Below are 56,139 nucleotides of genomic sequence, written 5' to 3' on the forward strand. Positions count from 1 at the left end.
CTCACGACCGAGAGCCTCTTCCGGATCGCCTCGCACTCCAAGACCTTCACGGCGACGGCGGTCTTCCAGCTCGCCGAGCGGGGAGCGTTGCGCCTCGATGACACCGTGGCGCACTGGGTTCCCGAGCTGGCCGACTCCGACCTGGCGGCCATCACGGTGCGCGAACTCCTCGCACACCAGGGCGGAGTCGTCCGCGACGGGCGCGACGCCGACTACTGGCAGCGCGGCGCCGCGTTCCCCGACCGGCAGCGCATCGTCGACATCTGCCGGAGCGAAGGGCGGATCTTCGCCCGGAACGAGCACTTCAAGTACTCCAACATCGCCTACTCGGTGCTGGGGCTGATCATCGAGGCGGCCTCCGGTGCCGACTACGACACCTTCACCCGAGAGAACATCTGCGCCCCTCTCGGGTTGGAGCGCTCGGGAGCGGAGTGGCAGGCGGCCCGTGCCGACGAGTACGCCGCGGGCCACACGGCGCGGTTCGCGCTCGGCGGTCGGCGGCGCGTGATCCCGCACGTCGACACGCGGGCGATGGCGGCGGCGACGGGCTGGTTCTCCACCGCGACCGAGACGAGCGCGTACCTGGCCGCCCATGCCCTGGGCGATCACCGGCTGCTCGGCGACGACAGCAAGCGTCAGGCGCAGTACCGCGTCTCGCGCATCGAGATCGGCGGCGCACACCGGCACTACGGCCTCGGGTTCGAGCTCTTCGAGCTCGACGGTGCGCTTCTCGTCGGTCACAGCGGCGGCTACCCCGGCCACATCACGCGCACCTGGCTCGACCCCGAGAACGACCTCGTGGTCAGCGTCTTCACGAACGCGATCGACGGGCCGGCCGACACCCTGGCCACCGGCGCGATCGGGCTCCTGCGCCTCGCGCTGGCCCATGCCGAGGACGAGGAGCGCGTCGACGGCGTCGAGGGTCGCTACGCCAGTTTGTGGTCGGTGTTGGATCTCGCGCACCTCGGCGGTGCGACCTTCGCCCTCCACCCACAGCTCGATGATCCCGCTCGCCTGGCCGAGAAGGTCGAGACCGCGGCCGACGGCACGCTCCGTCAGCCCGCGCGGGCGAGCTTCGGAGCGGCCGGGGAGCCTGTCGAGGTGGCGCGAAGCGACTCGGGTGCGGTGGAATCGATCACGTGGAGCGGCATGTCGATGTGGCCGTTCGACGTGTTCACCGAGGCGATGGCGCAGCCGGACCCCGGACGGATCCTGGAGGGCATGGCACTGTGACGGACGTGGACAAGGACGACTCGGCATCCCTGGATCTCCCCGAGGAGCTGCGCACCTTCGTGGAGGACTTCGCCTTCGCGTGGGGCGCGGCGGGCAACCCGCGCATGGACGGCCGCGTGCTCGGCCTGCTCCTGATCGTCGATCGCCCGTTCCTCTCGTCGGCGCAGATCGCGGAGATGCTGGGAGCCAGCGCCGGGGCGGTCTCGATGTCCACGCGCGCCCTCGTGAGTCTCGGCTTCCTCAAACCCCACTCGATCCCCGGCGACCGCAGCCGCTACTTCCGCGTGGAGGAGGACGTGTGGGGGAGCTTCCTCGCCGGTGAGCGCGACTACGCGCGGCGGATCACCTCGACGATCGACTACGGCCTGGACGTCGTGTCCGAAGATGCCGTGGGGCCCCGCACCCGGCTGAACAACGCGCGGCGGTACATGATCTGGCTCGTCGGATACCACCGCAAGATGCTCAGCGACTGGGAGGCCTACCGTGACTCCGGCGCCGATGAGGACGGCGAATCGTGAGCGCCCCGCTCCTGGACGTGCGGGGACTGTCGGTCGACTTCGTCGTCGGCAGTGAGACCGTTTCCGCGGTGCGCGACGTCTCCTTCACGCTCGGCCGGCGGGAAGTGGTGGCGCTGGTCGGCGAGTCGGGCTCCGGTAAGAGCGTCACGGCGCTCTCGCTCGTCGGCCTGCTGCCGCGCGGCGCGCGCGTGCGGGGCGAGGCGCTCCTCGACGGAGAGGATCTGCTGGCGATGGGCCGCTCGCAGCAGGAAGCCGTCCGCGGCACCCGCATCGGCGTCGTCTTCCAGGATCCGGGGAGCGCGCTGGATCCCGTCTTCACCATCGGGTCGCAGATCGAGGAGATGCTGATCGTCCACCGGCCCGGGATGTCGCGGGCTGAGCGCCGGGCGCGGGTGATCGAGCTCTTGGAGCAGGTGGAGATCGCCGACCCCGCTTCGCGGCTGTCGAGCTACCCGCATCAGTTGTCGGGAGGGCAGGCCCAGCGCGTGATGATCGCGATCGCGCTCGCGTGCGACCCCGAGATCCTCATCGCCGACGAGCCCACCACGGCGCTGGACGTCACGGTCCAGCGCGAGGTGCTCGACGTCCTCCGGCGGCTGCGGGACCGGATCGGCACCTCCATCGTCATGATCACCCACGACATGGGCGTCGTCGCCGACATCGCCGACCGCGTCGTGGTGATGCGGGAAGGGCGGGTGGAGGAGGCGGCGGGCGTGCGCGAGCTGTTCGCCGCTCCGCAGGCCGACTACACGCAGCGTCTGCTGGCCGCCGTGCCGCGGCTCGGCGCCCCCGAGCGGCCCGTCCCCGCCGCCGAGACGGCGGTGCTGGACGTCGACGATCTGTCGGTGGTCTACGGACGCGGCGCCCGTGCGGTGGCCGCCGTCCACGGCGTGAGTCTCCGTGTCGGCGAAGGCGAGATCGTGGCCCTGGCGGGGGAGTCGGGGTCGGGCAAGTCGACGATCGGTCGGTGCGCGCTCGGGCTCGCGCCCATCTCGTCCGGGTCGGTGCGCATCGACGGCGTCGATCTCGCCCGGGTGCGCGGGCGGCGCGCGGTGGCGGTCAAGCGCCGCGTCGGTGTGGTGTTCCAGAACTCCACCGCGGCCCTGGATCCGCGCCGGACCGTGGGCGAGTCGATCGGCGAGCCGCTGCGCGTGCACGGCGGGCTCCGCGGCGCGGGGCTGCAGGCGCGCACGGCGGAGCTCCTCGACGCGGTGGGGCTGCCGTCGGCGTGGCATCGCCGCTACCCGCACGAGTTGTCGGGCGGTCAGCGTCAGCGGGTGGCGATCGCCCGTGCGATCTCGTTGCGGCCCCGCCTCCTGATCGCCGACGAGCCCACGAGCGCCCTCGATGTCTCCGTCCAGGCCACGGTCCTCGATCTCCTGCGCGATCTGCAGCGGGAGCTCCGGTTCGCATGCCTGTTCATCAGCCATGACCTCGCCGTCGTCGACGAGCTCTGCGACCGGATCGTCGTGCTCCAGCGCGGCGTCGTCGTCGAGGAGGGGTCGCGGATCGAGGTGCTCCGCCGGCCGCAGCATCCGTACACCCGTGCGCTCATCGCCGCGGCTCCCGTGCCCGATCCCGTCGAGCAGGCGCGCCGGAGGGAGGCCGCCCTCGCGGGCTGATGCCCAGGTGGCCTCGTCTACCCTGGAGGACATGGAAGAATCCACCCCCGTGCGCGCCACCGGCTCTCGTCAGGTGCGCCCCCGCACCGAGGGCTGGACGCAGCAGAAGGACGCCGAGGGGCGACCGCTCCTGCAGTTCGCCGCCCCGAAGAAGGGCATGCCGCCGGTCCATCTCGCCGACCTCACTCCCGCGCAGCGCGTCGAGAAGGTGAAGGAGCTCGGCATGCCGGGCTTCCGGGCCAAGCAGCTCGAGAAGCACTACTTCCAGCACTACACGTCCGATCCCGCCGAGATGACCGACCTTCCGGCGTCGGGGCGCGAGGAGTTCGTCACCGCGTTGCTGCCGCCGCTGCTCACCGAGGTGCGTCGCCTCGAGACCGACAAAGGCGACACGATCAAGTTCCTCTGGAAGCTGCACGACGGTGCACTCGTCGAGTCGGTGCTCATGCGCTATCCGGGCCGCATCACACTGTGCGTGTCGAGCCAGGCGGGGTGCGGCATGAACTGTCCGTTCTGCGCCACGGGGCAGGCCGGACTCACCCGCAACATGTCGGCAGCCGAGGTCGTCGAGCAGATCGTCCGCGCGAACCGCCTCATCGCCGACGGCGGGTTCGGGCCTGCCCATCACGACGGCGAACGCGTCACCAACATCGTCTTCATGGGGATGGGGGAGCCGCTGGCCAACTACAACCGCGTCATGACGGCGGTGCGGGCCATGGTGGACCCCGCGCACGGTCTGGGAATGAGCGCGCGGGGCATCACGATCTCGACGGTGGGCCTGGTCCCCGCGATCAACAAGCTCGCCGCGGAGAACATCCCGGTGACCTTCGCGCTCTCCCTCCACGCGCCCGACGACGGCCTCCGTGACGAGATGATCCCGATCAACTCACGGTGGAAGGTCGACGAGGCGCTCGACGCCGCGCGGGGCTACTTCGAGAAGACGGGCCGCCGCGTGTCGATCGAGTACGCGCTCATCAAGGACATGAACGACCACGCCTGGCGCGCCGACCTCCTGGCTGACAAGCTCAACCAGCGCGGTCGCGGGTGGGTGCACGTCAACCCCATCCCACTCAACCCGACGCCGGGATCGGTGTGGACGGCATCAGACGTGCCCGTGCAGAACGAGTTCGTCCGCCGTCTGAACGAGGCCGGGATCCCCACGACCCTCCGCGACACGCGCGGCAAGGAGATCGACGGCGCCTGCGGCCAGCTGGTCGCCACCGAGGACGACCGCGCCGCCGCCGCCCGCTCCTGATCCGAGGCCCGAGGCCCTGGCCCGCTCTGCTGCACAACGGCGGACCTCGCGGGTTCCCTGCCTCCGCTCCGGTGCACAACGGCGGACGCCGCGGGCGACACGCTGTGCTCCTGCCTCCGTCCTGCGGCGTGTCGGCGTCGCGGTCCGCCGTTGTGCGCGACTCACCCATCCGCCCGTCACCCATCCGCCCTTCCCCCACCCGCCCGTCACCCCTCCGCCCTTCACCCCATCCGCCCGTCACCCCCGGCACCGGGACTAGCGTGGAGGGATGGTCAACTATCGCTATCTCGGAAACAGCGGCTTCAAGGTCTCGGAGATCACGTACGGCAACTGGGTCACCCATGCCTCGCAGGTGGAGAACGACGCGGCCATCGCGACGGTGCACAAGGCACTCGACCTGGGGATCACCTCGTTCGACACGGCGGACACCTACGCCAATACCGCCGCAGAGGTGGTGCTGGGGGAGGCGCTGAAGGGACTCGACCGCACCGACTACGAGGTGTTCACCAAGGTGTACTGGCCGATCGGCAAGAAGGGACCGAACGACCAGGGGCTCCCCCGCAAGCACATCTTCGACGGCATCCACGGTTCGCTGCGGCGGCTGAGCGTCGAGTACGTCGATCTGTACCAGGCGCACCGGTACGACTACGAGACTCCTCTGGAGGAGACGATGCAGGCCTTCGCCGACATCGTCCGTCAGGGCAAGGCGATGTACATCGGCGTGAGCGAATGGACCGCGGAGCAGCTTCGCGAGGGTCACGCGCTGGCCACGCAGCTCGGCTTCCAGCTGGTCTCGAATCAGCCGCAGTACTCCGCCCTGTGGCGGGTCATCGAGGGCAAGGTCGTGCCGACGTCGGAGGAGCTGGGGATCTCGCAGATCGTCTGGTCGCCGATGGCCCAGGGCGTGCTGTCGGGCAAGTACCTGCCGGGTCAGCCCGTTCCCGCCGGGTCGCGCGCGACCGACGAGAAGAGCGGGGCCAGCTTCATCAAGCGGTTCCTGCAGGACGACGTCCTCGCCGCGGTGCAGAAGCTGAAGCCGGTCGCGGAGGCGGCGGGCCTCACGATGCCCCAGCTCGCGATCGCGTGGGTGCTCCAGAACCCCAATGTCTCGGCCGCCCTCGTGGGCGCCTCGCGTCCCGAGCAGCTCGAGGACTCGGTGAAGGCGTCGGGGGTCGTGCTCGACGACGACACGCGCGCCGCGATCGACGACGCCCTGGCCCCCGTCGCGGTCACCGATCCGGAACACACGTACTCGGTGTCGCCGAGCACCCGTCCGGCCTGATCCGCGGCACTGATATGGCCGTCGTGAGCGCCGGCATCCTGCTCTATCGTCACGACGACGGGAGCGGGGTGTCGGTGCTCCTGGCGCACATGGGCGGACCGTTCTGGGCGCGCAAGGACTCGGGGGCGTGGTCGATCCCGAAGGGTGAGCTGGACGGGGAGGAGCCGCCGCTGGAGGCCGCGCGCCGCGAGTTCCGCGAGGAGCTCGGCGTCGATCCCCCGGCCGGCGACTACGCCGAGCTCGGGACGTTCGTCTACGGCTCGGGCAAGCGGGTGGTCGTGTTCGTGGCCGACGGCAGCGGGTTCGCGCCGTCGGAGTACTCGTTCGGAACCTTCGAGATGGAGTGGCCCCCGCGCAGCGGCACCCGGCAGTCGTTCCCCGAGGTCGATCGGGTGGAGTGGATGCGTATCGACGAGGCGGCCGAACGCCTCGTCGCGGGGCAACGCCCCGCGCTGCAGCGCCTGTCCGACCTGCTCGAAGCCGCCCGCTGACGTCGGCTACTCCCCAGGCGACGTCGAGAGGGTGCCCCCTCGCGCATGTCGGTGAGGGGGAGGACACTGTCCTCATCACGGGGAGAGGACTCGTCATGGCACACGGCGACATCACGCACATCGACATCCCGGTCAGCGATCTGGGGCGCGGCGCGGAGTTCTACTCCGCTCTGTTCGGCTGGCAGATCTCCGAACCTCCCGGCTTCGAGGGATACCCGATGTGGCGCGCCCCCAACGGGATCAGTGGCGGGGGTCTCGCGCCCCGCGACGACGGCTTCACCCAGCCGCGTTCCTACGTCGAGGTCGACTCGATCGACGACACGGTCGCGGCGGCCGTGGCCGCCGGCGGGCACGTGGCGAGGGAGAAGAGCCCGATCACCGCGACGAGCTGGTGGGCCGTCATCGCTGATCCTGACGGCAATCACATCGGCCTCTTCGAGGGGATCGCGGAGGTCTGAGTCCCCTCGGATCAGGACCCTTGGATCTGGACCCTGGGGTCAGCGCCGCTTGCGCGGAGCGTCCGAGACGTCCAGACGGTCGTGATGACCGCTGAGCGACGACCACGCGCTCGCGGTGCCCTTCGCCGCGTGCTCGGCGGCGCGCACGGCGCGCTCGTCGGCCCATTCGTTGAGCACGTGCCCGCGGTGTCCGCGCACGTGCTCCAGCTCGACGTCGGGCAGGCCCGATGCGCGGCGGGCGTCGCGCGCGGCGATCAGCTGCTCGAGCAGATCGCGGTTCTTGGTGGGGGCTCCGGTCGAGGTCTTCCAGCCGCGGCGGCGGTGCGCATCCATCCACGACGTGTAGGTGTCGATCGCGTACTTGGAGTCGGCCTGGACGACCAGGTGGGCGATGTCGGGGTGGTCCTCGATCGCCTTCAGGAGCCCGAGGAGCTCCCCGATGTTGTTGGTCCCCACCGGCAGCGCCCCGGCGGCCCAGTGACCGTCTTCGCCGACCCACGCCCATCCGGTCGGTCCCGGGTTTCCCTTGCAGGCTCCATCGGTGGCGACGACGTATCGGGTGGAATCTGTCACTCCTCGACGCTAGTCGATCGCTGTGCGCCTCCTGTGCCGCTCGGCACCCGGGGTGCTCTCGTTGGCGGCTTATGTATACGATCGGGGCTCTCCGCCGCGAGCGCACCCGAACAGTCCGCGTTTGTGTATACACTGAACGCAGGTCGATGCTCGAGGAGGTGCCATGCGCGCGAGTGAACGCGCATACGCGGCGCTGCTCGACGAGATCCAGACCGGCGCCCTGGCGCCGGGGGCGGTGATCGCCGAGGTCGAGCAGGCCACCCGGCTCGGTGTCAGCCGGACGCCGCTGCGCGAAGCACTGTCGCGGTTGGAGTCGCGCGGGCTCGTCGAGCAGGTCTCGCCCCGCGTGACGGTCGTCTCCCGCATCGAACCGGCAGACATCCGCGACCTCTTCGCGGTGCGCCGCGCACTGGAGGAGATGTCGGTGCGGCTGGCCGCAGCCGCCGCCGACCGTGCGGTCTTCCACGACCTCGCTGCGGCCTTCGCGTCGTCCTCGATCGACGGCGAGCCCGCTCGCGACGCTTACTACGCGCTCATCGGGCGGTTCGACGAGGCTCTGGACGCCGCGAGCGCCAACGACTACCTGGCCTCGGCGCTGGACACCGTGCGCACGCATCTCGTGCGCGTCCGGCGGCTGGCCCGTCATCGTCCCGAGCGCCTCGGAGCCTCTGTCGCCGAGCACCGCCTCATCGCCTCCGCGATCGCCGACGGCGACGCGGACCTGGCCGCGCACGCCACCCACGTCCACCTGCACAACGCCCTCACGAGCATCCTCGAGTCCCTGGAGTCCACCGTATGACCGTCACCCACCACGTCCGCGTCTACCGCAGCGACGAAGAGCTGCCGCGCGAGCAGCAGCTCGCATACGCCATCGCACAGGTGGCCGCGGACCCCGTCGCCGTCGATGACGACGTCGTCGACATGATCATCAACCGCGTCATCGACAACGCCGCCGTCGCCGCCGCCTCTCTCACGCGCGCTCCCGTGAGCGCCGCGCGGCAGCAGGCCCTCGACCACGCCGTGTCGGTCTCGGGACACGGCGGCACGGTGTTCGGCTGCGCGAACGAGAGGCGCTCGAGTCCGGAGTGGGCGGCGTGGGCGAACGGGGTCGCGGTGCGGGAGCTCGACTACCACGACACGTTCCTGGCCGCCGAGTACTCCCACCCCGGCGACAACATCCCGCCCATCGTGGCCGTCGCCCAGCACGTCGGCGCCGATGGCGGCGCGCTCGTCCGGGCGCTCGCCACCGGTTATGAGATCCAGATCGACCTCGTGCGCGCCATCTGCCTGCACAAGCACAAGATCGACCATGTCGCCCACCTCGGTCCGTCGGCCGCTGCCGGTCTCGGCACCCTCCTGGGGCTCGACGTCGACACGATCTTCCAGGCGATCGGACAGGCGCTGCACACCACGACCGCCACCCGCCAGTCGCGCAAGGGCGAGATCTCGTCGTGGAAGGCGCATGCTCCGGCCTTCGCGGGGAAGATGGCCGTCGAGGCGGTCGACCGCGCGATGCGGGGCGAGACCTCTCCCTCGCCCATCTACGAGGGAGAGGACGGGGTGATCGCCTGGATGCTCGACGGGAAGGACGCCTCCTACGAGGTGCCGCTCCCCGCCCCGGGCGAGTCGAAGCGCGCCATCCTCGACTCGTACACGAAGGAGCACTCCGCGGAGTACCAGGCGCAGGCCTGGATCGATCTGGCCCGGAAGCTCCACCGTGAGCATCCCGAGCTCGCCGATCCCGAGAACGTCGCCTCGATCGTCCTGCACACGAGTCACCACACCCACTACGTCATCGGATCGGGCGCGAACGACCCGCAGAAGTACGACCCGACCGCCTCCCGCGAAACGCTCGACCACTCGATCCCCTACATCTTCGCGGTGGCGCTGCAGGACGGCGGATGGCACCACGTCGACTCCTACACGCCGGAGCGGGCAGGGCGAGCGGACACGGTCGCGCTGTGGCACAAGATCACCACGGCGGAAGACGCCGAGTGGACCCGCCGCTACCACTCCGACGACCCGAACGAGAAGGCGTTCGGCGGCAGGGTGGAGATCGCGCTGACCGACGGAACGACGCTCGTCGACGAGATCGCCGTCGCCGACGCGCATCCGCTGGGCGCGCGTCCCTTCGTCCGCGAGGACTACGTGCGCAAGTTCCGGCTGCTGGCCGAGCCCGTGCTCACACCCGAGGAGATCGACCGCTTCCTGGGGCTGGCCGAGCGGCTTCCGCACCTGTCGGCCGACGAGGTGCGTCAGCTCAACATCGTCGCGCGGCCCGGCGTGCTCGCTCTGGCCCCCGCTCCCAAGGGGCTGTTCTGATGCTGTACGCCACGACGCACGCCGCCGAGAAGAGGCGGATCCTCCGGGACCGGCTCGCCGCGGGGGAGCTGCTGCGCTTCCCCGGGGCCTTCAACCCCCTGAGCGCCCGGTTGATCGAACGGAAGGGCTTCGACGGGGTCTACATCTCCGGGGCCGTCCTGTCGGCCGACCTGGGGCTTCCCGACATCGGTCTCACGACTCTCACCGAGGTCGCCGGTCGTGGGCAGCAGATCGCGCGGATGACCGAGTTGCCGGCGATCATCGACGCCGACACCGGGTTCGGCGAGCCGATGAACGTGGCCCGGACGATCCAGACGCTCGAGGACGCCGGCATCGCGGGGGCTCACATCGAGGACCAGGTGAATCCGAAGCGCTGCGGTCATCTCGACGGCAAAAGCGTCGTCGACGTCGCCACCGCCACCCAGCGCATCCGTGCCGCCGTCGACGCGCGGCGCGATCCGAACTTCCTCATCCTCGCCCGCACCGACATCCGCGCGATCGAGGGCCTCGACGCGGCGATCGAGCGTGCGCGGGCCCTCGTCGACGCCGGTGCCGACGCGATCTTCCCCGAGGCCATGCGGGACCTGGGCGAGTTCGAGGCGATGGCGAAGGCGCTGGACGTCCCGATCCTGGCGAACATGACCGAGTTCGGGAAGTCGGAGCTGTTCACGGTCGACCAGCTGCGGGACGCCGGCGTGCAGCTGGTGATCTGGCCGGTGTCGTTGCTGCGGATGGCGATGGGCGCCGCCGACCGTGCCCTCGATACGCTGACAGAGGAGGGACGTCTGGAGTCGCGCCTCGGTGAGATGCAGCATCGCGCTGACCTCTACGACCTCATCGACTACGAGGGCTACAACCACTTCGACTCGAACGTCTTCACCTTCCGGATCGACCGACAGGAAACGAGCAGATGACCGACATCAAGAAGGGTCTCGCCGGCGTCGTGGCCGACGTGACCGCCGTCAGCAAGGTCAACCCCGAGACCAACTCCCTGCTGTACCGCGGCTATCCCGTCCACGAGCTCGCTGCGACGCAGTCGGCCGAGGCCGTGGCGTTCCTGCTGTGGCACGGGGAACTCCCCGACGAAGAGCAGCTCGCGGACCTGCGACAGGTCGAGCGGTCGCACCGTGCGCTCGACGACGACGTCCGCGCGGCGATCGACCTCACCCCGCTGGACGCCCACCCGATGGACGAGGTGCGGACGGCCGTCAGTGTCCTGGGCGCGCGCGACCTGGCCGGCTCCGGCTCGGTGCTCGACGCCAGCGGCACGCGCGAGGAGAACCTCGCCCGGAGCATGCGTCTGTTCGCCGCGCTCCCGGCGGTCGTCGCGTATGGGCAGCGTCGCCGGCGCGGTCAAGAGATCATCGCGCCGCGGGACGACCTCGACTATGCCGCGAACTTCCTCTGGATGACCTTCGGCGAGGAGTTCGACCCGGTCGTGGTCGACGCGTTCAACCGGTCGATGATCCTCTACGCCGAGCATTCGTTCAACGCGTCGACGTTCACGGCCCGGGTGATCGCGTCGACTCTCAGCGATCTGTACTCCGCCGTCGTCGGCGCGATCGGAGCGCTCAAGGGACCACTGCACGGCGGCGCGAACGAAGCGGTGCTCCACATCTTCGACGAGATCGGCGATGCCGACAACGTCGTCCCGTGGCTGGAGAAGGCGCTCGCGGAGAAGCGGAAGATCATGGGCTTCGGACACCGCGTCTACAAGCGCGGAGACTCGCGCGTGCCGACCATGAAGGCGGCGCTGGACACGCTCATCGCTCACTACGACCGGCCCGACGTGGAGGCGCTGTACACCACGCTGGAGGCCGAGTTCGTCGCTCGCAAGGGCATCTACCCGAACCTCGACTACCCCTCGGGGCCGGCCTACAGCCTGATGGGCTTCGACACGCTCACCTTCACCCCGTTGTTCGTGGCGGCGCGAGTGGTGGGATGGACGGCGCACATCATGGAGCAGGCGGAGGCGAACGCCCTCATCCGCCCGCTCTCGGAGTACGTCGGCCATGACGAGCGCCACATCGACGGCTTCGTCGACGACGTGGGCACCGCGGCGATCTCGCTGCGGGAGGCGGAAGCCGAAGGCTGAGGCCGGAGCGATCCCATGCGCAGCGCCGTCATCGTCGACGCGGTTCGAACGCCGTCGGGCCGAGGTAAGCCCGGCGGAGCCCTGAGCGGGGTGCACCCGGTCGACCTCGCCGCCGGTGTGCTCCGCGCGCTGCGAGAGCGCAACGGTCTGGACTCCCGCCGTGTCGATGACGTGCTGGTCGGCTGCGTCAGCCAGGTCGGGGAGCAGTCGGCGAACATCGCACGGCAGGTCGTGCTGGCCGCGGGGTTCGATGAGCGGGTGCCGGCAGCGACGATCGATCGGCAGTGCGGATCCAGCCAGCAGGCGGCCCACTTCGCCGCGCAGGGGGTGATCGCGGGGCAGTACGACATCGTGATCGCGGCCGGGGTGGAGTCCATGAGCCGGGTGCCCTTGGGGACGGCCGCCTCGATCGCTGGCTCGCCGTTCCCTCCGTCGCTGCGCTCGCGGTACCCCGAGGGACTCGTCGGCCAGGGCGTCTCGGCGGAGCTGATCGCCGCGCGCTGGGGCCTGGACCGCTTCGCTCTCGATGCGTACGCGGCCGAGTCGCACCGCCGGGCGGCGCAGGCCGCGGCGGCGGAGCTCTTCGCCTCCCAGCTGGTACCGGTCGCCACCGATTCCGGCACCGTCTCCGCCGACGAGACGGTGCGGGCGGGAACCTCCGTCGACGGGCTCGCGATGCTGCCTCCGGCCTTCCGCTCCGACGAGCTGGCGCGGCGCTTCCCCGAACTCGGATGGCACATCACGGCCGGCAGTTCGTCGCCCCTCACCGACGGTGCCTCGGCCGTCCTCATCATGAGCGAGGACGCGGCGCGGGAACGGGGCCTGACGCCGCGCGCCCGTTTCCACTCGTTCGCCGTCGTCGGCGACGACCCGCTCCTGATGCTCACCGGTCCCATCCCGGCGACCCGCCGCATCCTCGAGCGCAGCGGCCTGAGCATCGACGACATGGACGCGTACGAGGTCAACGAGGCGTTCGCCTCGGTGCCACTGGCCTGGGCGACCGAGGTCGGGGCCGATCCCGAACGGCTCAATGCCTGGGGCGGGGCGATCGCGCTCGGCCATGCGCTGGGCTCGAGCGGGACGCGTCTTCTCGGCACCCTGCTGGCCCGCCTCGAGCACACGGGAGGACGCTTCGGTCTCCAGACCATGTGCGAGGGCGGCGGCATGGCCAACGCGACGATCATCGAGCGCCTCGGCTGAGAGCCGAGCGTCGGCGCGCCGTTGTGCGTGGCGCTCGTCGAGCAGATACATGGATATCCATGTAAAATGAGCGAAGTGCCTCCACGAAGGCCGACATCGCCGTCGATCTGCCTCACAAGGACGTGATCTCATGAGCATGACCATCACCCCATCGCTCTCCGAGGATGACCGCTCCGCCATCCTCGATGCCGTCCGGGACTTCACCCGTACGCACCTCGAGCCGTTCTCGCTGGAGCGCGATCAGACCGGGACGTTCCCTCGCGACCTGTTCCCGTACGCCGGGGAGCTGGGGCTGGGCGGCCTCTCCGTGCGGGAGGACGTCGGCGGTGCCGCGCTGTCCCGCACCGATGTGATCGCGGTCGTCGAGGAACTCGCCAAGGGCGACCCGACCATCGCCGCCTACATCACGATTCACAACATGGTGGCCGGGATGATCGACCGGTATGGCACCCCCGAGCAGCGGGAGCAGTGGCTCCCCGCGCTCGTGGCCATGAGCGCCCTCGGGGCGTACGCGCTCACCGAGCCCGGGGCGGGATCCGATGCCGCCGCGATCACGACCTCCGCCATCCGCGAGGGCGACGAGTTCGTGCTGACGGGCGTCAAGCAGTTCATCTCCGGCGCGGGAGAGGCGTCCGTCTACCTGGTCATGGCGCGGACGGGTGAACCGGGAGCGCGGGGGATCACGGCGTTCCTCGTCCCCGGCGATGCCGCGGGGCTCTCCTTCGGTCCGCCCGAGGAGAAGATGGGCTGGCGCGCCCAGCCCACCCGGCAGGTGATCCTCGACCGCGTGCGGGTTCCGGTCGCCGCCGTCCTCGGGCAGATCGGCGGAGGTTTCGGGATCGCGATGAGCGGACTGAACGGAGGAAGGCTCAACATCGCGGCGTGCTCCCTCGGCGGAGCGCAATGGGCGCTCGACCGGGCGGTGCAGTACGTCCACGAACGGTTCACCTTCGGCGAGCCGCTCGCCGAGAAGCAGGGGATCGTCTTCCGCCTCGCCGACATGGCCACCGAGCTGCAGGCAGCGAGAGCCCTCGTGCGGGAGTCGGCCGCCGCCGTCGACGGCGCGCCGGCTGACCCCGCCGCGCAGGCCGAGGTGGCCTCCCAGTGCGCGATGGCGAAGAGGTTCGCCACCGATGTGGGCTTCGCCGTCGCCAACGACGCTCTACAGCTGCACGGCGGCTACGGGTATCTGCAGGAGTACGGGGTGGAGAAGGTGGTCCGTGACCTGCGCGTGCACCAGATCCTCGAAGGCACCAACGAGATCATGCGGGTGATCGTCGGACGGCACCTTCTGAGAGCATGAGGACATGACCGACTTCAGCACTCTCCGTACCGAGGTTCGCGGGCGCGTCGGCTGGATCACTCTCGATCGCCCCGAAGCGCTCAACGCCCTCAACTCCACGCTCGTGCGCGAGCTCGCGTCCGCGGCGGCCGCGTTCGATGCCGACGAGGGCATCGGGTGCATCGTGCTCACGGGCTCTGACCGTGCCTTTGCCGCCGGTGCCGACATCAAGGAGATGGAGACCCAGAGCTCTCGGGACATGGCGATCGACAATCCGTTCGCGCCGCTGGAGCAGTTCAGCCGCGTGCGCACTCCGGTGATCGCGGCCGTCGCCGGCTACGCGCTCGGGGGCGGTTGCGAGCTGGCGATGGCGTGCGACATCATCCTGGCCGCAGACTCCGCGCGCTTCGGGCAGCCCGAGGTCACTCTGGGCGTGATCCCGGGCCTCGGGGGCACGCAGCGGCTTCCGCGCGCCGTGGGCTACTACAAAGCGGCCGAGCTCGTGCTGACGGGGCGAATGATCGACGCCTCCGAGGCCGAGCGGATCGGTCTCGTGTCTCGGGTCGTCCCCGCCGCCGACCTCCTCACCGAGGCGGAGACGATGGCCACCGCGATCGCCGCGAAGTCCCTCCCGGTGATCTACGCCGCGAAAGAAGCGCTGCGCGCGTCGCAGGAGACCACGGCGGCGGAGGGACTGCGATTCGAGAAGCAGACGTTCGCGGCGATGTTCGCCCTTGCCGATCAGGCCGAGGGCATGGCGGCCTTCCGTGAGAAGAGGTCGCCGGACTTCACCCACCGATGAGCCGCGCGGTCGGGGCGCGGCGTCGAGGTCGGCGTTCAGTCCACGAGATCGCCCGACGCCGCGCGGAGGCGGGCGATCACCGAGATGAGCGCCTCCACCTCGGTCTCGTCGATGCCGAGGTCGGTGAACACCTCGGTGTTGAGCGCCGCGGTCGCCGACGCCGCGACGTCTCGCCCGTCGGGCGTGAGAGTCACCAGCGTCGCCCGTCCGTCGGTGGGATGCGGCTCGCGGCGCACGAGTCCGCTTGCTTCGAGCCGGTCGACCGTGTGCGTCGCGCTCGTCTGGTGCACCTGCAGGCGCCGGGCGGCGGAGGTCAGTGGCATCCGCCCCTCGCGCGTGAAGCTCAGGAGCGTCAGGAGCTCGTAGCGCGCGAAGCTCAGCCCCCACGGCTTGAGCGCCTCTTCGACGCGGGCGAGGAGGAGCTGATGAGCGCGCATCACCGAGGTCACGGCGGTCATTCCCGCCGCAGCATCCGACCAGCCGTGCGCCACCCACTGGCGTCGTGCCTCGACGATCGGATCCGGGAGCGGGCGTGTCACGCGAGCCACAAGGCGCCTCCTGTCGTCGGTGATCACGCTAGTCGGTTTCCTCAGCGACGCTCGGCCGCGCGCGCCACGCTCAATAGACTCGATCCTCGGAGGGTGCCATGAGAATCGTCGTGCTGATCAAAGAAGTCCCCGACACCTACGGCGACCGGAAGCTGAGCCTGGAGACGGGCCTCGCCGAACGGGCGGCCTCGGAACGCGTGATGGACGAGATCGGGGAGCGCGCCCTGGAAGTGGCGCTCTCCTACGCCGACGCGAACCCCGGCACGGAGGTCGTCGTGCTCTCGATGGCTCCCGAGGAGGCCGTCGCCACCGTTCGCAAGGGCCTCGCGATGGGCGCCGCCTCCGCCGTCCAGGTCACCGATCCCGCTTTGGCAGGTGCCGACCTCGGCACCACCGCGCGGGTCCTGGCCGCCGCGATCGCCCGCACCGGGTTCGACCTCGTGATCACCGGCAACCTCTCCACCGATGGCGCCGGCGGCGTGCTTCCCGCCATGCTCGCGGAGCATCTAGGCGTGCCGCAGGCGACGTCGTTGTCCGCCGTCACCATCACCGGTGACGAAGTGTCGGGCACGCGCGCCGCCGACGGCGCCACGGTGTCGGTCCGCGCCGCCCTTCCCGCCGTGATCTCCATCACCGAGGCGCTCCCCGACGCGCGCTTCCCGAACTTCAAGGGCATCATGGCGGCCAAGAAGAAGCCGTTCGAGACGGTGTCGCTCGCCGATCTCGACGTCGAGATCGACGTGGCGGCGGTGCCGCAGACGATCATGACCGCCATCGCGGAGAAGCCGCCGCGTGGAGCGGGCACCACGATCGTCGACGACGGCGATGCCGGGGAGAGGCTCGCGGCCTACCTCATCGAGAACCGACTGGCGTGAAGGGACGCATCATGGACTTCGCTGCGGATTCGATCCTCGTCCTTCTCGACGTGACCCCGACGGGCGAGCTCGCGCCGTCGTCGGCTGGGCTCCTGGGCGCGGCAGCCGCGATCGGCACGCCCGTCGCCCTGCTCACGGCGGAGAACGCGGAACTCGCCTCCGACGCGGCGGCGCAGGGTGCCGCCGTCGTCCTGACGGCGCCGGTGTCGGCCGTCGAGCTCACAGTCCCCGTCGTCGATGCGCTCGAGGCCGCCTTCGACGCCGTCCAGCCCGACGCGGTCCTCCTTTCGCACTCGATCGATGGTCGTGATGTCGCTGGACGATTCGCCGTGCGCCGGGGTCTCGCGCTCGCCGTCGATGCCGTCGGCGTCGCCCGGGACGAGGAGGGGGTGCTGGCGCAGCACTCCGTGTACGGCGGGTCGTACAACGTCACGAGCGCACCCACTTTCGGTGCGCCTGTCATCACGGTGCGGCAGGGAGCGGTCGATGCGCGTGCCGAGGCGCAGCCGGTGCGCGTGGAGCAGTTGACGGTGACGCCGTCGGGAACCGCGGCCGCTGCCGTCCAGTCGGTGGAGCCAGCGGAAGTCACCTCGTCGCGGCCCGAACTGCGGGGTGCTGCCAAGGTCGTCTCCGGCGGCCGCGGACTGGGATCGGCGGAGGGTTTCGCGCTCGTCGAGCAGCTCGCCGACGTGTTGGGGGCCGCCGTGGGGGCATCCCGCGCGGCGGTCGACGCCGGGTTCGTCCCCTACGCGCACCAGGTCGGGCAGACGGGCGTGTCGGTGTCGCCGCAGCTGTATATCGCTCTCGGAATATCCGGCGCGATCCAGCACAAGGCGGGCATGCAGACCGCCAAGACGATCGTCGCGATCAATAAAGACGGCGACGCCCCCATCTTCGAGATCGCCGACTTCGGCATCGTGGGAGACGTGTTCACGGTCGTCCCGCAGCTCATCGCCGCTCTCGAGGCGAAGAAGGCCTGATGGCGACCTCGGGGCGCCGACTGCGGCGCGGGCTTCCTCGCGTGCCGGGAGGGGATCCCTGGCCTCCGGACGGCGAGGTCGCCGCGGATGCGACGGCCGGGGTGTCGCCCGCGGCGGTCGCTGACGCGTCGCCGTCCTCGAACTCCTCGGTCGGGGGAGAGGCGCCCGGGGTTCCGGCGGGATCGTCCGCCGCCGCATCGACCTCGGCCGCATCGACCGCCTCGGGTGACGAGGTGCCGGAGGTCACTGCGACGGTGTCGTCGGCAGCGGAGGCCGCCGCGCTTCGCCGCGGCCTTCCGCGCGAGCCCGGCGGCGAGCCGTGGCCACCCGCCGGTGCGCGGCGGCCCGCCGCGGAGCCGGCGCCGGTGACGGCCGCTTCCGTTCCGCCGGCAGCGGCGACGACGACTGCGTCCGTCTCGGACGTTGCGGGAGCGCGTTCTGTCGCGCCGGGAGACGCGGAAGGTCAGCCGCATCGGGTGACGACTGTCGCCTCATCCGGGGACGGGACGCCGGTGCGGCGTGGACTGCCGCGCACGGCAGGCGGAGATCCGTGGCCTCCCGCGGGGACGACGGTGCGCCCGGTCGCGACCGCCGAGCCTGCCGCCGTGGGAGCATCCGTCCCCGGTGCGGCGCTCGAGGCCGCTCACACATCGTCCGATGAGGGGCCGTCTCGCGGCTCGGAGCCCCCGCGCGACGAGCCGGAAGCCGTCCCGTCGACAGTCGCGGCTCGGTCCGTGCCCGCGGCCGTGGCCACCGATCGCGCTCCACTGACCGTCCCCCGCACCGTCTGGCCGGGGCGTGCGGCTTATCATCGCCCGCCGACGCGACCGGCGCCGGCGCGATTCGGTCCCTTCACGCGGCTGCAGTGGGTGGGCGCCGTCCTGGTCGGCGGCATCGCGCTGCTCTACGCCGCCGCGCTCGCGGTGACCTTCGTCCGGGCGCTCCTCTCGCTTCCCGGGCTGCAGGATTTCCTCGCCGCCTTCCCGGGCGAGTATCACCTCCCCGAGAGCGCGCCGGTCGGTATCCCTGCCTGGCTCGGCTGGCAGCACTTCTTCAACGTCTTCCTGATGGTGCTCATCATCCGGTCCGGGCTCCAGGTGCGCACCGAGAAGCGGCCCAACGTGTTCTGGACGCCGCGCCGCAATCGCAAGGGCAAGATCAGTCTCGCGCTGTGGTTCCACCAGGCCCTCGACATCCTGTGGCTCGTCAACGGTGTCGTCTTCGTCGTGCTGCTATTCGTGACCGGCCACTGGATGCGCATCGTGCCGACGAGCTGGGAAGTGTTCCCGAACGCGCTCTCCGCCGCGCTGCAATACGTCTCCCTGGACTGGCCGACCGAGAACGGGTGGGTCAACTACAACGCGTTGCAGCAGCTCGCCTACTTCTCGACGGTGTTCCTCGCCGCCCCGTTGGCCGCCATCACCGGCTATCGCATGAGCGGCATGTGGCCCAAGAAGGTTGCTCGCCTCAACGCGGCGTTCCCCGTCGAGTGGGCGCGACGACTGCACTTCCCGGTGATGCTCTACTTCGTCGTGTTCATCTTCATTCACGTCGCCCTCGTGCTCGCCACGGGAGCGCTGCGCAACCTCAACCATATGTACGCGGCACAGGGTTCGGTCGACGGCGTCGCCTATGCCGACAACTGGACCGGCTTCTGGATGTTCTTCGCGTCGCTCGTGGTGATCGCCGGAGCATGGATCGCCGCGCGCCCCCTGGTCCTCGCCCCCATCGCGAAGCTCTTCGGCACCGTCTCCTCCCGCTGAGCCACCCCTCTCTCTTCCCCGCCCCCCCCCGTCGCTCAGGTGGCGCATTCTGTTCCTTCCCCGCCGCGGGAACAGCGGATTGCGCCACCTGAGCGACGGGGATGCCGCGCATTGCGACACCTGAGCAGACGGGGCGCTGGGGGGCCGACTCCTCCCCAGGGGCGGATTTTCCCGGATGGGCGGCGTCGCTCGGGGAAAGCCTGCGGGTGGCGCCCATGGCGGACCAGTGTGGTCTCGTGCCGCGCCCTCCGTCCGCCCTCCCCTCCGATCTCGGATCTGCGTTCGGTGTTCGCGAGGCTCGAGAGGCGGGCGTCACCCCCGCGCGACTGCGGGCGAGTGACCTCTCGAGTCCGTTCCACGGCGTTCGGGTCCGGCAAGACGCGACGGAGACGGAGCAATCGGACGATGTGACGCCGCTGGCCCGCGATCGCGCGGAACGCGACGACGTGCTGCGGCGCGCGCGGGGATACGCGCAGGTCGCTCCCGCGGGGGCTTTCTTCGTCGCCCGCACGGCTGCGGTGATCTGGGGATTGCCGGTTCGGCATGGGCCATCGCTCGAGGTCGGGGTCTGGGACCCGGCGCGTGCTCCTCGCGGCCGAGGCGTGCGAGGGATCAAGGTTCTGCCGGCTTTGGCTGACGTGACCGAGACCGAGGGGCTTCCGGTGACGACACCCGCTTCCACGTGGGCGATGCTCGGTCGCTGGCTCACCATTGCGGAACTGGTCACGGTCGGCGACGCCATCATCCGAGTGCCGCGAGACGAACGGGGGCGTCGGTGTCCGGACGCCTGCCTCGCGACGGCGGGGTCGCTGGCCGCCGCCGTCGCCCGGGGAAGGCGCGTCGGCATCGTGCGTCTGCGCGAGGTGCTTCCACTCCTCCGTTCGGGCAGTGCCTCGCCTCTCGAGTCGGAGTTCCGCATCGATGCGGAGGCTGCTGGTCTCCCCGCGCCCACGCTCGACGCAGAGATCCGTGACGATCACGGACGCCTGCTGGGGATCTCCGAGTTCGTGTATCCCCGATGGCGCCTTGTGGTCGAGATCGAGGGCGATCACCACCGGACGAATCGGCGTCAGTGGGATCGGGACATCGAGAAGTACGCGGCCTATACGGCGGAGGGGTGGGATGTCGTGCGCCTGACGGCGCGACATGTGCGCTCGCGAGATGGCGTGGAGATGGTCAAGGCCGCGCTCCGCCGCCGCGGCTGGCGCTGACCCTCTCTCCCCTTCCCCTGCCCCTTTCCCCTTCCCCTGCAGATCCGCTCAGGTGGCACGAATGGTTGCCTCAGCGAGGGGGAACCCGCAAGGTGCGCCACCTGAGCGACGGGGCTGTTCGGGCTCGTGGCTGCGGGGCGGGGGCGCAGCTGCTCAGGTGGCGCGAGTGGCTGCTTCAGCGGAGCGGAGCCCGCGAAATGCGCCACCTGAGCGACGGGGAACCCGCGAAATGCGCCACCTGAGCGACGGGGAACCCGCGAAATGCGCCACCTGAGCGACGGGCGGCGGACCTGAGCGACGGGCGGCGGACCTGAGCGACGGGCGGCAGACCTGAGCAACAGAGGACGGGCGCGAAGGTGCGCCGCGGCGAGGGGGTCAGCGGACGAAGCGGACTTCGGTCAGCGTCTCGCCGAGGAAGGGCTCGGTGTGGGTCGCGCCGTCGAGCGAGAAGCCGTTGCGCGTGTAGAAGCGGTGCGCACGGGGGTTGTCCTCGGCGACCCAGAGGTAGAGGTCGTCATCGGCGCCCACGGCGTCGAACAGCTTCTGCCCGATGCCGGTCCCGTGGAAGCGGTCGAGCAGATAGATGAAGTACAGCTCGCGGTTGCGAGGCGCATCGCGGTCACGCGCCGGACCGGAGCCGGCGAAGCCCACGATCTCTCCGTCGACGAGCGCGGCGACCATGCGGAACTCGGGGCCCTGCTGCGCCCAATGCGTCCACAGTTCCGCCAGCCGCTTGGGAGAGACGTTCTCCAGCGCGGCGTGGCTGATGAGGTGGTCGTACGTCTCGTGCCAGCAGGCGGCGTGCACGCGGCCGAGCGCCTCGGCATCGACATCACGAACGGGACGGACGACGGTGTCGGTCTGGAGTTCGGCATCCATGGCCAGACTCTACGTCCGCGGGAGGCAATCACGAAATCGGTCGAAGCCGTAACAAACGCGACACAGAGGACTGTGGGGAACCGACAACGGATTTCGCGTTCCGCACACCGTTGTCGATAGCATCGCGCCTCGTGAATGTGTGGTGGCGAACCCTGCTGACGATCTGGCGCGCGAAGGTGCTGCTGCGTCGCCGGGGCGCGATGCCACCCACCTCCGTCGGTCGGCTGAAGCTGCGCACACTGCCCACCGACATCGATCTCCTCGGCCACATGAACAACGGTCGCTACGCCTCGCTGTTCGACCTCGGCCGGTTCGACCTCCTCATCCGCACGGGCATCTGGGACGCCATGAACGCCCAGGGCTGGTACGCCGTCGTGGCGAGTGAGACGGTGAGTTTTCGCAAGTCGCTGCAGCTGTGGCAGCGCTTCACGGTGGAGTCGCGCCTGTACGGCCACGACGACAAGGCGGTGTACCAGATCCACCGCGCCGTCGTCGACGGCGAGATCTACGCGGAGATGATCGTCCGCGCGCGGTTCCTGCGCCGGAGCGGTGGCGTCGTCAACACCGACGAGCTCTTCCAGGCCCTCCATCGCCCCGACGACCTCCCGCCGCTTCCCGACTGGGTGACCGACTGGGCCGCCGGTTCCGCGCTCCCGTCGACGAAGGCGCCGGCGCCGAGCACCTGGGAGTAAGCGCGGCGAAGCGCGAGGCGCACGGACACTCCGCCGGCGTCACGGCGTCAGCCTAGAGAACGGGTCGCGACGCGAACGCGTCGGCCAGGGCTTCGCGCACGCGCCGGATGCTCGGCCGTTCCGCCTCGGACCGCCGGACCGCGGTGAAGATCTCGCGCACGGGAGACCCGGGAAGATCGGTGAGGTGAACGGCGGGCGGTTGCCCGGCCCAGAGCAGGTCGGGGAGCATCCCGACCGCGTGGCCGGCCGCGATCAGCTGCACGTGCGCGGTGAGGTCGGCGAGCTCGAAGCGGACGTCGGGCTCGAACCCGACCGCCCGGCACTGCTGCATCGCCCACTCCCGGGCAGCGGTGCCACGCGGCTCCATCACCCACGGCCGATCACGGAGGGCGGCGAGGCCCGGGACAGCGTCGCGTGAGGCGAGACGGACGGGATCGCTCCCGACGATCTCGCGCGCAAGCCCCGACCGATGCTCGCGGGTGTGGCCCGGGTACTGCTCCGCGATGACGAGGTCGAACCCCCGCGCCGACAGCTCGAACAACCCGTCCTCGGGCGGCACCTCGGCCACCTCCACCCGCACGTCCGGGGCGCGGGCAGACAACAGCGTCAGGGCAGCGGGGACGAGGGCGCGCGCCGCCGTCTGCAGCACCGCGACGCGCACGGGCGCCCACCCGGGGCGCAGCGATTCGAGCTCGGCGCGGATCTTCTCGTCCTCCGCGAGGGCCCGCGCCGCGTAGGCGGCCAGGGCCGCGCCGTGCTCGGTCAGGCGCACGCGCCGTCCATCGGGCGCGAGCAGCGGAACGCCGGCGTCACGCTCCAACTGCGCCAACTGCTGAGAGATGGTGGAAGGACTGAACGAGAGAGCTTCGGCGACCGCTGCCAGGGTCCCGCGGAGGGCGAGCTCGTGGAGCAGACGCAGACGCCGCAACTCGAACACCGGGAGGCTCCATTCATCGGAGAAGCTGAAGGATAATGATCGCAGATCATCGCTTTTCTCGATGCATGCCGATGCCTCACTCTGGCGGGATGGGCATCGCGCTCCGGCGCGGAAGGGGGAGGACATGAGCAAGACCACGGGAGGCCTCGTCGAGCGTGCGATCGCACTCGCGCAGCGCTGGGTGGCCGAATCGGCCGACGCCGCCATCGATCCCGCGGCGGAGCGTCTCGCCGGCGTCCTGAAGGACGACAACGGCCTGCCCTTCACGATCGGCTTCGTCGACGGGGTGATGCGGCCCGAGAGCCTCACCGCCGCCGCCGCCAACCTCAGCCGCGTCGCGCCGCTCGTTCCCGACTTCCTGCCGTGGTACCTGCGTGCTGCCGTGCGCGTCGGGGGAGCGGTGGCCCCCGTCCTTCCCGCTCCGACCGTTCCCCTCGCCCGGCGGGCCCTGCGGGAGATGGTCGGTCACCTCGTCGTCGACGCCCGCCCCGAGAAGCTCGGCCCGGCCATCGCGAAGATCCGTGAGTCGGGCGCCCGGCTCAATCTCAATCTGCTCGGCGAGGCCGTCCTCGGCGAGGGCGAGGCGCGCCGCCGCCTCGAGGGCATCCACGAGCTCGTGCGCCGCGACGACGTCGACTACGTGTCGGTGAAGGTGTCCGCCATCGCGAGTCACATCTCGATGTGGGCCTTCGACGAGACGGTGAGCGTGGTCGTGGAACGCCTTCTCCCGCTGTACCTCACGGCCGCCGAGCGCGGCACCTTCCTCAACCTCGACATGGAGGAGTACCGCGATCTCGATCTGACGATCGCGGTGTTCACGCGGCTGCTCGCCGACTCCCGGCTCCACGGACTCGAAGCGGGCATCGTGCTGCAGGCCTACCTGCCCGATGCCCTTCCCGCACTGCAGGAGCTCACCGCGTGGGCCCGCGAGCGCGTGGCCGCGGGCGGGGCCCGCATCAAGGTCCGACTCGTCAAGGGCGCGAACCTCGCGATGGAACGGGTCGATGCGATCATGCACGGCTGGGAGGTCGCCACCCACGCCTCCAAGCTCGACTCGGACGCGAGCTACGTGCGCTGCCTCGACGAGGCGCTGCACCCGGAGAACACCGGTGCGGTGCGTCTGGGGGTGGCCGGTCACAACCTCTTCGACATCGCCTATGCGTGGCTGCTCGCGGGGCAGCGCGGCGTGCGCGACGACATCGAGTTCGAGATGCTGCTCGGCATGGCCCAGGGGCAGGTCGAGGCGGTCGCTCGCGAGGTCGGCCACGTCCTCCTCTACGTCCCCGTGGTGCGCCCGGACGAGTTCGACGTCGCGATCAGCTACCTCGTGCGGCGCCTGGAGGAGAACGCCTCGAGCGACAACTTCCTCTCCGCCGCATTCGAGCTGGCGACCGACCCCGCTCTGTTCGCGCGGGAACGGGATCGCTTCGTGCGGTCGGTCGAGCGGTCGGCCGATCCCGCTCTCCCGGTGGGTCCCGCCCGCCGCCAGGTGCGCGGCGAGTCCGACGCCGCCCCGCCGGCTGACCCGGCGCCCGAGACCACCCGGGCACCGGAGGCCGACCGGACGCCGGAGGCGGAGGAGCCCGCACTCACGCAGGCCGTGCTGTCGATCGCCGACGGCGCCGACGAGTTCGCCGGCACCGCGGTGTTCGAGCCCCGCCAGAGCGCGGCCGTGAACGAGGGCGCTCCCGGCTTCCACAATGCGGCGGATTCCGATCCCGCGCTTCCGTCCGTGCGCGAGTGGGCGCGGGAGATCGTCGCCCGGATCGAGACGTCGACGGCCGGGACCGATACCGTCGCGGCGGCCCGCATCGAGACGACCGAGGTGGTCGACGTCGTGGTCGGTCGCGTACAGGCGGCCGCGGAGGCGTGGGGAGCCCTCGCCGCGCGTGACCGGGCGGCCGTCCTCCGCCGCGCCGCCGACCTCCTCGAAGCCCGCCGGGGCGAGCTGATCGAGGTCGCCGCGTCGGAGACCGGAAAGGTGTTCGCCGAGGCCGATGTCGAGGTGAGCGAAGCGGTCGACTTCGCCCGGTACTACGCCGCGACCTCCCTCGAGCTCGACCGCGTGAGCGGAGCGGTGTTCCAGCCGGCACGCGTCACGGTGGTGACCCCGCCCTGGAACTTCCCGCTCGCGATCCCCGCGGGCGGTGTTCTGGCCGCGCTCGCCGCGGGGTCGGGCGTCGTGTTCAAGCCCGCCCCGCAGGCCTCGCGCTGTGGCGCGGTCATCGCGGAGACGCTGTGGCAGGCCCTCGACGACGCCGGGGTCTCTCGAGACGTCCTGGCTCTTGCCACCCTCGAGGAGGGGGAGGTGGGGCAGCGGCTCGTCTCGCACCCGGCGGTCGACCGCGTGATTCTCACGGGTGCGTGGGAGACGGCCGCGCTCTTCCGCTCGTGGCGTCCCGACCTGCCGCTGCTGGCCGAGACCAGTGGCAAGAACGCGATGATCGTCATGCCCTCCGCCGACCTCGACCTCGCCGTCTCCGACCTCGTCAAGAGCGCGTTCGGGCACGCCGGACAGAAGTGCTCCGCCGCCTCTCTCGCGATCCTCGTCGGCCCCGTCGCCCGCTCCGAGCGCTTCTCGCGTCAGCTCGTCGACGCCGTCCAGTCGCTGCGCGTGGGTCCTCCTTCCGACCCGCTCAGCGAGGTCGGGCCCGTCGTCGAGGTGCCCCGCGGAAAGCTGGAGTGGGCACTGACGACGCTCGACGACGGCGAGAAGTGGCTCGTGGAGCCCTCCCCGGTCGCGGCGCCGCCTCCCTACGAAGGCCGGCTGTGGACGCCCGGCGTGCGCACCGGCGTCCGCCCCGGCTCCCGGTTCCACCTGGAGGAGTTCTTCGGCCCGGTCCTCGGGATCATGCACGCCTCGTCGCTGGCGGAGGCGATCGAGCTCCAGAACGCCGTCGCATACGGGCTGACCGCGGGCCTGTGCACCCAGGACCCGGAAGACCTCGCCCGGTGGCTGGAGGAGGTGGAGGCGGGGAACCTCTACGTCAACCGCGGCATCACCGGCGCGATCGTGCAGCGCCAGCCCTTCGGCGGCTGGAAGCGCTCGTCGGTGGGAGCGGGCACCAAGGCGGGAGGGCCGAACTACCTGATCGGGCTCGGTTCCTGGCGCGCGTCGGCGGGTGTGGCACAGTCCTCGACGCTGCACTTGCGGGGCCTGGATCCGCGCATCACGGGCGTCATCGAGGCCGCCCAGCCGACGCTCGACTACGACGCGTTCGAGTGGCTCCGCCGGGGCGCGCTCTCGGATGCCGTCGCGTGGGACCGTGAGTTCGGGCGCGTCAAGGACGTCTCCGGGCTCGGGGTGGAGCGCAACCTCTTCCGCTACCGGCCGGTGCCCGTCTCGCTCCGCGCGACCGCCGACGCCACGTGGCAGGCGGTGCTGCGGGTCGTCGTGGCGGGGGTGCGTGCGGGATCGGAGATCACCCTCAGTGCTCCCGTGGCGATCCCCGCGGCGGTCCGCCGTGCGCTCGGCGACCTCGACGTCCCGGTCTTCGTCGAGGACGAGGCGGATTGGACGGAGCGCCTGCGCGCCGGGGATGCCCGACGGGTGCGGCTCATCGGTTCGCGCGAGGCGGTGGCCCAGGCGCATTCCGCCCTGGCCGTCGCGGTCGAGGGCGACCCCGACATCGCCGTCTACGACAACGAGGTGACCACGGCAGGCCGCCTCGAGCTCCTGCCCTTCCTGCACGAGCAGTCCGTCACGATCACGGCGCACCGCTTCGGGAACCCCGATCCGACCTTCGCCGAGGTCATCTAGCGACGACCATCCCGCGGGATCAGGCGTTCAGCTCATCGCCTGGTCGAACAGCGCCAACGCGAGAAGAAGGCCGACAACGATCATCGCGCTGCTCACGAGCGGCAGCCACGCGAGGTCGACCTCTTTCCGCCAGGCCACCACCACGCCGACGGCTGTCAGAACGAAACTCCCGACGGTGAAGGCGAAGAACAGCATGCCGGCTTGGCCAGCCTCTGCCCCCTCACACTCGGGCGAGCAGGTGTTGCCGGCGAACATGGTGTGTGACACCCAGATGGCCGTTGTCGCGACCGCTGTCACGATCTGCAGTACCGCTACCGCGGCGACTGCACCGGCAGCTGCCCGTCCCGACCTCGACACGCGGACAGCGTATCCCGCGTCCTGCTCCGGTGACATTGGTCAGTGAGCGATGTGGGACGAGGGGGGCTCAGAAGACACCGGCTTCCTGCCCGTTCGGGTACTCGCCATTCTCGACCTGCAACGAGTCATCACACGGGACCCGTGGTGTGCAGACTCTGGACTAGAGGCGACGACGACCGTTCTGCGAGCGCGCCGCGCCGGCCGCGGGCGCGGATACCCTCGACAGAGGATCCGTCCGGTCGGCGGGGATCCGGAGCGAAGGAGCACCGATGAGCGACGTCGGACGGAATTGGGCAGGCAACCTCTCCTACCGGGCGCAGCGGCTCATCGCCCCGCGGACGCGCGACGAACTCGCCGACGCGGTGGTGTCCTCCCGGCACGTGCGTGCTCTCGGCAGCCGTCACTCGTTCTCCGACATCGCCGACACCGACGGCGTGCTGATCTCGTTGGCAGAGCTCGGCACCGAGCCCGAGCTCGACGAGGAACGCGGGGTCGTGCGGGTGTCGGGCGGGGTCCGCTACGGCGACCTCGCTCCGTGGCTCGACGACCGCGGATACGCCCTCGCGAACCTCGCCTCCCTCCCGCACATCTCCATCGCGGGAGCGGTGGCGACCGGCACGCACGGCTCGGGCGCCCGCATCGGCTCGCTCGCGACTCAAGTCGCCGCCCTCGAGCTCGTCGACGGGCGCGGCGAGGTCGTGCGGGTGGCGCGCGGCGACGACGACTTCGCGGGGTCGGTCGTGGGCCTCGGCGCTCTCGGCATCGTCACGGCCCTCGAGCTCGACGTCGAGCCGACGTACGAGGTCGCCCAGACCGTCTTCGAGGGCGTGGGCTGGGACGACGCGCTCGCCGCCTTCGACGACCTCCAGGCCCGCGCCGACAGCGTGAGCCTGTTCACGACGTGGCGCTCGGCGGACGCGATCGACCAGGTGTGGATGAAGACGCGCACCGGCGCCGTGGATCTCACCGACCTCGGGGGTCGCCCCGCCGACGGGCCGCGGCATCCGCTCCCGGGCATCGACCCGCAACCCTGCACGCCGCAGCAGGGGCTCCGCGGCCCTTGGTACGACCGGCTGCCTCACTTCCGCCTCGCGTTCACTCCGTCGGCCGGAGACGAACTGCAGAGCGAGTACCTCGTGCCGCGCGGCGACCTGGTTCCCGCCATCACCGCCCTCCGAGAGCTCGCCCCCGACATCGCCGCGCTCCTGCTCGTGTGTGAGGTGCGGACGGTCGCGGCCGACGACCTGTGGCTGAGCATGGCCGCCGGCGCGGACGCGGTGGCCCTCCACTTCACCTGGCGCCCCGATGAGGCCGCCGTCCGCGCGTTCCTGCCGCAGCTGGAGGAGGTGCTGCCGCCGACGGCCCGCCCGCACTGGGGGAAGCTGTTCACCCTCGACGGCGCCGCGGTCTCGGCGCGCTATCCCCGATGGGCGGACGCGCAGGCCCTGCGCGCGCGCCGCGATCCCGAGCGTCGGTTCTCCAACGCGTGGACGGAGCGCGTCGGTCTCTGAGAAGCCCCTGCTTCTGAACGCCCCGCGCGCGAGCGGAAATCGATTATCTTGCTTCGTTTCCGCGGGGGCGTCGCGTGAGCATGGACATGTCCGGCTCACGGGGAGCCGGGGGACGGAGACCGGAGATGAAGAAGTTCAGGACGCCGCGACCGGCGCTGGCCCGCGCGGCCGCCCTCGTGGCATCGGTGGTGCTCGGCGCGAGCCTGCTGGCGGCCTCGCCGGCGACGGCGGCGCCTCAGACGACCGAGGCCCTCACTGCCCCCGCGAGCATCGCCGCCGCGATCACGGCGGGCCCCGTCGTCAAGGCGGCCTCGGGATGCAAGGCGTTCACGCGCCCCAGCAGCAAGCACGTCACGGTGCCCAAGGGCTACTGCTACAACCCCAACGCCAAGAAGAACAAGACGCTGCACGACTTCTGCACGAAGTCCCCGGACGGCTGGTACAACGCCAACTTCAAGGGCCCGTGCGCACGCCACGACATGTGCATCGAGGCGAAGAAGGTCAAGCGCAGCAGCTGCGACTCCTCGTTCCGCGGCTACATGCTCTCGGAGTGCGACAAGACGTTCGGCAAGTACAACCCGTTGCGATACCAATGCCGCTCGATCGCGCTCTCGTACTACGCGGTCGTGCGCGCCAAGACGGCGATCTCCTAACGCGCCGTCGAGGAATCCTCCGCCCCGTCCGGTGAGCCACCGGGCGGGGCGTCCTCGTGCGCGGGTGTCGTCGAGGAGGCGGAGACCGGCGGGGACTCCGAGGTGCGGACCATGAACTCGTTGACGAGACCGCGCACGGCGATCCCGAAGAGCGTCCAGACGCCGGAGGGTCCTTCGTCGGAGTCGGTGATCGTGATCTGCGGATGTGCGAGGCCCTCGACGCTCCGCAGGGAGAAGCCCTCACCGAGCGCCGCCATCGCTTCGGCGAAATCGACGAGCGTGTAGGGCGTGCGCATCCGGTAGCCGAACCGGGCCATCAGGTCACCGTAGAAGCGCGTGAACTCCTCGATCGACTCGGCGTGGCGCTCCTGGGCCGCCTCGCGCAGTTCCGGCCAGGTGTCCGCGCCTGCGCGCAGGCACAGCGCGATGAGGAACGCGCGGGAGTCGGGCGAGACCGCGTCGTCGGGGGAGCGCACGGGAACATGGGACTGGGCGGCCACGCGGATGACGTCGTCCATCGTGACGGGACCGTCGGTCAGCTCCTGGATCGCCCCCTCGGCGGCTCGCGCGGGAGGCGAGAAGCGCAGCCGCACCATCGCGACGGCGAGGTCGCGCTGGTAGTCGGTCTGGTCGGACCAGATCCGATAGGCCGCGCCCGTCGTGAGGCCGGTGCGACGGAGCACCTCCTGCAGCTTGATGTGGTGCACGCCCGCGCTGGCTCCCCGTTCCAGGAGCATCGACAGGCCGACCTTGAGCAGCAGCGCTCGGGTCTGTTCAGCGGTACGTCGGGGCATCGGGGCTCCTCGGGAGGGCGGGTCGAGTGAGGCACGACGACCCTGTTTGGAGAAACAACTTATCTTTCTGGCGCCGTGACGGCCACGGGGGCCACCATAGCTACGGCGCCTCTGGGGAGCGCCACGCGGAGGTCCGTTCCAGCTCGGCCGAGCCGAGGACCGTCCGCGACATTCCGGGGGGAGTGTCGCTCTGGGGTCGGGATCGCTCGGCCCCAGAGCTCCGCGGCTGACAGCCCGGGGCATCGCGCGAGGATTTCCGGAGCCGCGTCAGCGTCCCGGAGCATCGTCGGCATCGATCGGCACCATGAACTCGTTGACGAGCGCCCGCACGCCCAGTGCGAACAGCGACCAGGGCCCTTCCGGCACGTCGTCGTCGGCCGTCGCCTCGTACGTGGGGTGCGCGATCCCCTCCAGGGCGCGAATGGCGAAGCCTTCGCCCATCGCAGCCATGGCCTCCGTGAAGTCCTCGATGCGCAGGGGAGACTTCATCCGCAGTCCGTACGCGTCCATCAGGAACTGATAGAACTCCGCGAAGGCCGCGATCGACTCGCGGTGCCGCTCCCGGCTGGCCTCGCGCAGTTCCGGCCAGGTGTGGGAGGTGGTCCGCAGGGCGAGGGCGACGAGGAACGACTGTCCGTCGGCGACGTCGTCGGGATCGTCACTGTCGAGGGCGGCGGAGCGGACGTGAGAGGCCGCTGCCGCGCGGATGACGTCGTCTCCGCTGGCTCCGGCGGCGATGAGGCTCTCCACCGCGCTCCGCGCGTAGTCCGTGGGGGCGCTCAGACGCAGGCGCACCATCGCGACGGAGAGATCGCGCTGGTAGTCGGTCTGGTCGGCCCACAGCCGGTAGGCGGCACCGGTCGTCAGTCCCGCCCGGCGCAGCACGTCTTGCAGCCGGATGTGCTGCACGCCCGCGCTCACCCCGCGCTCCAGCAGCATCTGCATCCCCACGCGCAGCAGGAGCGCGCGGGTCTCTTCCCCCGAACGTCGTGCCATGCCCACAGCATCGCAGATCCCCGCGTGTGGGCGAAGAAGTAAAGAATTCTTGACACGACGAGAGTCGTCGCGCTACCGTCAGCAATGTAAAGAAATCTTGACATCGGGAGGACGCGATGGGATACGCGGAGCGCAACGTGTGGTCGGGGCTGGGAGCCTCTCTCCTCGGGGTGGCCGTCTACGCGGCGATCGTCGCCCCCCAGCTGGGGCGCGCTCCCGTCGAGGCGATCGGGTGGCAGTGGCCGATGGTCGCCTGCGTGGGCGGCGCTCTGATCCTGGCCATTCTCGTCAGCATCGTCTGGGGCATCCTCGCCGGCCTCCGCGATCCCGAGACCGAGCATCGGGCCGACGTCCGCGACCGCGACATCGAGCGCATGGGCGACCGGGTCGGGCGAGCCTTCACCGTCCTCGGAGCGCTCACCGCGCTCGTGCTGGCCATGGTCGATGCGCCGGCGTTCTGGATCGGCCACGCGATCTTCCTCGGCTTCTTCCTCGCCTCGTCACTCGGATCGATCGCACAGCTGGTCGCCTACCGGCGGGGACTGCTCTGATGGTCAGGCCGACCCGCGTCACCAACGACATCCGCGCGTTCCGCGAAGCCGCCGGGCTCACCCAGGCGGCCCTCGCCGCCCGCGTCGGCGTCACGAGACAGACCCTCATCGCGATCGAGCAGGGGCGCTACTCGCCCACGCTCGAGCTCGCCTTCCAGATCTCCCGCGTCCTCGAGGCGCGCCTCGACGACCTCTTCCACTATCCGGAGGAATCATGACCGCCACCACCGACCGATCGCACTCACACGCCTGGAGTCAGACCCGCTACGGCTCGCCCGAGGTGCTCGAGTGGGGGATGCTCCCCTTCGCGAGCTCGGTCCCGACGACGTCCTGGTGGAGATCGCCGCCACCGGCCTCAACTCGGCCGACGTGCGCATTCTCCGCGGCGATCCGCTGCTGATCCGGCTCGCCTTCGGCATCCGTCGACCGCGAACGCCGATTCCGGGGCGGGACATCGCGGGAACGGTGCTCGCCGTCGGCTCCGCGGTCACGTGGCTGCGGGTCGGCGACCGGGTGGTGGGAGAGATCAGCGGCGGTGGGCTGGCCGAGCGGGTGGTGGCGCCCGCGCCTCGCCTGGTCGTGGTTCCGGCCGGCGTCTCCTTCGTCACGGCGGCGGCCCTTCCGCTGGCCGGGGGTACCGCCTGGCAGGCGCTCGACCTCGCCGGGGTGGCCGCGGGCGACCGCGTGCTCGTGGTGGGGGCGGGGGGAGGAGTCGGCTCGTTCACCGTCCGGCTCGCGGTCCTGCGGGGCGCGCGCGTGGACGCGTGGTGCGGAACGCGGGCCCGCGACCTCGTCCGGGAGTGGGGCGCCGAGACCGTCGTCGACTATCGCACCGCCGATCCGGAGACCGTCGAAGGCGGGTACGACGCCGTGATCGACGTGGGGGGCACGGTCCCCCTCCGCGCCCTGCAACGACTGGTGCGCGACGGCGGTCTCGTGGTGGGAGTCTCGGGTGGGGTGAACCGGGTGTTCGGGCCGCTCGGACGGATGGTGCGCGGTGCCGTCCTATCGATCGGGTCCCGGCGCCGGCTGCGCTTCCTCGCGGCCACGCCGAAGGCACCGATCACGACCGAGCTCCTCGCTCTCGCCGCCCGCGGCGACCTCGTGCCGTATATCGAGCGCACGTGGCCCTTGGTGGAGGCCGATGCGGCCGTGGCCCATGTCGACGCAGGGCACACCGTCGGCAAGGTCGTCGTCGTGCGCTGAACCAGCGGTGGCTGCCGACGTTCCGCACGCCGCGGAATGTCGCGGCCGTCTGACAGAATGGGCCCACGGCGTGCCCGTGACGACCTTTCCCCGATGCTCTTCCCGAGCGCGGGTCGAAGGGCCGCCGGGCCCGGGGACAGCGTCCGCCGCCGGCAGTCCGAGGAGCCTCATGTCCACCCGCTTCGAATCCGCCCCCGAGCGCATCGCGCAGCACCGCCGCTACCTCATGTGCCGGCCGGAGTACTTCACGGTCAGCTACCGGATCAATCCGTGGATGGAGCCGTCGCTCCCGACCGACACCGGCAAGGCTCTCGCGCAGTGGCAGACGCTCTACGACACCTACCTCGCCCTCGGCCACGAGATCGAGCTGATCGATCCGGTTCCGGGACTCCCCGACATGGTCTACACCGCGAACGGGGGCTTCGTGATCGATGGACGCGCCCTCGGTGTGAAGTTCCGCGTCGATGAGCGTCGCGGCGAGGAGCGGCCGTTCATGGACTGGTTCGCCGCGCACGGCTTCGAGGTCGTCGAGCCGCGAGCGGTGCAGGAGGGCGAGGGCGACTTCCTCCTTGTGGGAGACACGATCCTCGCCGGGAGCGGCTTCCGCTCCGACCCGTCGAGTCACCGCGAGGTCTCCGAGGTCTTCGATCGCGAGGTGCTGTCCCTGACCCTCGTCGACCCCCGGTTCTACCACCTCGACACGGCGATCTCGGTGCTCGATCCCGTGCAGGGGGAGGGTGGTGTGGCCGCGGCGACGATCGCCTACCTGCCGTCGGCGTTCGACGACACCTCGCGGGCGATGCTCGAGCGCCGGTTCCCCGACGCCATCCGGGTCTCCGACGACGACGGTGCCGTGTTCGGACTCAACTCCGCCTCTGACGGTCTCAACGTCCTCCTGTCGCCGCGGGCGACCGGGTTCGCGGAGCAGCTGCGTGAGCGCGGCTACCGTCCCATCCCGATCGACCTGTCCGAGCTCCTGCTCGGGGGCGGCGGGATCAAGTGCTGCACACTCGAACTGCGAGGTACCCGATGACCATCCCCGCCCTGGACGACTCCACGCGCGACGTGATCGCTGCGGAAGAAGAGCACGTCGCCCACAACTATCACCCGCTGCCGGTGGTGGTCGCGCGCGGGGAGGGCGCGTGGGTCACCGACATCGAGGGCAAGCGCTACCTCGATCTCCTCTCGGCCTATTCGGCCGTGAACTTCGGGCACCGCCACCCCGCGCTCATCGCCGCGGCGACCGAACAGCTCGGCCGTATCACCCTCATCAGTCGCGCGTTCCACAACGACCGGCTCGGAGCCTTCGCCGCTGCCCTGGCCGAGCTCAGCGGCAAGGACCTCGTGCTGCCGATGAACACCGGCGCCGAGGCGGTGGAGACCGGTGTCAAGGTGGCGCGGGCGTGGGCCTACCGCGTGAAGGGCGTGCCGGAGGGCAAGGCGACCGTCATCGTCGCCCACGGCAACTTCCACGGGCGCACCACCACGATCGTGAGCTTCAGCGACGACCCCCAGGCGCGGGACGACTTCGGTCCCTACACGCCCGGGTTCGTGTCGGTGCCCTATGGCGACGCGGAGGCGATCGCGGCGGCCATCGACGAGAACACGGCGGCCGTGCTGATCGAGCCCATCCAGGGCGAAGCCGGCGTCGTGATCCCGCCGGAGGGCTACCTGCGTGCGGTGCGTGAGCTGTGCGATCGACACCGCGTGCTGTTCATCGCCGACGAGATCCAATCGGGACTCGCCCGCGTCGGCACCACGTTCGCGTGCGATCGGGAGGGCGTCGTGCCCGACGTGTACCTGCTCGGCAAGGCGCTCGGCGGCGGCATCGTGCCGTTGTCGGCCGTCGTCGCCGATCGCGACGTGCTCGGGGTGATCCGCCCGGGGGAGCATGGCTCCACGTTCGGCGGCAACCCCCTCGCGACTGCGGTCGGCACGCGCGTGGTCGAGATGCTCGCCTCGGGTGAGTTCCAGACGCGGGCGCAGGCCCTCGGCGCGCATCTCGACGAGCGGCTGCGCGCTCTCGTGGGACACGGCGTCACCGCCGTGCGGGTGGCGGGGCTGTGGGCCGGTGTCGACATCGACCCGGCGGTGGGGACGGGGCGCGAGGTGGCCGAGCGGCTTCTCGGGCGCGGCGTGCTGGTGAAGGACACCCAGGGCCAGACCATCCGCATCGCGCCGCCGCTGGTCATCCGGGCGACCGAGATCGACTGGGCGATCGAACAGCTCCGCGTGGTCCTCGCCGGCTGACCCCGCGCGTGCGGGAGGCTCCCGCACGCGGGCAGGAGAAATCCGGAGTGCAGGACGGCCGGGCGTGAGACGTCCTGTCCAGCGGAGTGCTCCTGTGTCGCGCGCGCATGTTGGGGCTCTCCACCGGGACGCCGCGGCTCCGTCATCTTCTGGAAACACGGCCCGGACTAGGCTCATGTCATGGGTGACCTGTTCGACGGATACGGCTCCACGCTGGCCCCGAGGAAGACGCCGTCGGGGGTGCCGGCATTCGACGAGATGTTCGGTCATCCGCCGCACCCGGGAGCCCCGGCCGAATCGCGTTCGGCCTATCGCGAGCTGTACCACACGCTCGCGCGGATGACGCAGGAGGAGCTGCGCGGGCGCACCGACTCGCTCGCCAGCTCGTACCTCGCGCAGGGGGTGACGTTCGACTTCGCGGGCGAGGAGCGTCCCTTCCCGCTGGATGCGGTGCCCCGCGTCATCGAGTACGACGAATGGTCGCGCATCGAACGCGGAGTCACCCAGCGGGTGCGCGCCCTGGAAGCCTTCCTCGACGACGCCTACGGTCACCAGCACTGCGTCCGCGACGGCGTGCTCCCTGCCGCGCTCATCGCCTCGTCGCAGTACTTCTACCGGCAGGCGGCGGGGATCCGCTCCGCCAACGGCGTGCGCATCCAGGTGGCGGGGATCGACCTCATCCGCGATGAGCACGGTGAGATGCGCGTGCTGGAGGACAACGTCCGGGTGCCCTCCGGGGTCTCCTACGTGATCTCCAATCGCCGGGTGATGGCGCAGACGCTTCCAGAGCTGTTCGTCTCGATGCGCGTGCAGCCGGTGGGCGACTACCCGAACAAGCTCCTCCAGGCCCTGCGCGCCTCGGCCCCGCCCGGGATCGACGACCCCAACGTCGTCGTCCTGACCCCGGGTGTCTACAACTCCGCCTACTTCGAGCACACCCTCCTCGCCCGGCTCATGGGGCTGGAGCTCGTGGAGGGGCGCGACCTGCAGTGCGTCGGCGGGAAGGTGTTCATGCGCACGACGCGTGGACCGCGGCGGGTGGATGTCATCTACCGCCGTGTCGACGACGACTTCCTCGACCCGCTGCAGTTCCGCGCCGACTCGATGCTGGGTGCCCCCGGTCTCATGCTGGCCGCGCGGCTCGGCAACGTCACGATCGCCAACGCGGTCGGCAACGGCGTCGCCGACGACAAGCTCCTCTACACGTACGTGCCCGACCTCATCCGGTACTACCTCGCCGAGGAACCGGTCCTGAAGAACGTGGACACGTGGCGCCTGGAGGACCCGGACGCGCTGGAAGAGGTGCTCGACCGGCTCGACGAGCTCGTCGTCAAACCCGTCGACGGCTCGGGCGGCAAGGGCCTGGTCGTGGGGCCCGATGCAAGTCCCGCCGAACTGGAGACGCTGCGCGCGAAGCTGCTGACCGATCCGCGCGGATGGATCGCGCAGCCGGTGGTGATGCTCTCCACCATCCCGACCCTCGTGGAGGAGGGGATGCGCCCCCGTCACGCCGACCTCCGCCCCTTCGCCGTGAACAACGGCGACGACGTGTGGGTGCTGCCGGGCGGCCTCACCCGTGTCGCGCTTCCCGAAGGGCAGCTCGTCGTCAACTCCAGCCAGGGCGGCGGATCGAAAGACACGTGGATCGTCGGCGGCGACGCCCCGCGCAGCTCCGAGTACGCGCAGGGACAGAACCTCGCCGGGCTCGTGGCCGAACAGGCGTCGGTCACCGAGGCGATCACGATCATCTACGACCCGCAGGACGAACAGGCCCATTCCCCGCAGGACCGGCCCCGCTCCAGCGGGGAGCAGCAGGAGCAGCAGCAGCAGGGCAGGGATGCAGTCCCGTCCGCTCCTCTCACCGAGGAGACGGGATCATGCTGAGCCGCATCGCCGAGTCGCTGTTCTGGATCGGGCGCTACATCGAGCGCTCCGACGGCACCGCGCGCATCCTCGATGTCCACCTCCAGCTCCTGTTGGAAGACCCGTGGATCGACGAGGACACCGCGTGCCGTTCCCTCATGGGCGTCATGGGAAGCTTCCCGCCCGCCGACGTCGAGCGGGTCACGCGGGGCGACGTGCTCACCCACCTCGCCGTGGACCGGCAGAACCCGTCGAGCATCGCCTACTCGCTGCAGGCGGCGCGGGAGAACGCCCGGCGGGCCCGGGAGATCGTCTCCACCGAGCTGTGGGAGACACTCAACACCACCTACTCGCGGATGCCGAGACGGCTCAACGACGAGAAGGTGCACGAGTTCTTCCAGTGGGTGCGCGAGCGGGCGGCGCTCGCCGTCGGCATCTCGGACTCGTCGACGAGCCGCGACGAGGCGTGGCAGTTCTTCACGCTCGGCCGCTCCATCGAGCGCACCGACATGACGGCGCGGATGCTCGCGACCCGCTCGCTGACGGAGGCGTCGGGACCGTCGTGGACGACGATCCTCCGGTCGTGCGGCGCCTACGAGGCGTACGTCCGCACCTATCGCGGCATGCCGAGCGCGAGCAACGCGGCGGAGTTCCTGCTGCTCGACCGCTTGTTCCCCCGGTCGATCATCCACTCGATCCAGCGCGCGGAGGACTGCATGCGCGCGATCGACCCGGTCGCCGACCGCGTGGGCCACTCCAACACGGTGCTGCGCGCACTCGGGCGCATCCGCAACGACCTCGAGTACCGCCCCATCACCGAGATCCTCGATGAGCTTCCGCTCCACATGGATCGGGTGCAGAAGGTCACGCGCGAGGCGTCGGAGGCCATCCGCAGCCGCTTCTTCCCCACCCATGCCGAGCCGAGCTGGATCGGAGAGACCTCATGAAGCGCCTGCGCATCGAGCACGCGACCGGGTTCAGCTACGAGGGCGAGGTCGGTGCGTCGTACAACGAGGCGCGCATGCTGCCGAGCTCGACGGACAGTCAGTTCGTACTGAGCTCGCAGCTGGACATCGAACCGAACTCGAGCGTCAACCACTACGTCGACTACTTCGGCACGCGGGTCGCGTCGTTCGACGTGCTGGCCGGCCACTCGTCGCTGCGCATCACGGCGCGCTCCCTCGTGGAGGTGCGTCCGCGGCCGCTGGAGCCCTCCGATCTGGACTGGGACCGCCTGGCCCGGGAGTCCGAACGCCAGATCGCCACCGTCGAGATGCGTGGGCAGACCCCGCGGACCGCGCCGCACCCCGAGGTCGCCGAGATCGCGCAGGCGATCGCCGCCGAGCACGACACCCCGGGTGGCGCGGCCCTGGCCATCGCGCGCGCGATCGGCGACGCCGTCGAGTACATGCCGGGGAGCACCGGGGTCCACTCCACGGCCGCCGACGCGTGGCTCCAGCGCAAGGGCGTGTGCCAGGACATCACGCACATCACCCTCGGCGCGCTGCGCCACGTGGGGATCCCCGCCCGCTACGTCTCGGGGTATCTGCACCCGCATCCGAACCCCGAGATCGGCGTCGCGGTGACGGGCGAGTCGCACGCATGGGTGGAGTGGTACGTCGGCGACTGGCAGGGGTATGACCCCACCAATACCGCCGAGATCGGCGACCGGCACGTGCTGGTGGGACGCGGGCGCGACTACAACGACGTGCCGCCGCTGCGCGGGGTGTACGCCGGTCCCTTCAAGAGCAACCTCCACGTGGCCGTCACGATCACGCGGGAAGCCTGAGGCGGGGCGGGGCCGCGGGTCAGGCGGGGGAGTCGTCGGGGTCGAGAGCGGCGATCGTCGCCTCTTCCGCGGCGTTGTCGGCGTCCAGCTGATCCTCGGTGGTCTCGTCGCCACCGGCGGGCGCCTTGTCCTCCTCCGGCGCATCGCGCTCGGTCGGGGCGTTCTGAACGGGCTGGGCCGGGGCCGCGGTCTGCGGGTCGTCGGATTCCGGGGTGCTCATGCCGCCAGGATAGGGCGGTGTCCGGCGATGGCCGCCGGGGTTGACAACGCCGGGATGGCGGAGGTCGCCCACGGGACCGCGGTTCACTCCGGCAGACCCGCCGCCAGTTCCGCGAAGAGGTCGGACGCCGGGATGTCGCTCGAGAGGGCGGCGGCCTGGCCCGACCAGAGCGACTGCAGGTCTCCGTCGCCCCGCCGGTTGGCCTCGGCGCGCAGCGCTCCGACGACCCAGCTCTGGGCGGGGAAGGGCGCGACCTCGCCCGCATCCACCGTCTCGAGGAGGCGATTGCGGATCCCGCGCGCCCAGCGTCCCGTGGCAGCGCGGGTGAGCACGGTGTCCTCCGCCGAGATGCGAGCGAGGGCGGCGCGATGGGCAGGGCTCGCGGCCGACTCGGGGGTGCGCAGGAACGCGGTCCCCACCTGGACTCCGGCGGCACCGAGGGCGAAGGCGGCGGCGACCCCGCGGCGGTCGGCGATGCCGCCGGCGGCGATCACGGGGATGTCGACGGCGTCGACCACCTGCGGGACGAGGGCGACCGTGCCGACGAGCGAGTCCTCGGCCGGTCGCAGGAAGCTGATGCGGTGTCCGCCCGCTTCGGCGCCGCTCGCGACCACCGCGTCGGCCCCCGCGGCGGCAACGGTGCGGGCCTCGGCGACCGTCGTCGCCCCCGCGATCACGCGGATGCCGCGGGAACGGAGGCGCTCCATCGTGTCGGGGTCGGGCATCCCGAAGATGACGCTGAGGACGGCGGGACGGGCATCGAGGACCGCCTCGAGCTGCTCTTCGACATCGACGAGGTAACGCTCAGGCGTCCCTATCGGGGCCGGGATCCCGAGGGCGTCGTACAGGGGCGCGGCCGTCCGGAGCGCGGCGGAGGCGTCGACCTCTCCGGGAGCGACCTCGGTGCCGGTGGGCATCCACAGGTTGAGGGCGAAGGGTCGGTCGGTCGCGGCCCGGATGTGCGCGGCCGTCTCGATGATCCGCTCGCCGTCGTAGCCGTACAGTCCGTACGATCCCAGCCCGCCGGCATCGCTGACGGCGGCCGTCAGTGCGACCGAGGACATCCCGCCGAAGGGACCGAGCACGATCGGCGTCTGGATGCCGAGCAGCTCCGGGAGCGTCCGGCGGTCAGCGGGAGCGGGCATGGCGGCGATCCGTCCGAGCGACGTCGGGAGAGGTGCGGCGGCGCTCCACAACGTCGCCGGGGCGGGCAGGGTCGGGGAGCCGGATGGGGGTCGTGGCCGCCACCTCGTCGCTGAACTCCTCCGGGGCCACGACGGCGATGGGCCGGGTCTCCTCGATCGTCAACGCGAAGCGGCGGGACTCGTTCCGGTGCAGGCGGCCCGAGATGAGGAGCCAGCCGAATCCGATGGCGAAGGCGACGAGAGCCGCGGCCGCGCCGACGAGGATCGCGATGCGCGGTCCGAACTCGGCCGCCACCCATCCCACGATGGGGGCGCCGAGCGGCGTGCCGCCCATGAGGATCGCCATGTAGAGCGCCAACACCCGCCCGCGCAGGGCCGGGTCGGTGGTCGTCTGCACGTAGCCGTTGGCGGTGGTGAGCGTGGTGACCACGGCGAACCCGGTGACCATGAGGGTCGCCGCATAGAGCCAGTAGGTCGGCATGAACGCGGAGACGGTGGCGGCGACCGCGAACAGGCCGGTTCCGAGGATCACCATGCGGATCCGGGCCCGGTCGCGGCGCGCGGCCATGAGTGCGCCGGCGAGCGAACCGATCGCGAGGATCGAGCTGAGGAGTCCGTATCCGTCCGCCTCCTGCCCGAACTCCAGCGCCATCGTCGACGCGAAGATCGGGAAGTTCATCCCGAACGCTCCGAGGAGGAACACCATCACGAAGGCCACGAGCAGGTCGGGGCGCCCCGCGACGTAGCGGAACCCGTCGGCCAGTCGCGCGGCACCGGGTGCGGAGGCGCGGGGGACGAGCTGGTCGGTGCGGATGAGGCCGAGGGCCACGATCATCGCGAGGAAGGTCACGGCGTTGACGAGGAAGACCCATCCCGTGCCGATCGCGACGATGACGATCCCGGCGACGGCCGGCCCGATCATGCGGGCACCGTTGAACGAGGCGGCGTTGAGGGCGACGGCGTTCGAGGCGTTCTCGCGTGAGACGAGGTCGGAGACGAACGCCTGACGCGCAGGATTGTCGAACGCGGCGACCACTCCGAGCGCCAGCGCGAAGGTGTACATGAGCGGCAGCGTCATGAGGCCGAGGAGCAGGAGCACGCCGATCGCGGCGCCGAGGAGGAGCAGCAGGCTCTGGGTGAGCATCAGCAGCCGGCGGCGCTCGAAGCGATCGGCGACCCACCCGGTCACGCTCACGAGGAGGAGCGGCGGGGCGAACTGCAGCGCCATGGTCACGCCCATCGCGGCGGCGTCGTTGTCGGTCAGCTCCGTGAGCACGACCCAGCTCAGCGCCGTCGCCTGCATCCACGCGCCGACGTTCGACACGAGCGCACCGATGAACCACACGCGGTAGTTGAAGACGGAGAAGGAGCGGAACATGGCGCTCATCGGTCGGCCACCTTCCGCATGATCTCGGCCGCCGCGGAGAGGGTGACGCGCTCGGCGTCGGTGAGCTCGTCGAGCGAATGCTCCAACCAGGAGTCGCGTCGGCGGGTCGTCTCCTCCACGACGGCGAGGCCGTCAGGGGTCAAGGCGATCCGCACCTTGCGGCGGTCGTCGTCGGCGGCCGTGCGCGTGAGGTATCCCGACTCCTCCAGGCAGTTCACGGTCCGGTTCATCGACGGCGCCGACACCCGCTCGCGCTCGGCGAGCTCGCTGAGCGTGTGCGGACCGTGCACCTTGAGCGCCGCGAGCACGGCGAACTGGCCGTCGCTCATGCTGTCGATCGCCCGCTGCGAACGCAGTCGGCGCGCGAGGCGGAAGGTGGCCATCCGGAAGTCGGAGGCGAGGGCGTGGTGGACGGTGGGATCGGGGGAGGTGTCTGTCGAGCTCATGCAATTACTTAGCATAGCTCATTAGTCTTGCTAATTACCTGGACGGCGTCCCGTCGTCCGGTGCCGCGGATCGGGCGCCCGGCGGCGTGGGATGAGCCGGGATCCCGAGGAGGTGGAGGAAATCCTCGAACAGGCCCACCATGTCGACCTCGTCCGGGTCCAGCAGCCATTGCAGCTGCAGGCCGTCCATCATGGCGGTGACGAGCTGGCCGACCCGGCGCGGGTCGAGGTCGGTGCGCAGGTCGCCGTCCTCCTGCAGCCGGCGGAACGCGGCGTCGTCCTGATGCCGCAGATGCTGATATCGCTCGCGGAACGAGTCGTGGGCGGGATGCTGCGGATCGGTCGCCTCGGCGGAGAGGACGACGTGCAGGGCCACCAGCCCGGGGGAGTCGGCGTTGCGGGCTACCTGCTCGCGCATGGTGTCGACGAATGACGTGCCCGCAGACTCCGACTCCTCACGACGCACCCGATCGCGTTCGTCGCGCTCGGCGATCGTGGCGGCCAGGAGCGCGGTCTTGGAGCCGAAGTGGTGGAGCAGACCCGCGTCGGAGATGCCGACCCGGCGCGCGACCTCGCGGACGGACGTGCCGCGGTAGCCCTGCTCGCCGAACACCTCGACGGCCGTGGAGAGGATCCGTTCGCGTCGCGCGTCGCCCCGGACTCGCCGCAGGTCGGGGCGGGGGGTGGAGGTTGGCGCCGCGTCTGCGGAGTTCGTCGGTGTCGCGTCGGTCCGTGGGCGATCGTCGGCCATGGCTGTCTCCCTTGCGCGTGCTGGCGTGCTCAGTCTATGGTGAACAAACTAAGCGAGCAGTCGCTAGGTTTGTTTGGATCACCGTCGAGGGCTCATGACGCCGCCCTCGATCTCGATGAGGAGGACTCCATGAAGAAGACACGCAGGGTGGTCGCGCTCGGAGCGCTCGGCATGGTCGGGGTGCTCGCGCTCGCCGGCTGCGGTCGCGCCGACGACGCCCCCACCGGTTCCGATGCCCCGTCGGCTCAGGCGCTGGATGACGGCCCCGCCACCGGCGAGATCACGATCTGGGCGATGGGTGAGGAGGGGGAGAACCTCGGCGACTTCTCCGAGTCCTTCACCAAGGCCAACCCCGACGCCAAGATCACGGTGACGACAATCCCGTGGGCGGACGTCATGACGAAGTACCAGACCGCGGTGGCGGCCGGCACCGTCCCCGACGCGATCATGATCGGGTCGTCGCTCCTGCCCTCGATGGTCGCGGCGGGGGGACTCGCGCCCGTCCCCGACGGCGTGGTCGATGAGTCCACCCTCAACCCGACCGCCGCGGAGTCGACTCAGGTGGACGGCGCGTCCTACGCCGTCCCGTGGTACGTGGAGACCCGCGTGCTCTACTACCGAAGCGACCTGGCGGAGAAGGCGGGCCTGTCGGCACCCACGTCGTGGGAGGAGCTCACCGACTTCGCGAAGGGCTTCACCGACGCGGGGGCCGCGCACGGCATCCAATTGCCGATGGGCGACGCGGAGGACTCCACGCAGGTGATCCTGCCCTTCTACGCCCAGGCCGGCGGCGAGGTGCTCAACAGCGCCGGAGATGCCTACGCATGGGACCACGACGCGCTCGTCTCGGCGCTCGAGTACTACGCGTCGTTCTTCACCGACGGCCTCGCGCCGCTCTCCGGCTACGGCGACTCGCAGACCGCCGCGTTCACCGACGGATCCAACCCCGCTTTCATCTCGGGGCCGTGGATGGTGTCGGTGCTGGCCGACATGAAGGACGCCGACTGGGTCGCCCAGAACGTCGCGACGGTCCCGGTGCCCGCCGGCGCCGCCAACAACGACTCGTACCTCGGCGGCGGCCACCTCGGCGTCTTCGCCGACGCGAAGAACGCCGACGGCGCGTGGAAGTTCATCAAATGGCTCTCGCAGGCCGACACGCAGAAGGCGTGGTTCGACCTCACGAGCGACCTCCCGGCGGTCACCTCCGTGCTCGACGCCGAGCCGTACACCTCCGATGCGCGCATCTCCGTGCTGAACGACCAGTTGGAGAACACGGTCGCCCCGCCGTCCGTGCCCAGCTGGGACGAGATGTCGGCCTTCATCGAGACCGAGGCCGAGAAGGTCGCCAACGGCTCGAGCGCCGACGCCGCTGCCTCCGCCATCGAGGCGAAGGCCGAGTCTCTCGGGACGGGCTGGTAATCATGTCGGTGGCCACCGCGGGGCGTTCGGCAGGTGCCGGACGCCCCGCCGGGGACCGCTCTCCGGGCTCCCGCGCGCGGGGCGGGATGGCGGGCCAGCGACGCCGCACGGCGATCGTCGCGTGGGTGTTCGCCCTCCCGTTCCTCGTGATCTTCGCGGTGTTCATGCTCGGGCCGCTCCTCGGCTCGTTCGCGATGTCGTTCACCGACCTCGGGGTGCGGGACCTGCGCTCTCCGTTCGCGGTGAACTTCATCGCTTTCGACAACTTCGCCGCGCTCTTCCAGGACGAGCTGTTCCTCAAGTCCATCCTCAACACCTTCTTCTTCGTCGGTGTCGGCATCCCGCTGACGATGGCCCTCGGGCTCCTGCTGGCCGTGGCGCTCAACTCCGGCATCGAGCGCTTCCGCGGTGTCTTTCGCGTGGGCTTCTACACCCCCGTGGTCACCTCGATCGTCGCGGTCGCGGTGGTGTGGCGGTTCATCCTGCAGGATTCGGGGCTGCTGAACACCGTGCTGTCCTGGGTGGGCATCAACGGTCCGGACTGGCTCAACGATCCCGTGTGGGCGATGCCGTCGATCATCGCGATGGGGGCCTGGCGGAACATGGGCACGCTCATGATCATCTTCCTCGCCGGGCTGCAGGCGATCCCTCGCGACGTCTACGAGGCGGCCGAGGTCGATGGCGCAGGCGCCTGGCGCCGCTTCACCGGGATGACGCTGCCGCTCATGCGGCCGACGCTGCTGCTCGGTGCCGTGCTGCTCTCGGTCGGCTTCCTGCAGGTATTCGAGGAGCCGTTCGTGATGACCCAGGGGGGTCCCCTGAACTCCACCCTGACCATCAGCTACTACGTCTACAACCAGTTCGGCTACGGCGACTACTCGCTGGCCTCGGCCGCCGCCTATGTGCTGTTCGCGTTCATCGCGGCGCTCTCGGCCGTGCAGTTCCGTCTGCTGCGATCGAAGGACACCTGACATGGCCACGATCACCCCGCCCGTCACGCCCGCCCGCGTCGATGCCCGTCCGTCGCGTCGTCGCCGACCCGTCTCGTGGTCGCGCGGTGCGACCTATCTCGCGCTGACGATCGGGCTCATCCTCACCCTCATGCCGTTCCTCTGGATGCTGCTCGGCAGTGTCAAGACGCAGGGCGAGCTGCTGCAGCGGCCCATCACGTGGTGGCCCGAACAGGCGACGCTGGACAACTACTCGCGCTGGCTCACACAGCTCGACTACGGACAGTTCCTCCTGAACTCGGTCGTCGTCGCTCTCGTGGTCGTCGCGGGCAACATCGTGTTCTGCTCGATGGTCGCCTACGCGCTCGCCAAGCTCGAGTTCCCCGGCAAGAAGGTGCTGTTCGCCCTCGTGCTCCTGACCCTCATGGTGCCCGGCGTCGTCACGCTCGTGCCGATGTTCGTCCTCGTCGCGAACATGGGGCTCGTGAACACCTATCCGGCCCTCATCCTGCCGTTCCTGGCGGGCCCGCTCGGCGTCTTCCTCATGCGGCAGTTCATCATGGGCGTGCCCGATGCCCTGCTCGAGGCGGCGCGGATCGACGGAGCAGGCGAGTTCCGCATCTTCCTCCGCGTGGTGCTGCCGCAGTGCGGTCCGGCGATCGCGACGCTTGCAATCCTCACCTTCCTGAGCTCGTGGAACAACTTCCTCTGGCCACTCGTGGTGGCCCAGACCGAGTCGATGTACACCCTTCCGGTGGCCCTCTCGCTCTACTCCGTGGGGTCCAACGGCACCTACTACGGCCTCCTCATGGCCGGGTCGGTGCTGGTGGTGACCCCCATCCTCATCCTGTTCCTCTTCCTGCAGCGCTACTTCGTGCAAGGGATCACCATGACCGGGCTCAAGTGAGCCCAGACAAGGACGATCGATGACGACTCTCGCCTTCCCCGACGGCTTCGCCTGGGGAGCAGCCACCGCCGGACACCAGATCGAGGGCGGAAACGTCAACAGCGACTGGTGGCCGCGCGAAGTGGCCGCCGACTCGCCGCTGGCAGAGCCCTCGGGAGACGCCGCCGACAGCTACCACCGCTATCGCGAGGACATCTCGCTGCTGGCGGCGTCGGGCCTGAACACCTACCGCTTCTCGCTGGAGTGGTCGCGGATCGAGCCCGCCGAGGGCATGGTCTCCCATGCCGCCCTCGACCACTATCGTCGCGTCATCGACTGCTGCCTCGAGCTCGGCGTCGATCCGGCGATCACGATCTACCACTTCACGACGCCGCAGTGGTTCGCCGTCGACGGCGGATGGCGCCACCCCGCATCGGTCGACCGCTTCGTCCGGTTCGTCGAGATCGTGCTGCCGCTCCTGCACGCCGCGTCGCACGTGTTCACGATCAACGAGCCGAACATCCTCGCGATGATCTTCGCGGGGAAGGGGAATCAGCAGATCCAGGCGGGCGCCCTTCCCGAGCCCGATCCCGTGGTCACCGAGCACGTGATCGCGGCGCACCGGCGCGCGGTCGAGCTCGTGCGGACCACCGGCCGTCCGGTGGGGTGGCCCGTCGCTCCGCAGCAGTTCTTCGCCGACCCGGGCGCCGAAGAGGTGCTGCGCGCGTATGCCTACCCTCGGGAGACCGTGTTCCTGGAGGCATCCCGCGGCGACGACTTCGTCGGGGTGCAGGCTTACACTCGCACGCGCGTCACGAAGGACGGACCGCTCCCCGCTCCGGACGACGTCGAACAGACCCTCACGGGCTGGGAGTACTACCCGCCCGCGATCGCCGAGGCCGCGCGTCTCGCGCACGACGTGACGGGGCTCCCGGTCTACGTGTCGGAGAACGGCATCGCCACCGCCGATGACGCCCGGCGCATCGACTACACCCGCGACGCGCTCCGCGCTCTCCACGCGGAGATGACGGCGGGCCTGCCGCTCATCGGCTACCTGCACTGGTCGCTGCTCGACAACTACGAGTGGGGCTCCTACACGCCGACGTTCGGGCTCATCGCCTGGGAGCGGGAGACCTTCGTCCGCCGTCCGAAGCCGAGCCTGGCGTGGCTGGGTGGAGTGGCGCGGGACAACGCCCTCAGGATCGACTGACCTCCGTCGCGCCGGGCCCGGGGGTGCTCGCTCCTCCGGGCGTTGCGGTCGCCGCGTCCGTCGCGTCGCGTCGGCGTCGCCCGAGCCCCGCGGTGGCCGCCAGGCCCACCGCGACGAACCCGGCCGCCGTGAAGGCCGACCAGCGGGTCCCCTCGGAGAACGCCTCGCGCGCCGCGGTGGCCGCTTCGGCCGTCGCGGGGTTCTGTTCCAGTCCCGAGATCGCCGCGCCCGCGCTGTCGACGACGGCACTGACGATGCCGTCGCGCTGCGCGGCGGGCACGCCCTGGTCGTCGAGCGCGGCGCCGAGCGTGCCCGCCGTCGTGGTGAAAAGCACGGTGCCGAGGATGGCGATGCCCAGCGCCGAGCCCACCTGCCGAGCGGTCGACTGGGTGCCGGATCCCTGGCCGGACTGCGACACGGGCACGTCCTGGAGGATCACGCCGGTCAGCTGGGCCGTCGCCAGCCCCACGCCGACGCCGTAGACGAAGAGCCCCGGAAGCAGCAGGCCCCATGCGGTGTCCGGACCGATCACGGCGGCCACCGCGACGATTCCCACGATCTCTGCGAGAAGACCCGCCCGCACCACCGCGACGGGGGAGACCTTGCCGCTGAGGGCTCCCGCGATCCCGCTCGCCACGAAGGAGCCTCCCGCCAGCGCGAGGAGCACGAGCCCGGTCTGGAGCGCATCGAAGCCGAGCACGAACTGCAGCCACAGCGGCAGGGCGAGGATGAGCCCGAACTCGCCGAGGGCGACCACGAGCGCGGCGAGGTTTCCGGTGCGGAACGTGGCGATGCGGAAGAGGGACAGATCGAGGAGAGTCGAGCGGCCGCGTCGGCGCCGCGCGAGGGTCCAGGCCAGGAACGCGGCCAGCGCGATCGCCGAGATCGCGAACGCGATCGGCACGGGCGAGAGCGTCCACGTCCAGGTCCACGAGCCGAACTGCGGCTCCTTCTGTGTGAGCCACCATCCGTAGGTGCGACCCTCGATGAGCCCGAAGACGAGGGTGCCGAAGAGGATCACCGACAGGGCGGAGGCGACGACGTCGACGCGGCCGTAGCCCGGTTCCTTCGATTCCGCCACCGCCCAGAGAACGCCCACCACGATGATGACGCCGAGCGGGACGTTGATGCCGAACGCCCATCGCCAGGAGAACGCCGTCGTCAGCCAACCGCCGAGGAGGGGCCCGACCGCCGCCATGCCGCCGATCGTGGATCCCCAGACGGCGAACGCGATGCCGCGTTCCCGCCCACGAAAGGTGGCGTTGAGGAGGGAGAGGGTGGTGGGGAGCATCATCGCGCCGCCGACTCCCTGCACGAGGCGCGCGCCGATGAGGAGCCCGCCGGTGGGGGCGAGTGCGGCCAGTACCGAGGCGAGCGCGAACAGGCCGACGCCGATCAGCAGCATCCGGCGGCGGCCGAAGCGGTCGCCGAGACTTCCGAACAACAGCAGCAGGGAGGCGAAGACGAGTGTGTAGGCCTCCTGCACCCATTGCACCTCGGTGGAGGTGATCCCGAGGTCATCGACGACGGCGGGGATGGCGACGTTGACGATGGTCGAGTCGACGATGATGAGTGCGACGGCGAGGCTGATGAAGACCAGTCCGAACCATCGCCGCGATGTCAGATCCCTCATGAATCGCTAGCTTATCTAGCAAAGTGTGTATTGGCGAGAGGTCACCGTCTGCCGAGCGAGCGAGGGAGGCAGCCCTAGACTCGCGACATGGCGGCTACCGAGCGCACCTTCACCGACGCATACGGCATCGACATCTCCTTCGACGTGACCCCGGCTACGGCGACGCCACGCGGTGTGGTGCAGCTTCTCCACGGCGTCGGCGAGCACGCCGGCCGTTACACCGCGCTGACCGAGGCGCTCGCCGCCGCCGGATTCACGGTCTACGCCGACGACCATCGCGGTCACGGGCGCACCGGTATGGCCCAGCACGGCGGCGACGCCACGCGACTCGGACGCCTCGGCCCGGGCGGGCTGCGTGCCGCGGTCGCCGCCTGCGCGCAGCTGACCGGGATCATCCGCGACGAGAACCCCGGCCTTCCCCTCATCCTCATCGGACACTCGTGGGGCTCGTTCCTCGCGCAGATGCTGCTCGACCGCACTCCCGAGGCCTACGACGCCGTGGTGCTGTCGGGGTCGGCCCTGCGGTGGCCCGGGTCTCTCAACTCCGGGGACCTCAACAAGCCCTGGCGGGGTGCCGGAGCCAACGGCACCGAGTGGCTCGCGAGCGATCCCGACGTGGGCACGGCGTTCCTCGCCGACCCGCTCACGACCTCGACCCCGCTGCTGCGGCTGTTCGGTCCGATCGAGGCCGCGCGCCTGTTCGGCCGTCCCCGCAAGGACCTGGGGCGTGACGTCCCGATCCTCTTGATGGTCGGCCAGCTCGACACCGTGGGCGGTCCGCGCAGCGTCCACCGCCTCGCCGACGCCTACCGCACCCGCTCGCGCCTCACCGATGTGACGACCCTCGTGTACCCGGGCGCTCGGCACGAGATCTTCAACGAGACGATGCAGGCCGAGGTCCGTGCCGATCTCCTCGCCTGGCTCGACGCACACGTCCCTTCCCGCGACTGACCCGCGCGGTCGGTGCTCGCGCGTTCTTCCGTCCGCGCAGCCGACACAACGGCGGATGCAGCGGTCGACACGCCGTGGCCGGGGAGGGGTGGCGCGGCGTGTCGGGGCGGCGGTCCGCCGTTGTGGATGCGCCGGGCGCAAGCCGGGCGCACCCAGGGCACGCGCCGAGCACAAGAAGTGCACGCGTCCGTCCCGAGTCCGGCCCGAGCCCCGGCGGGCGGCGGGTCGTAGGCTGGAGGCGTGCACGGTGAGTACAAGGTTCCCGGGGGAAAGCTCGTGGTCGTCGACCTCGAGGTGCGAGACGGCCGTATCGCCGACTTCCACCTCGCCGGGGACTTCTTCCTCGAACCCGACGATGCGCTGCTCGACATCGATCGCGCCGTCACGGGCCTCCCCGTGGAGTCCGACGTCGCCACGATCGCGGCCGCCGTACGCGCGGCCCTCCCCGACGGCGCCCAGCTGCTGGGCTTCACACCGGAAGCGGTCGGTACCGCCGTCCGGCGCGCGCTCGTGGTCGCGCCCGGATGGAGCGACTTCGACTGGCAGGTCGTCCACGACCCGGCGGTCTCGCCGCGGATGAACCTCGCCCTCGACGAAGTGCTCACCGCACGCGTCGGCGACGGTCGTCGGACACCCACGCTCCGCATCTGGGAGTGGGACGAGTCGGCCGTCGTGATCGGCTCGTTCCAGTCGTATCGCAACGAGGTCGATCCCGAGGGTGCGGCCCGCCACGGCTTCGACGTCGTCCGCCGGATCTCCGGCGGCGGGGCGATGCTCATGGGGGCGGGCTCCATCGTCACCTACTCGCTCTACGTGCCGGCCTCCCTCGTGGCGGGGATGACCTTCGCCGATTCCTACGCGTTCCTCGACGACTGGGTGCTCCACGCGCTGCGGTCGCTCGGGATCGACGCCGTCTACCAGCCGCTCAACGACATCGCCTCGCCGCAGGGGAAGATCGGCGGCGCCGCCCAGAAGCGCCTCGCCAACGGCGGGGTGCTCCACCACGCCACCCTCTCCTACGACATGGACGGCGACGTGCTCACCGACGTGCTCCGCATCGGCCGCGAGAAGCTGAGCGACAAGGGCACCGTCTCGGCGGCCAAGCGCGTCGACCCTCTGCGTCGCCAGACCGGGCTCCCGCGCGAGGCGATCATCGAGCGCTTCATCGAGACTTTCTCGACCCTCTACGGCGCCGAACCGGGCACGATCACCGCCGACGAGTACGCCGAGGCCGAGGCCCTCGTGGAGTCGAAGTTCGCCACCGACGCGTGGCTGCACCGCGTTCCGTGAATGAGGCCGCACCGGGAGCCGTCGAGATCCGGCACGGCGACAACCTCGAGATCGCCGCTCACCTTCCCGACGCCTCGTTCACCCTGATCTACCTGGATCCGCCCTTCAACACCGGCCGCACGCAGGGCAAGGCCGTCGAGAGTGCCGTCCGTGACGCGTTCACTGCTCCGGAGATCCGGGGCCCCTCGGGTGCGGGGGCCCCGGAGATCCGGGCTTCGGGTGCCGGTGACGCCGCCGATCTCCGGAGAGATGAACAGCGGCCGGCCGCGACCGCCGCGACCGGGCCGGTCAAGGCGGGCTTCCGCGGCACGAGCTACGTCCGCACGTTCGGTGAGCGGCGCGAGTACGTCGACCGGTTCGACGACTACCGGGAGTTCCTCGCACCGCGGTTGCGAGAGGCCCACCGCCTCCTCGCCGCCGACGGCACGCTCTACGTGCACCTCGACTACCGCGAGGCGCACTACGTCAAAGTGATGCTCGACGACCTGTTCGGCCGCGACTGCTTTCTCAACGAGCTGATCTGGGCCTACGACTACGGCGCCAAGAGCCGCCGGCGCTGGCCGACCAAACACGACACGATCCTCGTCTACGTGAAGGACCCCTCGGCGTACTGGTTCGACTCCGACGCCGTCGATCGCGAGCCGTACATGGCTCCGGGCCTGGTCACCCCCGAGAAGGCGGCCCGCGGAAAGCTCCCGACCGACGTGTGGTGGCACACCATCGTCCCCACGAGCGGACGGGAGAAGACGGGCTACCCGACCCAGAAGCCCGAGGGGATCCTGCGCCGGATCGTCCAGGCCTCGAGCCGCCCGGGCGATCGCGTGCTCGACCTGTTCGCCGGAAGCGGGACGACCGGTGCGGTCGCCTCGGCACTCGGACGCGAGGCCGTCCTGGTGGACAGCAACCCGGAGGCCATCGCCGTGATGCGGCGCCGGATGCCGCACGCCGTCGTCGTCTGACGCGCTCGCGCCGGGTCAGAGCCCCAGAGTGCTGAGGGAGGTGTCGGCCGTCGCGAGTTGCGCGAGCAACGCCGTCCGCAGGAACTGCTCACCGTCCCGGTCGTCGCTGCGCCCGCGCGGCACCGCCTCGACGAGCATGATCGCGGACAGATACGCCTGATAGAGCGCGAGGCGCGCGCAGACGTCGGGGGTGAACGACAGCGGCTCGGCCGCGGTCTCCGCGTATCCCTCCAAGAAGGGGAGATCGGCGGCCGGATCGGCGAACAGGCTCGTCGAGACGAGCTCTGCGAGCGGGTCGCCCCAGAACGCGCGCTCGCCGTCGATGAGCCCTTCGATCCTCGGCCCCGAGGCATCGCGCGTGATGAGCACGTTGCCGTCCCACAGGTCGAAATGCACGAGCACCGGCGTCTGCACGGCATCGAGCAGGGGCGCGGCGCGCTCGCACAGTCCGAGGATCTCGGCGGCGGGGAGGTCCACGTTCCAGATCGCGGCGTCGGCGAGGAGGGCGCGCCACATGAGGCCGAACGCATCCCGCCACGTGTCGGCGCGGAGGAGATTGTGCGATCGCTGGTAGCCGAACGTGGTGCCCGTCACCGCGCGCATGCGTCCCACGAGTCGTCCCAGCTGCCGGCGCACCTGCGCGCGCTCGGCGTCGGGAAGCTCGATCGATACGAGCGACTCGCCGGGGACGAGCGTCATCGCGAACGCCGGCCGGCCGTCGGCGACGGTCTGGGCGAGGGCCTCCGGCACGGGGAGAACGGTCGCCGTGCGGGCGTAGAAGTCGAACTCGGCGGCGATGAGGTCGCTCTCGTAGGTGAGGAGGGGGACGTCGGCGGGAGGGCCGACCTTGAGGACGGCAGCGCGGCCGTCGCGGGCCGTCGCCGCGTGGACCACGGCGAAGGTCCCGCCCTCGAACGCGGCGCCGACCTCCGCGAGATCGAGGTCGCGGCACAGCGCCTCGACGGTGGCGGGATCGAGGGGGATCTGGGTGGAGCTCATGCGGCGTGCTCCGTCGGGTCGGGCAGCATGTCCTCATGTTAGCGAGGCGCCTCGGGTGCGCTCGCGCCCGGCATCGCCTCCCGATCGCGTCGCCCCGCGATCGCGGCGGCGATCGCGTCGTAGGCGGTGAAGAGAGGCCGGAACGGACCGACCTCGAACGGACGGAAGTCCCGGGTGGGCCGCAGTCGCACGAACAGCCCGGGGTGCCTCTCCCGCAGATGACGGCGCGCGCGGCGCGCGTGGAAGGTGTTGCTCGCGATCCGGATCGTGCGGGCTGTCTCCAGCCACGGCAACGACCGCGCCAGGTTCTCCCGCGTCGTCGTCGCGGTGCGCTCGCGCACGATCCGGTCGTCGGGGATCCCGTGACCGCGCGCGAGGTCGGCCATCACGTCGGCCTCGGGCACGTCGCTGCGCACGGCGGCCCCGGTGAACACGAAGAGCGCCCCCGGCGGTGCGGAGCGGAGGGCGATGCGGGTACGCCAGCGCTGCAGGATCCCGGGAGCCCCGTCACGCCGGGGAGGGAAGCCGAGCACGAGCACGACGTCCTCGCCGCCCGGCGGTCCCGACTCGGGTCGCTCCGGGTAGTCCTGCCGGGATGCCCGCCACGACCACGCCTCGGTGACGAGCACGGCGGCCGCCCCGACCACCGCCAGCCCTGCGGCCCGGCGCCGTACCCGCCCTGGCCGGGAGCGTGTCCGCGCCGCCGTCACCCGTTCAGGAAGGCCAGCAACGCCTCGTTGACCTCGGCGCCGTGGGTCCACAGGAGCCCGTGGGGCGCTCCCTCGATCTCGACGTAGGTGGCCTCCGGGACGAGCTCGGTGAACTTCCGCCCCGTCTTGTCGATGGGGAGGATGTTGTCCGCCGTGCCGTGGAGGATCAGCGCGGGCACCGTGATCGCGGACAGGTCGCCGCGGAAGTCGGTGGGCCAGGTCAGCGGCGCGGCGGCGATCGCGGTGTTGCCGGCGCGCCGGGCCGTGGCCACCGAGGCATCCAGCGCCTCCTGCGAGATCCGCGAGCCGAGGTTGTCGTCGAGGTTGTAGAAGTCGCGGAAGAATCCCGTGAGGAAGGCGTGCCGGTCCTCCCGCACCGAGGCCGCGATGCCGTCGAAGAACTCCTGCGGGCCCGCGCCGTCGGGGTTGTCGTCGGTGATGAGCAGGAACGGCTCGAGGGAACCCAGGAAGGCGACCTTGGCGATGCGCGACGCGCCGTACCGCGACAGGTAGCGGGCGATCTCTCCCGTGCCCATCGAGAACCCGACGAGGATCGCGTCGTCGAGATCGAGGTCTTCGATCAGAGCGTGGAGGTCGGCCGCGAAGGTGTCGTAGTCGTACCCCGACCCCGCCTTCGTGGAGGCGCCGAATCCGCGCCGGTCGTACGCGATGACGCGGTAGCCGGCATCCAGGAGCGCCGCCTGCTGCTTGCCCCAGGATTCGCCGTCCAGGGGGAATCCGTGGATGAGGACGACCGGCTGCCCGGTTCCCTGATCGGTGTAGAAGAGCTCGATGTCGGCCGAGTTCTCGGTGCCGACGGTGATGTACGCCACGATGGCTCCTTCCGCGCGCGACGGTCGCCGCGCCCGTTCACGACGCTACGACCCCGCCGCGAGAGACGCCAGAGGGTGATACCCCTCGGTCAGTCGTTGTTCACGAGGCGGTCGCGCGGGCGGCGTCGCGGGCGGCGCCGGACGAAGGACGCACCGTGAACACGTGCGGCGCGGCGTACCCCGCCTCGGCGAACGCGCGCTCGACGACCGCGGTGACGTGCGGAACCAGCTCGTGAGCCACGAGCGCGATCGCGGCGCCGCCGAAGCCGCCTCCCGTCATCCGCGCGCCGATCGCGCCGGCGTTGCGGGCCGTGTCGACGGCGAGATCCAGCTCGGGCACCGAGATCTCGAAGTCGTCGCGCATGGAGACGTGGGAGGCATCGAGCAGGCCTCCGATCGAGCGCGGACCCTGCGCGCGCAGGGAGGCCACGGCGTCCAGGACCCGCTGGTTCTCGGTGACCACGTGGCGCACGCGGCGGAAGGTGACGTCGTCCATCAGCGTCTTGGCGCGCGGGAGGTCGGTGACGGCGAGGTCGCGGAGCGCCCGCACACCCATGATCTCCGCGCCGCGCTCGCATGCGGCCCGGCGCTCGCCGTAGCCGCCCGTCGAGTGCGCGTGGGTGACGCGAGTGTCCATGACGAGCAGGTCCAGACCCGCGTCGGAGAAGCCGAGGTGCACGATCTCGGTGTCCAGCGAGCGGCAGTCGAGAAAGACCCCGGCATCGGGCTCGCCGAGCATCGACGCCATCTGGTCCATGATCCCGGTGGGTGCTCCCACCGCGTCGTTCTCGGCGCGGCGGCCCACCCGAGCCAGGGCGACACGGTCGAGCCCGAGCCCCCACACCTCGTCGAGGGCGACGGCGGTCGCGCCTTCGATCGCGGCGGAGGACGACAGTCCCGCCCCCACCGGAACGTCGGAGGCGATCGCGAGATCGACGCCCACGACGGCGGTGCCGGTCTCCCGCGCGCTCTCCAGGAGCGCCCACGCGACGCCGAGGGGGTAGCGGGCCCACTCGATGATCTCGTCGCGGCGAGCGGGGAAGAGCTCGGACAGGGCGGACAGCTCGACCTCGACGGGCGTGGGGTCGAAGCTCGACACGACGCGGATCCGGCGGTCGTCGCGGGGTGCGAGCGCGAGGTGCGTGCGGTGCTCGATCGCGAAGGGGAAGACGAATCCGTCGTTGTAGTCGGTGTGCTCGCCGATCAGGTTGACCCGTCCGGGGGCCGACCAGGTGCCCGCCGCGGGTGCGTCGGTGAGGGTCCGGAGAAGGGAGAGGGCGGTGTCGGCGGCGGTCACAGGTCGATTCCTTCGATAGCGGTGCGGAGGCGTTCGGCGGCCGTCTCGGGCGGGACGTCGCCGATCCAGGCGCCCATGGCGGACTCCGAGCCGGCGAGGAACTTCAGCTTGTCGGCGGCTCGGCGGGGGCTCGTGAGCTGGAGGTGCAGGCGCACGGTGTCGCGTCCGACGTGGACGGGAGCCTGGTGCCACGCGGCGATGTACGGGGTGGGCGATTCGTACAGGGCATCCACGCCTCGGAGGAGCCGGAGATACAGCGGCGCCAGCTCGTCGCGTTCGGCCGCATCCAGTTCTGCGAAGTCGGC

Annotated in this window: 55 protein-coding genes (2 of these 55 running past the window's edge); 37 read left to right on the plus strand and 18 right to left on the minus strand. The window is 70.6% G+C overall.

The features are described from left to right. The 7 genes from AVP41_RS14750 to AVP41_RS14780 form a co-directional block, all read left to right on the plus strand. Window positions 1–1,233, plus strand: partial view of a serine hydrolase domain-containing protein gene (locus AVP41_RS14750; protein ID WP_067166319.1) — the 3' portion only. 195 nt of this gene lie to the left of the window's left edge; only the last 1,233 of its 1,428 coding nucleotides appear in the window; its start codon lies beyond the left edge, outside the window; its stop codon occupies window positions 1,231–1,233. Next, complete coding sequence (locus AVP41_RS14755; RefSeq protein WP_067166322.1) at window positions 1,230–1,751, plus strand: GbsR/MarR family transcriptional regulator; 522 nt, start codon at window positions 1,230–1,232, stop codon at window positions 1,749–1,751. Before AVP41_RS14750 ends, AVP41_RS14755 begins: the two co-directional genes overlap by 4 nt. Beyond that, complete coding sequence (locus tag AVP41_RS14760; RefSeq protein WP_067166326.1) at window positions 1,748–3,373, plus strand: ABC transporter ATP-binding protein; 1,626 nt, start codon at window positions 1,748–1,750, stop codon at window positions 3,371–3,373. Before AVP41_RS14755 ends, AVP41_RS14760 begins: the two co-directional genes overlap by 4 nt. A 31-nt stretch (window positions 3,374–3,404) precedes the next feature. Beyond that, a complete protein-coding gene (gene rlmN / locus AVP41_RS14765; protein WP_067166329.1) occupies window positions 3,405–4,628 on the plus strand; it encodes a 23S rRNA (adenine(2503)-C(2))-methyltransferase RlmN in 1,224 nt (407 codons plus the stop codon). 268 nt (window positions 4,629–4,896) lie between these two features. Continuing rightward, window positions 4,897–5,910, plus strand: coding sequence for an aldo/keto reductase family protein (locus AVP41_RS14770; protein ID WP_067166332.1), 1,014 nt, complete (start codon window positions 4,897–4,899; stop codon window positions 5,908–5,910). 14 nt (window positions 5,911–5,924) lie between these two features. Then, window positions 5,925–6,401, plus strand: coding sequence for an NUDIX domain-containing protein (locus AVP41_RS14775; protein WP_067166335.1), 477 nt, complete (start codon window positions 5,925–5,927; stop codon window positions 6,399–6,401). 95 nt (window positions 6,402–6,496) lie between these two features. Then, window positions 6,497–6,859 (plus strand): VOC family protein, encoded by a 363-nt coding sequence (locus tag AVP41_RS14780; RefSeq protein WP_067166338.1) that lies wholly within the window; start codon window positions 6,497–6,499, stop codon window positions 6,857–6,859. Between the two features lie 39 nt (window positions 6,860–6,898). On the opposite strand, the gene AVP41_RS14785 is transcribed toward AVP41_RS14780, so the two are convergent. Beyond that, complete coding sequence (locus tag AVP41_RS14785) at window positions 6,899–7,432, minus strand: ribonuclease H family protein (RefSeq protein ID WP_067166342.1); 534 nt, start codon at window positions 7,430–7,432, stop codon at window positions 6,899–6,901. 163 nt (window positions 7,433–7,595) lie between these two features. On the opposite strand from AVP41_RS14785, the gene AVP41_RS14790 reads away from it, so the two are divergent. From AVP41_RS14790 to AVP41_RS14820, 7 genes are all read left to right on the plus strand, one after another. Then, window positions 7,596–8,231 carry a GntR family transcriptional regulator gene (locus AVP41_RS14790; protein WP_067166345.1) on the plus strand — a complete coding sequence of 212 codons (636 nt, stop codon included), beginning with the start codon at window positions 7,596–7,598 and terminating at the stop codon, window positions 8,229–8,231. Then, window positions 8,228–9,754 carry an MmgE/PrpD family protein gene (locus AVP41_RS14795; protein WP_067166348.1) on the plus strand — a complete coding sequence of 509 codons (1,527 nt, stop codon included), beginning with the start codon at window positions 8,228–8,230 and terminating at the stop codon, window positions 9,752–9,754. Before AVP41_RS14790 ends, AVP41_RS14795 begins: the two co-directional genes overlap by 4 nt. Further along, entirely contained in the window at window positions 9,754–10,668 is a 915-nt protein-coding gene (gene prpB / locus AVP41_RS14800; protein WP_067166351.1) for a methylisocitrate lyase, read from the plus strand. Before AVP41_RS14795 ends, prpB begins: the two co-directional genes overlap by 1 nt. Continuing rightward, window positions 10,665–11,849, plus strand: coding sequence for a bifunctional 2-methylcitrate synthase/citrate synthase (locus AVP41_RS14805; protein ID WP_067166355.1), 1,185 nt, complete (start codon window positions 10,665–10,667; stop codon window positions 11,847–11,849). The genes prpB and AVP41_RS14805 overlap by 4 nt, the downstream gene beginning before the upstream one ends. Before the next feature lie 15 nt (window positions 11,850–11,864). After that, window positions 11,865–13,049: a thiolase family protein gene (locus AVP41_RS14810; protein ID WP_067166360.1), complete on the plus strand. Its 1,185-nt coding sequence runs from the start codon at window positions 11,865–11,867 to the stop codon at window positions 13,047–13,049. A 130-nt stretch (window positions 13,050–13,179) separates the two neighbouring features. Next, window positions 13,180–14,352: an acyl-CoA dehydrogenase family protein gene (locus tag AVP41_RS14815; protein ID WP_067166363.1), complete on the plus strand. Its 1,173-nt coding sequence runs from the start codon at window positions 13,180–13,182 to the stop codon at window positions 14,350–14,352. Window positions 14,353–14,356: 4 nt separating this feature from the next. After that, on the plus strand, window positions 14,357–15,133 hold the full coding sequence (locus tag AVP41_RS14820; RefSeq protein WP_067166367.1) for an enoyl-CoA hydratase-related protein: 777 nt from the start codon (window positions 14,357–14,359) through the stop codon (window positions 15,131–15,133). Window positions 15,134–15,168: 35 nt separating this feature from the next. On the opposite strand, the gene AVP41_RS14825 is transcribed toward AVP41_RS14820, so the two are convergent. Further along, a complete protein-coding gene (locus AVP41_RS14825) occupies window positions 15,169–15,681 on the minus strand; it encodes a MarR family winged helix-turn-helix transcriptional regulator (protein WP_442922798.1) in 513 nt (170 codons plus the stop codon). A 98-nt stretch (window positions 15,682–15,779) separates the two neighbouring features. Here AVP41_RS14825 and AVP41_RS14830 point away from each other — a divergent pair, with 98 nt between their 5' ends. The 4 genes from AVP41_RS14830 to AVP41_RS14845 all read left to right on the plus strand — a co-directional run bounded on the left by AVP41_RS14830 (window position 15,780) and on the right by AVP41_RS14845 (window position 20,510). Continuing rightward, on the plus strand, window positions 15,780–16,556 hold the full coding sequence (locus AVP41_RS14830) for an electron transfer flavoprotein subunit beta/FixA family protein (protein WP_067166371.1): 777 nt from the start codon (window positions 15,780–15,782) through the stop codon (window positions 16,554–16,556). Window positions 16,557–16,567: 11 nt separating this feature from the next. Continuing rightward, on the plus strand, window positions 16,568–17,536 hold the full coding sequence (locus AVP41_RS14835; RefSeq protein WP_197464368.1) for an electron transfer flavoprotein subunit alpha/FixB family protein: 969 nt from the start codon (window positions 16,568–16,570) through the stop codon (window positions 17,534–17,536). Then, on the plus strand, window positions 17,536–19,299 hold the full coding sequence (locus AVP41_RS14840) for a cytochrome b/b6 domain-containing protein (protein WP_067166374.1): 1,764 nt from the start codon (window positions 17,536–17,538) through the stop codon (window positions 19,297–19,299). Before AVP41_RS14835 ends, AVP41_RS14840 begins: the two co-directional genes overlap by 1 nt. A gap of 236 nt (window positions 19,300–19,535) precedes the next feature. Continuing rightward, window positions 19,536–20,510 carry a hypothetical protein gene (locus AVP41_RS14845; RefSeq protein WP_157532531.1) on the plus strand — a complete coding sequence of 325 codons (975 nt, stop codon included), beginning with the start codon at window positions 19,536–19,538 and terminating at the stop codon, window positions 20,508–20,510. Window positions 20,511–20,885: 375 nt separating this feature from the next. On the opposite strand, the gene AVP41_RS14850 is transcribed toward AVP41_RS14845, so the two are convergent. Beyond that, window positions 20,886–21,389 (minus strand): GNAT family N-acetyltransferase, encoded by a 504-nt coding sequence (locus tag AVP41_RS14850; protein ID WP_067166380.1) that lies wholly within the window; start codon window positions 21,387–21,389, stop codon window positions 20,886–20,888. Window positions 21,390–21,520: 131 nt separating this feature from the next. On the opposite strand from AVP41_RS14850, the gene AVP41_RS14855 reads away from it, so the two are divergent. After that, window positions 21,521–22,081 (plus strand): thioesterase family protein, encoded by a 561-nt coding sequence (locus tag AVP41_RS14855; protein WP_067166383.1) that lies wholly within the window; start codon window positions 21,521–21,523, stop codon window positions 22,079–22,081. A gap of 52 nt (window positions 22,082–22,133) precedes the next feature. On the opposite strand, the gene AVP41_RS14860 is transcribed toward AVP41_RS14855, so the two are convergent. After that, complete coding sequence (locus AVP41_RS14860) at window positions 22,134–23,018, minus strand: LysR family transcriptional regulator (protein ID WP_067166386.1); 885 nt, start codon at window positions 23,016–23,018, stop codon at window positions 22,134–22,136. Between the two features lie 124 nt (window positions 23,019–23,142). Here AVP41_RS14860 and AVP41_RS14865 point away from each other — a divergent pair, with 124 nt between their 5' ends. Next, complete coding sequence (locus AVP41_RS14865) at window positions 23,143–26,778, plus strand: proline dehydrogenase family protein (protein WP_067167197.1); 3,636 nt, start codon at window positions 23,143–23,145, stop codon at window positions 26,776–26,778. A 27-nt stretch (window positions 26,779–26,805) separates the two neighbouring features. On the opposite strand, the gene AVP41_RS16740 is transcribed toward AVP41_RS14865, so the two are convergent. Then, window positions 26,806–27,135 (minus strand): hypothetical protein, encoded by a 330-nt coding sequence (locus AVP41_RS16740; RefSeq protein WP_157532532.1) that lies wholly within the window; start codon window positions 27,133–27,135, stop codon window positions 26,806–26,808. A 269-nt stretch (window positions 27,136–27,404) separates the two neighbouring features. On the opposite strand from AVP41_RS16740, the gene AVP41_RS14875 reads away from it, so the two are divergent. Continuing rightward, complete coding sequence (locus AVP41_RS14875) at window positions 27,405–28,646, plus strand: FAD-binding protein (RefSeq protein ID WP_067166393.1); 1,242 nt, start codon at window positions 27,405–27,407, stop codon at window positions 28,644–28,646. Between the two features lie 125 nt (window positions 28,647–28,771). Further along, the gene (locus AVP41_RS14880) at window positions 28,772–29,299 is read left to right on the plus strand and encodes a hypothetical protein (protein WP_067166397.1); all 528 of its coding nucleotides are present in this window, start codon (window positions 28,772–28,774) and stop codon (window positions 29,297–29,299) included. Here the strand turns inward: AVP41_RS14880 and AVP41_RS14885 are convergent. Together AVP41_RS14885 and AVP41_RS14890 are read right to left on the minus strand one after the other, a co-directional pair. Next, window positions 29,296–30,093, minus strand: a complete 798-nt coding sequence (locus AVP41_RS14885; protein ID WP_197464369.1) for a hypothetical protein — start codon at window positions 30,091–30,093, stop codon at window positions 29,296–29,298. The genes AVP41_RS14880 and AVP41_RS14885 overlap by 4 nt on opposite strands. 267 nt (window positions 30,094–30,360) lie before the next feature. After that, window positions 30,361–31,089 (minus strand): hypothetical protein, encoded by a 729-nt coding sequence (locus tag AVP41_RS14890; RefSeq protein ID WP_067166400.1) that lies wholly within the window; start codon window positions 31,087–31,089, stop codon window positions 30,361–30,363. Between the two features lie 116 nt (window positions 31,090–31,205). On the opposite strand from AVP41_RS14890, the gene AVP41_RS14895 reads away from it, so the two are divergent. From AVP41_RS14895 to AVP41_RS14930, 8 genes are all read left to right on the plus strand, one after another. Next, window positions 31,206–31,640 (plus strand): hypothetical protein, encoded by a 435-nt coding sequence (locus AVP41_RS14895; RefSeq protein WP_067166404.1) that lies wholly within the window; start codon window positions 31,206–31,208, stop codon window positions 31,638–31,640. Further along, window positions 31,640–31,858, plus strand: coding sequence for a helix-turn-helix transcriptional regulator (locus tag AVP41_RS14900; RefSeq protein ID WP_067166407.1), 219 nt, complete (start codon window positions 31,640–31,642; stop codon window positions 31,856–31,858). The genes AVP41_RS14895 and AVP41_RS14900 overlap by 1 nt, the downstream gene beginning before the upstream one ends. Window positions 31,859–31,928: 70 nt before the next feature. Further along, window positions 31,929–32,846, plus strand: a complete 918-nt coding sequence (locus AVP41_RS14905; RefSeq protein WP_231902786.1) for an NAD(P)-dependent alcohol dehydrogenase — start codon at window positions 31,929–31,931, stop codon at window positions 32,844–32,846. A 169-nt stretch (window positions 32,847–33,015) separates the two neighbouring features. After that, window positions 33,016–33,879, plus strand: coding sequence for a dimethylargininase (gene ddaH / locus AVP41_RS14910; RefSeq protein ID WP_067166411.1), 864 nt, complete (start codon window positions 33,016–33,018; stop codon window positions 33,877–33,879). After that, window positions 33,876–35,096: an ornithine--oxo-acid transaminase gene (rocD, locus tag AVP41_RS14915; protein WP_067166414.1), complete on the plus strand. Its 1,221-nt coding sequence runs from the start codon at window positions 33,876–33,878 to the stop codon at window positions 35,094–35,096. The genes ddaH and rocD overlap by 4 nt, the downstream gene beginning before the upstream one ends. A 180-nt stretch (window positions 35,097–35,276) precedes the next feature. Further along, the gene (locus tag AVP41_RS14920; protein WP_067166417.1) at window positions 35,277–36,980 is read left to right on the plus strand and encodes a circularly permuted type 2 ATP-grasp protein; all 1,704 of its coding nucleotides are present in this window, start codon (window positions 35,277–35,279) and stop codon (window positions 36,978–36,980) included. Continuing rightward, window positions 36,974–37,906, plus strand: coding sequence for an alpha-E domain-containing protein (locus AVP41_RS14925; protein ID WP_067166420.1), 933 nt, complete (start codon window positions 36,974–36,976; stop codon window positions 37,904–37,906). Before AVP41_RS14920 ends, AVP41_RS14925 begins: the two co-directional genes overlap by 7 nt. Further along, window positions 37,903–38,748 (plus strand): transglutaminase family protein, encoded by an 846-nt coding sequence (locus AVP41_RS14930; RefSeq protein WP_067166424.1) that lies wholly within the window; start codon window positions 37,903–37,905, stop codon window positions 38,746–38,748. The genes AVP41_RS14925 and AVP41_RS14930 overlap by 4 nt, the downstream gene beginning before the upstream one ends. Before the next feature lie 19 nt (window positions 38,749–38,767). Here AVP41_RS14930 and AVP41_RS14935 read toward each other — a convergent pair whose 3' ends face one another. The 5 genes from AVP41_RS14935 to AVP41_RS14955 all read right to left on the minus strand — a co-directional run bounded on the left by AVP41_RS14935 (window position 38,768) and on the right by AVP41_RS14955 (window position 42,697). Beyond that, window positions 38,768–38,968, minus strand: coding sequence for a hypothetical protein (locus AVP41_RS14935; RefSeq protein ID WP_067166428.1), 201 nt, complete (start codon window positions 38,966–38,968; stop codon window positions 38,768–38,770). Window positions 38,969–39,051: 83 nt separating this feature from the next. Then, window positions 39,052–40,113, minus strand: a complete 1,062-nt coding sequence (locus AVP41_RS14940; protein ID WP_067166432.1) for an NAD(P)H-dependent flavin oxidoreductase — start codon at window positions 40,111–40,113, stop codon at window positions 39,052–39,054. Beyond that, window positions 40,097–41,491 carry an MFS transporter gene (locus tag AVP41_RS14945; protein ID WP_082829282.1) on the minus strand — a complete coding sequence of 465 codons (1,395 nt, stop codon included), beginning with the start codon at window positions 41,489–41,491 and terminating at the stop codon, window positions 40,097–40,099. Before AVP41_RS14945 ends, AVP41_RS14940 begins: the two co-directional genes overlap by 17 nt. Before the next feature lie 5 nt (window positions 41,492–41,496). Then, window positions 41,497–41,946, minus strand: coding sequence for a MarR family winged helix-turn-helix transcriptional regulator (locus AVP41_RS14950; protein WP_067166435.1), 450 nt, complete (start codon window positions 41,944–41,946; stop codon window positions 41,497–41,499). Between the two features lie 34 nt (window positions 41,947–41,980). Then, window positions 41,981–42,697 carry a TetR/AcrR family transcriptional regulator gene (locus AVP41_RS14955; protein WP_067166439.1) on the minus strand — a complete coding sequence of 239 codons (717 nt, stop codon included), beginning with the start codon at window positions 42,695–42,697 and terminating at the stop codon, window positions 41,981–41,983. A gap of 129 nt (window positions 42,698–42,826) precedes the next feature. On the opposite strand from AVP41_RS14955, the gene AVP41_RS14960 reads away from it, so the two are divergent. From AVP41_RS14960 to AVP41_RS14975, 4 genes are read left to right on the plus strand one after another with little or no spacing between them, the layout of a single operon-like run. Then, window positions 42,827–44,116 (plus strand): sugar ABC transporter substrate-binding protein, encoded by a 1,290-nt coding sequence (locus tag AVP41_RS14960; RefSeq protein ID WP_067166442.1) that lies wholly within the window; start codon window positions 42,827–42,829, stop codon window positions 44,114–44,116. 2 nt (window positions 44,117–44,118) lie between these two features. Continuing rightward, the gene (locus AVP41_RS14965) at window positions 44,119–45,087 is read left to right on the plus strand and encodes a carbohydrate ABC transporter permease (protein WP_067166446.1); all 969 of its coding nucleotides are present in this window, start codon (window positions 44,119–44,121) and stop codon (window positions 45,085–45,087) included. Window position 45,088: 1 nt separating this feature from the next. Then, window positions 45,089–45,973, plus strand: a complete 885-nt coding sequence (locus AVP41_RS14970; protein ID WP_067166450.1) for a carbohydrate ABC transporter permease — start codon at window positions 45,089–45,091, stop codon at window positions 45,971–45,973. 19 nt (window positions 45,974–45,992) lie between these two features. Further along, on the plus strand, window positions 45,993–47,162 hold the full coding sequence (locus tag AVP41_RS14975) for a glycoside hydrolase family 1 protein (RefSeq protein WP_067166453.1): 1,170 nt from the start codon (window positions 45,993–45,995) through the stop codon (window positions 47,160–47,162). Here AVP41_RS14975 and AVP41_RS14980 read toward each other — a convergent pair. Next, window positions 47,149–48,795: a DHA2 family efflux MFS transporter permease subunit gene (locus AVP41_RS14980; RefSeq protein ID WP_067166455.1), complete on the minus strand. Its 1,647-nt coding sequence runs from the start codon at window positions 48,793–48,795 to the stop codon at window positions 47,149–47,151. The genes AVP41_RS14975 and AVP41_RS14980 overlap by 14 nt on opposite strands. Window positions 48,796–48,882: 87 nt before the next feature. Between AVP41_RS14980 and AVP41_RS14985 the strand changes: the two genes are divergently transcribed. The 3 genes from AVP41_RS14985 (at window position 48,883) to AVP41_RS14995 (ending at window position 51,995) form a co-directional block, all read left to right on the plus strand. Next, entirely contained in the window at window positions 48,883–49,746 is an 864-nt protein-coding gene (locus AVP41_RS14985; RefSeq protein ID WP_067166459.1) for an alpha/beta hydrolase, read from the plus strand. A 240-nt stretch (window positions 49,747–49,986) separates the two neighbouring features. After that, entirely contained in the window at window positions 49,987–51,036 is a 1,050-nt protein-coding gene (locus AVP41_RS14990; protein WP_067166462.1) for a lipoate--protein ligase family protein, read from the plus strand. Further along, window positions 51,033–51,995 (plus strand): DNA-methyltransferase, encoded by a 963-nt coding sequence (locus AVP41_RS14995; RefSeq protein ID WP_231902787.1) that lies wholly within the window; start codon window positions 51,033–51,035, stop codon window positions 51,993–51,995. The genes AVP41_RS14990 and AVP41_RS14995 overlap by 4 nt, the downstream gene beginning before the upstream one ends. 15 nt (window positions 51,996–52,010) lie before the next feature. On the opposite strand, the gene AVP41_RS15000 is transcribed toward AVP41_RS14995, so the two are convergent. The 5 genes from AVP41_RS15000 to galT form a co-directional block, all read right to left on the minus strand. Continuing rightward, window positions 52,011–52,994, minus strand: a complete 984-nt coding sequence (locus tag AVP41_RS15000; protein WP_067166469.1) for a phosphotransferase family protein — start codon at window positions 52,992–52,994, stop codon at window positions 52,011–52,013. Between the two features lie 38 nt (window positions 52,995–53,032). Continuing rightward, window positions 53,033–53,641 (minus strand): YdcF family protein, encoded by a 609-nt coding sequence (locus tag AVP41_RS15005; protein WP_067166474.1) that lies wholly within the window; start codon window positions 53,639–53,641, stop codon window positions 53,033–53,035. A 59-nt stretch (window positions 53,642–53,700) separates the two neighbouring features. Beyond that, entirely contained in the window at window positions 53,701–54,537 is an 837-nt protein-coding gene (locus AVP41_RS15010; RefSeq protein WP_067166477.1) for an alpha/beta fold hydrolase, read from the minus strand. Between the two features lie 100 nt (window positions 54,538–54,637). Next, window positions 54,638–55,834, minus strand: coding sequence for a galactokinase (galK, locus tag AVP41_RS15015; RefSeq protein WP_067166481.1), 1,197 nt, complete (start codon window positions 55,832–55,834; stop codon window positions 54,638–54,640). Further along, a protein-coding gene (galT, locus tag AVP41_RS15020; RefSeq protein WP_067166485.1) for a galactose-1-phosphate uridylyltransferase crosses the window boundary here: on the minus strand, window positions 55,831–56,139 show its 3' end. It continues 867 nt past the right edge of the window; the window shows 309 of its 1,176 coding nt (coding positions 868–1,176); the start codon falls outside the window, past its right edge; its stop codon occupies window positions 55,831–55,833. The genes galK and galT overlap by 4 nt, the downstream gene beginning before the upstream one ends.

This window comes from Microbacterium sp. TNHR37B (assembly GCF_001620065.1).
Taxonomy (GTDB): Bacteria; Actinomycetota; Actinomycetes; order Actinomycetales; family Microbacteriaceae; genus Microbacterium.

What these genes read in the sequence shown, in the direction of transcription:
- prpB (WP_067166351.1), top strand. Translation starts at nt 9,754, where the DNA reads ATGCTGTACGCCACGACGCACGCCGCCGAGAAGAGGCGGATCCTCCGG.
- rocD (WP_067166414.1), top strand. Translation starts at nt 33,876, where the DNA reads ATGACCATCCCCGCCCTGGACGACTCCACGCGCGACGTGATCGCTGCG.
- AVP41_RS14930 (WP_067166424.1), top strand. Translation starts at nt 37,903, where the DNA reads ATGAAGCGCCTGCGCATCGAGCACGCGACCGGGTTCAGCTACGAGGGC.
- AVP41_RS14975 (WP_067166453.1), top strand. Translation starts at nt 45,993, where the DNA reads ATGACGACTCTCGCCTTCCCCGACGGCTTCGCCTGGGGAGCAGCCACC.
- AVP41_RS14955 (WP_067166439.1), bottom strand. Translation starts at nt 42,697, where the DNA reads ATGGCCGACGATCGCCCACGGACCGACGCGACACCGACGAACTCCGCA.
- AVP41_RS14880 (WP_067166397.1), top strand. Translation starts at nt 28,772, where the DNA reads ATGAAGAAGTTCAGGACGCCGCGACCGGCGCTGGCCCGCGCGGCCGCC.
- AVP41_RS14840 (WP_067166374.1), top strand. Translation starts at nt 17,536, where the DNA reads ATGGCGACCTCGGGGCGCCGACTGCGGCGCGGGCTTCCTCGCGTGCCG.
- AVP41_RS14925 (WP_067166420.1), top strand. Translation starts at nt 36,974, where the DNA reads ATGCTGAGCCGCATCGCCGAGTCGCTGTTCTGGATCGGGCGCTACATC.
- AVP41_RS14895 (WP_067166404.1), top strand. Translation starts at nt 31,206, where the DNA reads ATGGGATACGCGGAGCGCAACGTGTGGTCGGGGCTGGGAGCCTCTCTC.
- AVP41_RS14865 (WP_067167197.1), top strand. Translation starts at nt 23,143, where the DNA reads ATGAGCAAGACCACGGGAGGCCTCGTCGAGCGTGCGATCGCACTCGCG.
- AVP41_RS15000 (WP_067166469.1), bottom strand. Translation starts at nt 52,994, where the DNA reads ATGAGCTCCACCCAGATCCCCCTCGATCCCGCCACCGTCGAGGCGCTG.
- AVP41_RS14985 (WP_067166459.1), top strand. Translation starts at nt 48,883, where the DNA reads ATGGCGGCTACCGAGCGCACCTTCACCGACGCATACGGCATCGACATC.
- AVP41_RS14790 (WP_067166345.1), top strand. Translation starts at nt 7,596, where the DNA reads ATGCGCGCGAGTGAACGCGCATACGCGGCGCTGCTCGACGAGATCCAG.
- AVP41_RS14820 (WP_067166367.1), top strand. Translation starts at nt 14,357, where the DNA reads ATGACCGACTTCAGCACTCTCCGTACCGAGGTTCGCGGGCGCGTCGGC.
- AVP41_RS14810 (WP_067166360.1), top strand. Translation starts at nt 11,865, where the DNA reads ATGCGCAGCGCCGTCATCGTCGACGCGGTTCGAACGCCGTCGGGCCGA.
- AVP41_RS14920 (WP_067166417.1), top strand. Translation starts at nt 35,277, where the DNA reads ATGGGTGACCTGTTCGACGGATACGGCTCCACGCTGGCCCCGAGGAAG.
- AVP41_RS14780 (WP_067166338.1), top strand. Translation starts at nt 6,497, where the DNA reads ATGGCACACGGCGACATCACGCACATCGACATCCCGGTCAGCGATCTG.
- AVP41_RS14835 (WP_197464368.1), top strand. Translation starts at nt 16,568, where the DNA reads ATGGACTTCGCTGCGGATTCGATCCTCGTCCTTCTCGACGTGACCCCG.
- AVP41_RS14980 (WP_067166455.1), bottom strand. Translation starts at nt 48,795, where the DNA reads ATGAGGGATCTGACATCGCGGCGATGGTTCGGACTGGTCTTCATCAGC.
- AVP41_RS14775 (WP_067166335.1), top strand. Translation starts at nt 5,925, where the DNA reads ATGGCCGTCGTGAGCGCCGGCATCCTGCTCTATCGTCACGACGACGGG.
- AVP41_RS14935 (WP_067166428.1), bottom strand. Translation starts at nt 38,968, where the DNA reads ATGAGCACCCCGGAATCCGACGACCCGCAGACCGCGGCCCCGGCCCAG.
- AVP41_RS14850 (WP_067166380.1), bottom strand. Translation starts at nt 21,389, where the DNA reads ATGGATGCCGAACTCCAGACCGACACCGTCGTCCGTCCCGTTCGTGAT.
- AVP41_RS14900 (WP_067166407.1), top strand. Translation starts at nt 31,640, where the DNA reads ATGGTCAGGCCGACCCGCGTCACCAACGACATCCGCGCGTTCCGCGAA.
- AVP41_RS14960 (WP_067166442.1), top strand. Translation starts at nt 42,827, where the DNA reads ATGAAGAAGACACGCAGGGTGGTCGCGCTCGGAGCGCTCGGCATGGTC.
- AVP41_RS14885 (WP_197464369.1), bottom strand. Translation starts at nt 30,093, where the DNA reads ATGCCCCGACGTACCGCTGAACAGACCCGAGCGCTGCTGCTCAAGGTC.
- AVP41_RS14970 (WP_067166450.1), top strand. Translation starts at nt 45,089, where the DNA reads ATGGCCACGATCACCCCGCCCGTCACGCCCGCCCGCGTCGATGCCCGT.
- AVP41_RS14770 (WP_067166332.1), top strand. Translation starts at nt 4,897, where the DNA reads ATGGTCAACTATCGCTATCTCGGAAACAGCGGCTTCAAGGTCTCGGAG.
- AVP41_RS14945 (WP_082829282.1), bottom strand. Translation starts at nt 41,491, where the DNA reads ATGTTCCGCTCCTTCTCCGTCTTCAACTACCGCGTGTGGTTCATCGGT.
- AVP41_RS14965 (WP_067166446.1), top strand. Translation starts at nt 44,119, where the DNA reads ATGTCGGTGGCCACCGCGGGGCGTTCGGCAGGTGCCGGACGCCCCGCC.
- AVP41_RS14875 (WP_067166393.1), top strand. Translation starts at nt 27,405, where the DNA reads ATGAGCGACGTCGGACGGAATTGGGCAGGCAACCTCTCCTACCGGGCG.
- AVP41_RS14815 (WP_067166363.1), top strand. Translation starts at nt 13,180, where the DNA reads ATGAGCATGACCATCACCCCATCGCTCTCCGAGGATGACCGCTCCGCC.
- AVP41_RS14830 (WP_067166371.1), top strand. Translation starts at nt 15,780, where the DNA reads ATGAGAATCGTCGTGCTGATCAAAGAAGTCCCCGACACCTACGGCGAC.
- rlmN (WP_067166329.1), top strand. Translation starts at nt 3,405, where the DNA reads ATGGAAGAATCCACCCCCGTGCGCGCCACCGGCTCTCGTCAGGTGCGC.
- AVP41_RS14950 (WP_067166435.1), bottom strand. Translation starts at nt 41,946, where the DNA reads ATGAGCTCGACAGACACCTCCCCCGATCCCACCGTCCACCACGCCCTC.
- AVP41_RS14805 (WP_067166355.1), top strand. Translation starts at nt 10,665, where the DNA reads ATGACCGACATCAAGAAGGGTCTCGCCGGCGTCGTGGCCGACGTGACC.
- AVP41_RS14795 (WP_067166348.1), top strand. Translation starts at nt 8,228, where the DNA reads ATGACCGTCACCCACCACGTCCGCGTCTACCGCAGCGACGAAGAGCTG.
- AVP41_RS14940 (WP_067166432.1), bottom strand. Translation starts at nt 40,113, where the DNA reads ATGCCCGCTCCCGCTGACCGCCGGACGCTCCCGGAGCTGCTCGGCATC.
- ddaH (WP_067166411.1), top strand. Translation starts at nt 33,016, where the DNA reads ATGTCCACCCGCTTCGAATCCGCCCCCGAGCGCATCGCGCAGCACCGC.
- AVP41_RS14890 (WP_067166400.1), bottom strand. Translation starts at nt 31,089, where the DNA reads ATGGCACGACGTTCGGGGGAAGAGACCCGCGCGCTCCTGCTGCGCGTG.